Here is a 57,671-nt window from a genome sequence, read left to right as displayed (position 1 = left end):
TTAAGTTAGTGCTTCATACCTCAGGAAATAATCTGAAAACCTAATGGTATTTTATATCATTCTTAGTATATCAGAAAACGGACTGTGCACTTCAGTTTTTATCAGGATAATTTTCTTGTCAACCATCCACTCTTCCCTGCTGTTGCAATTGCATAAGGTGCAATCCAAAACAAGCCGAATGTAAATAATAGGCTATAGCTGTATGCATAAAAAGATTGTAAAGAATCATGGCGCTTTGCATAAAATAGAATCGGGAAAGTGGACAGGATTAAAATACTCACCAATGCTGAACTCAAGAATAACAATGGATGTGTTACAATAAATAGAAGCATAAAAATAAGAAAGGGATAGGTCATCACTATCTTAAGAAATTGACTTATAAAAAGCAATCTGGTTCCAGTTTTAGAGCTATTTCGAAAATTGGTAAATACGTATTTTGCCATTGCAATATTCTCCCTTACGTTGCTTCGTCCCCAACGTATAAACATCTTGTACAACGATTTGTATCGCTCAGGAACGTTAGTATAGGCAACAGCGTTTCGCTGGAATAGTACATGCTTACCTTGTTTTAAGATCATGTTAGTCATGGCGCGATCTTCTCCAATATCCGAAGCTTTACCCATAAAAGTTTGATTTATCCATTCTGGCAAGCATTTTAATACTGCATCTCTTCTGTAAGCAGCAAGAGCCCCAGGGGTGCATAAAACTGATTTGAATGTGCTTTCTGCCGAGCGTACAAATTCGAAACTCAACACAAAACTAACATCGAGCATTTTAGGAATTAGCGCTTTTTGATTATTCAAAACTCTAATATTTCCAGCAACGGCTCCACAATTCTCATCTTTAGCAAATGGGCTTACTAAATTTCTTAAGGTTTCTTCTGTTACAATAGAATCACTGTCTACGGTAATAAAAACATCGCCATTACCTTGATTGAAACCACGATATAGCGCGTGACGTTTGCCCATATTTTTGGGTTGTTGGCTAATAAGAACTCTATCACCTAATTCTTCTTTTGCTTTTTGCATCCAATACCAGGTATCATCCTGACTACCATCGTCGATTGATAATAGTTGAAGTTTTTCTTCTGGGAAATTGCTTTCAGCTAGACTTTTTAAGGTAGCATAAACTTGCTTTCCTTCGTTATAGGCAGGAACAATTACAGTACAGCTTGGTAATTCTTCGTCTGTAACCGATTTTATTGATCTGTATGAAAAATAACGGTAAAGTAGTATACTAAAGAAACCGGCTTTGAAAATCAGCAATCCGAGCGCTATCATGGTAAATACATTACCCAATACTGACTCTTTTCTTTCTAAATGAAATAATTCAAAATCACTTTGAAAATGAGCTATAAGATAAACTCCCAATAACAACAATAGAATTGTGCCGGTGATAACTAACATTCCAAGTCGCTTAGGATTGGTCTGTCCAGCTGTATTGATGTTTTTATATAAGTTAAATAGGTATTGATCAGTTCTCAGTTTAGATGATAACTTCTCGATTTGAAGATATGATTTCATGCGTACACTTAATGCTTTAGAATTGATATGCTGTTGGTTATACGCTGGTTATTTTTGTTTGGATTTTTTCACCGGTTAATTTTAACATAGCATTATAATCGATAACGTTTTAGTACTAGGTAATGCTTCTCTCTATGGAGTTTTTTGAAAATTTCTAAATAAAAAAAGGTCACCTATAACAAGATGACCTTTTAGAATTATTATTAGATCTAGCTAATTAAACATCAGCAGATTTTACAGTTTGAATAATTCTTCCCGCAATTTTATATGGGTCACCATTAGAAGCTGGACGACGATCTTCTAGCCATCCTTTCCATCCTTTTTCTACAGTGATAATAGGAATACGGATAGAAGCTCCACGATCAGAAATACCATAGCTAAAGTCACGTATTGAAGCTGTTTCGTGTAATCCTGTTAAACGTTGATCGTTAAACTCACCATACACAGCAATATGCTCTGCAGTAACTGGTCTGAATGCTTCACAAATTTTCTCATAAACTTCTTGAGATCCACATGTTCTTAAAGTAGTGTTAGAGAAGTTAGCATGCATACCAGAGCCATTCCAATCACCTTTTACAGGTTTTGGGTGATATTCAATATAGTATCCATATGATTCCGTTAAGCGGTCTAATAAATAGCGAGCGATCCAAATTTCGTCACCTGCCTTTTTAGCACCTTTTGAAAATAATTGGAATTCCCACTGTCCAGCGGCAACTTCTTGGTTAATCCCTTCAAAATTTAATCCTGCAGCAATACAAAGATCAGCATGTTCTTCAACAAATTCACGACCCCATGTGTTTTTTCCACCTACAGAACAATAATACATTCCCTGTGGGCCAGGATATCCACCAATTGGGAAACCTAGAGGTAGTTGTGTATTTACATCCATAATAAAGTATTCCTGCTCGAAACCGAACCAGAAGTCATTATCATCATCATCAATAGTTGCTCTTGAGTTTGATTCGTGCGGAGTACCATCAGCATTTAAAACCTCAGTCATTACTAAATAACCATCCTTTCTTACAGGATCAGGATAAATTGCAACTGGTTTCAATAAACAGTCAGAAGATCCGCCCTCTGCTTGCTGGGTAGAACTTCCATCAAAAGACCATACTGGACAGTCTTCAAGTTTACCACTAAAATCGTCTTCAACTTTTGTTTTACTTCGAAGATTAGCTGTTGGTTTATAACCATCAAGCCAGATGTACTCTAATTTAGATTTACTCATAATAGGTGATTCTTTTTTTGAACTAACAAAATTTCGTTGCAAATATATATTTTTTTAATAAGGACCTTTAAAATTTAAGGGGTAAAATATTGAAATGTAATATATATTTATCAACACCCTAAAAAAGTAGGGGGTTCAAATATCAAAAATTGATAATTAGCAATATATTTGCTTAAAATTAAGGATATGTCAACTTTAAGATTTGATGCACTGAAGAAAACAATGGAACGCACCCCTATTACCATTGTTGATAACGAGAAACGATCGGCACTTTTTGGGGTCAATGTTTTTAATGAACAAGCAATGCGCCAATATCTTACTGGTGATGCTTTTACAAGCGTTCAGGATGCAATAGTTAATGGGGCCAAAATCAAAAGAGGAGTGGCAGATCAGATTGCTGCTGCTATGAAAGACTGGGCTATGTCGAAAGGTGTAACGCACTATACACATTGGTTTCAACCTTTAACAGGAGCTACAGCGGAAAAGCATGATGCCTTCTTCGAATTATTAAATTCAAATCAGGGGATTGAACGATTTGACGGTGGGCAGCTAGTACAGCAAGAACCTGACGCATCTAGTTTTCCGCATGGAGGAATAAGAAATACTTTTGAGGCAAGAGGATATACCGCTTGGGATCCTTCGTCTCCTTCATTTATATATGGCACTACTTTATGTATACCAACAGTTTTTGTATCCTATACTGGAGAGGCATTAGATTATAAAACTCCACTTTTAAGGGCTTTAAATGCGGTAGATGAGGCAGCTTCAGATGTCGCCAAGTATTTTGATAAAAATGTTCGCAAGGTCAATGCATCTTTAGGATGGGAGCAAGAATATTTTTTAGTGGATGAGGCGTTGGTCGCTGCAAGACCAGATTTAATGATGACTGGAAGAACATTGCTAGGTCATACATCTGCAAAAGGACAACAGTTAGACGACCATTATTTTGGAAGCATCCCGACGAGAGCTTTAGAATTTATGCGCGATCTCGAAAAAGAATGCATGCTGCTGGGTATTCCGGTTAAAACAAGACATAATGAAGTGGCACCAAATCAATTTGAGTTAGCACCTATATATGAAGAAGCTAATTTAGCAGTCGACCATAATTCATTGGTGATGGATTTAATGGGAAAGGTAGCTCAGCGCCATCATTTCAAAGTGCTACTTCATGAAAAACCTTTTAAAGGGGTAAATGGTTCCGGTAAACACAACAATTGGTCCTTAACTACGGATACGGGGGTCAATTTATTAAGCCCCGGTAAAACTCCTATGAGTAACTTACAGTTTCTTACCTTTTTTGTGAATACGATTAAGGCGATTCAAGAATATGAAGAGTTGATGCGATCAGGAATAGCATCTGCCAGTAATGATCATCGCCTTGGGGCCAATGAAGCACCCCCGGCAATCATGTCCGTTTTTATAGGCGCTCAGTTATCAAAGGTATTAAAGGAGTTAGAAGGAGTGACAGCTGGAAAATTATCTCCAGAAGAAAAAACGGATTTAAAGCTGAACGTTGTTGGGAAAATTCCAGAAATTTTATTGGATAACACCGATAGAAACCGAACGTCTCCTTTTGCCTTTACAGGAAATAAATTTGAGTTTAGAGCAGTAGGATCTAAGTCAAATTGTGCCAAACCCATGATTATTTTAAACACCATTGTGGCTAAGCAATTAAAAGATTTTAAAGTAGAGGTTGACAAGCTCGTTGATAAGAAAAGCTTGAAAAAAGATGAAGCGATTTTCAATGTCTTAAGGGAATATATTAAAGGTTCAAAACGCATTTTGTTTGATGGTAATGGTTATGACGAAGTCTGGGAAAAGGAAGCCAAAAAACGAAAGCTAAGTAATAATAAAACTACCCCCGAAGCGCTTAAAATTCAATTAGATAAATCGACCATCGATGTATTTGAAAAAATGCAGGTAATGAACAAGGTTGAACTAGAAGCGCGTTATGAGATTGAAGTAGAGGAGTACTCAAAGCGTATTCAGATCGAAGGCAGGGTTTTAGGTGATGTCGCTAGAAATCACATCATTCCAACCGCGATTAAATATCAAAACTTATTGATAGACAATGTAAAAGGATTAAAGGATATTTATGGTACTTCGTTTAAAAAAATGGCATCAGAACAAATGGAATTGATCGAGCAAATATCCACACATATTGAAAAGATCAATGCTAGCGTAACCCAGATGACTGAGGAAAGAAAAAAAGCCAATGCTTTAGACGATGCAACTAAAAAGGCTGATTCATATTGTAATTCAGTAAAACCTTTCTTTGAAGAGATTCGATATCATTGCGATAAGTTGGAGCTACTAGTTGACGATGAGTTATGGCCTTTGGCAAAGTATCGAGAATTGTTGTTTACCCGATAATTGAAATTCCAATATTTGAAATTCCAAATTCCAACGCTTATCATTCTGATTTTATGATTTGGAATTTGTGATTTGGAATTTGTAAAATGTATTTTTGCCATCATGAGTTCAGAAGTTTCCAAACGCTATTCAGGTAGAGGTGTTTCAGCCTCTAAAGAAGATGTTCATAATGCGATAAAAAATATCGACAAAGGGCTTTTTCCAAAGGCATTTTGCAAAATAGTTCCAGATTATCTTACGAATGATGATGATTATTGCCTAGTGATGCATGCAGATGGTGCAGGTACAAAGTCATCTTTAGCCTATATGTATTGGAAAGAAACTGGTGATATTTCTGTATGGAAGGGCATTGCTCAAGATGCACTTATCATGAATATTGATGATCTATTGTGTGTTGGAGCGACAGACAATATTATGTTGTCATCTACCATTGGGCGAAACAAGAATCTTATTCCTGGTGAAGTGATTTCCGCAATTATTAATGGAACTGAAGAATTGATTGGGGAACTAAAAAGCTTCGGAGTTACAATTTATTCTACTGGTGGAGAAACAGCCGATGTTGGCGATCTTGTTCGAACAATTATTGTCGATAGTACTGTAACTGCTAGAGTAAAACGATCTAATGTTATAGACAATGCCAATATTAGGGCAGGGGATGTTATTGTTGGACTTTCTTCCTATGGGCAAGCATCCTATGAAAAGGAATATAATGGGGGTATGGGTAGTAATGGTCTTACCTCTGCACGACACGATGTATTTGGTAAGTATTTAGCCGAAAAATTCCCAGAAAGTTATGACCATGCTGTTCCTTCGGAACTTGTTTACTCGGGGAATACGAAACTTCAAGATGCCGTAGAAGATTCACCCATAGACGCAGGGAAATTGGTCTTATCTCCAACCCGTACTTACGCACCAATTATCAAAGAAATACTTTCAAAATATAAAGCAGATACACTGCACGGAATGGTGCACTGCAGCGGTGGTGCGCAAACCAAAATATTACATTTTGTTGATGATCTTCATATTATTAAGGATAATATGTTTGATGTTCCACCCTTATTTAAGTTGATACAAAAACAGTCAGGAACTGATTGGAAAGAAATGTATCAGGTATTTAATATGGGACATCGCATGGAATTGTATGTAGATCCAGCGATTGCTGACGATCTAATCTCAATTACTAAGTCTTATAATGTCGATGCACAAATTGTTGGTCGAGTAGTTGAGTCTAATACCAAGAAACTAACAATAAAGAGCCAATTAGGGGAATTTGTTTACTAGTTATGCAATGTCCAGTTGGGAGGAGTAGAGACCATCCTAGTCGTCCCCATCTTTTTTATCATTCACTAATAATTCCATTAGGTAAATATCCGTAATCCTCAAGATCGGTTAGTTGATTAATCTTTTTGGTACTTCCATTTTTTAGTAAATAAAGATCATCAGTGACGTCAATTACAGATTCATAATGATGATCAGTTAAAATAATAGCCTTTGAATGTTTCTGTTCGTTAATTATCTCCTTCATCTGTTCAACATATAACGGAGCAATATGCATAAAAGGCTCGTCTAATAAAACAATTGGTCTATTAGAGAGTAATGCCAGGTAAATTTCAACCACTTGAAGTTCGCCGCCAGATAATTTGGAGGGATAGGAATTTCTATATTTTTCAAATTGAGGGAATTTTTCAATAAAAGTATTCCAATCTAACTTCAGAAATCGAAAAACCTTCTTCAATTTCATAAAACTGGGAATGGATTGTTTTTGTGAACATAAATACACCAATCTAGAGGTGTACAGCTTTCTAAGGATAGGTTTTTTATCTATTCGAATCAGCTTGTATTTAGGAGCGATACTTCCAAAAATAATATGAAGTAAGCTGCTTTTGCCTGATCCGTTATGACCTAATAAACCAGTTACTTTTCCAATTTCGGCTTTTAGATAAACACCTTTCAATATATTTTTGTCGCTATAATTAAGCTCAATATTATCAACTTCTAATATCATAAAAAGGCTGTCTTTAGTTGAATTACTAAAATGCTTAAGAGGATATCTAAACCAATAAAAAATAAGAATAATGCACGTTTAGAAATTCCCATATTGTGATAAAAATGAAGGACATTGTTTCGTTTTGAGCTAGCATAACCCCATAATACAAGTATTGAGCAAAGTATTTTGGTTGCCGTAAAAGCAACATTATCACCAGTTAAAAAAAGTAGTAGCAATGAAATAAGCCCAGTTGGAATAAGAAATTGCCTATAAAAATGGAAAATTGCGGTTAGTTGCATTCTCGAAAATTAGAATAAGAATATGAGTGAACAAAAAGATTAACACTGCATTAGGGAAACACTCAAAAAATAATCAAAAAGTGTACCTTTACGCTCCTACAATTGGTAATGATTTATGCTAGAGAAACTACAGATAGTAAAACAGCGATTTGATGAGGTGAGTGATTTAATCATTCAACCTGATATTATTTCTAATCAAAAAAAATACGTTCAACTAAACAAGGAGTATAAGGACTTAAAAGCATTAGTTGATAAACGAGAGATTTATATAGAGCTTACTAATAATATTGAAGAAGCTGAAGAGATTATTGCTGATGGAAGTGATACAGAAATGGTCGAAATGGCCAAAATGCAGTTAGACGAAGCCAAAAGCGAGCTACCTAAGCTTGAGGATGAGATTAAGTTTATGCTTATCCCAAAAGATCCTGAAGATGGTAAGAATGTAGTTGTTGAGGTTCGAGCGGGAACAGGAGGCGATGAGGCTAGTATTTTCGCCGGAGATCTTCACCGAATGTATACTAAATATTGTGAAGGTAAGGGCTGGAAAGTGAGCGTTATTGATTTTAGTGAAGGTACTGCCGGAGGTTTTAAAGAAATTCAATTTGAAGTAACTGGAGAGGAAGTATACGGAACTTTAAAGTTTGAAGCAGGCGTGCATCGCGTGCAACGTGTACCGCAAACGGAAACACAAGGTCGTGTGCATACAAGTGCTGCAACTGTTATGGTGCTTCCAGAGGCTGAAGAGTTTGATGTACAAATAGATCCTAAAGATGTGCGGATCGATTATTTTTGTTCTTCTGGGCCCGGTGGGCAATCGGTTAACACAACCTATTCTGCGGTTAGACTAACCCACGTTCCTACGGGATTGGTAGCCCAGTGTCAGGATCAAAAATCACAACATAAAAACAAGGAAAAAGCCTTTAAAGTACTGCGTTCTCGTTTATACGATCTAGAACTTGCCAAAAAACAGGAAGAGGACGCTGCTAAACGAAGCAGTCAGGTAAGTAGTGGAGACCGCTCCGCTAAAATTAGAACCTATAATTACCCACAAGGCCGGGTTACCGATCATAGAATTAATCTTACACTGTATGATTTGCAAAATATAATCAATGGTGATATTCAGCGAATTATTGATGAATTGCAATTGGTACAGAATACAGAAAAGCTAAAAGAGGCTGGTGAGGTGATTTAAAACTAAGATATAAACTATTTAAAAAGAGTCGATTAGCTTCTGTTAATCGACTCTTTTTGTATTTTGTGTTTAAATAAAAATAATTGGCCAATATTGACGTTGTGCCAGCAGTGTTTAAACCAATAGAGTAAAACAATAAATTCAACCACAAACCATGAAAAAGCTATTTTTCATTAGTGTCCTAAGTCTTTTTTCGGCTAGCATTTTTTCACAATCCTATATCGGATTTCTATCAGACAATTATAAAGGTGTCCACGGTGTTGTAGTAAATCCAGCTACAATTGTAGATACCCCATATAAGGCTGATATCAACCTAGCTTCCTTAAGCGGCTTGGGGGATAATGATTATTATGGTGTTTCCTTTTCTGATCTTCTCAAAAGCGATTTCGATTTTGAGCGCGATGCGATAGCTTCTCCTTCAGATGCCAATAGCTATATTATTACCGCTGATGTTTTAGGACCTTCATTTATGTTCAATATAAAACCAAAACATTCAGTTGCGGTTTTTACAAGAGCGCGCCTGTTCGCAAATGTTAATGATATTAATGGTGAGTTATTCGAAACAGTGACTAACGATTTTGACTCCGATCAGGATTTTGTTGTAAACGCAAATAACTTTTTTGGAACCACACACGGTTGGGGTGAAGTAGGAGTTTCGTATGCAACCGTACTTATGGATAAAGGAAATCACTTCTTAACTGGTGGAGTTTCTTTTAAGTATTTACAAGGTCTTGGTAATGCATATGCTGAGGGTGATGTTAACTTGAATTATGATGCCGATGGAACAGCACCTAATATTGCATCCTACGATTCTAGTGGTGCTTTTACCTACGGTCGTAGCAGTAATCTAGCAGGTGATCTTGAAAATATTGAATTGGTAGATGGTGCTAATGGCTTTGGAGCAGATGTTGGTTTCTCCTATGAATATAGACCAGATGGCACAGGAGATACACATGGGGATCCTACAAGATATAAATTAAAAGTAGGTTTATCAGTAACTGATATTGGTTCATTAAGCTATAAAAACAGTACTCAAGCGTTGTATAATCTTAATGCTGTTAATATTAGTGAAGCAGATTTCGATAGTGTGAGTTTTGAAGATGCAATTCGAAATGTATATACCTTTCAAGAAGCCGACGAGGATTTGGACCCACGCTTACCAACAGCTGCTCATTTATTTGTTGATTATAAAATTGTTCCAAAAATATATATTAATGCGAATGTTGATTATTCCTTGGTAAAATCAGCTACGAGAAATAGTAGTAGCGTTGTGACTAATGCATTTATTACCCCCCGATATGAGAGCAAATGGTTTAGTTTTTATATGCCTGTGGGATATAAAGAGTATAGCGGGTTTTCATGGGGAAGCGGCTTTCGTTTTGGACCGTTGTTTGTAGGTTCTGGATCTATTTTATCGAATGTTATTAATGATGAATCTCAAGGTGTTGATGTATATGCAGGACTTAAAGTACCATTGTATCGAGGTAAACCGAGAGATAAAGATGGAGATGGCATTGTGGATAAAGAAGATGCCTGCCCTGAAACTCCAGGGCCAATTGAAAATGGAGGTTGCCCCTGGCCAGATCGCGATGAAGATGGTGTTTATGACAAAGATGATAAATGTCCCGATGAACCAGGTAGAAAAGACAATGAAGGCTGTCCTATTTTAGATAAGGATGGTGATGGTGTCAATGACGATGTAGACATTTGCCCAGATGTTGCTGGTGATCCTGAAAATAATGGCTGTCCTTGGCCAGATACTGATGGTGATGGTGTTTATGATAATGATGATGATTGCCCTAATACCGCTGGTACTGTCGCTGGAAAAGGATGTCCCGAAGTAACTGAAGAAGTTGTAGAACAGCTAAATGAATATGGTAAAACTATTCTCTTTGATCCAGATAAATCATCTTTTAAAAATGAATCGTTCACTGTTTTACAAGAAATGACTGCTGTGATGAAACAATATCCAAGTGCAAGATTTAGATTAGAAGGACATACAGATAGCAGAGGAGAAGAGGCCATGAATCAACGACTTTCAGAACTTCGTGTGAATGCAGTACGTGATTATTTAATAAAAAATGGTATTGATGCTTCTCGTCTAGAAGCAGTAGGATTAGGAGAGAAATTTCCTGTTGCTACCAATATGTATATGGCGGGACGAAAACAAAACCGACGTGTCGAGATTAAATTGATTAATTAAACCAAAACGAATACGTATTTTTGAAGCCCAGGCATAATGTCTGGGCTTTTTGTTTTAAATAAAAGAATATGACCACCCAAGAACTTGTTGATCAAATAGAAAAAAAGAAATCGTTTTTATGTGTAGGTTTGGATGTCGATCTTGAAAAGATCCCAGCTCATTTATTAGAAGCCGAAGATCCAATTTTTGAGTTCAATAAGGCCATTATAGATGCAACCCATGACCTTGCGGTCGCTTACAAACCAAATATCGCTTTCTTCGAGACCTATGGTGTAAAAGGGTGGGAATCACTCAAGAAAACAATTGATTACCTAAACGATAATTACCCTGATATTTTTACAATAGCCGATGCTAAGAGAGGCGATATTGGAAATACTGCAACTCGCTATGCAAAAGCATTTTTTGAAGACCTAGCGTTCGATTCAATCACTGTAGCGCCCTATATGGGTAGCGATTCTGTTGAACCTTTTTTAGAATTTGAAGATAAGCATGCTATACTATTGGCATTGACTTCTAACAAGGGAGCATTCGATTTTCAAACCAATGAAATCGATGGAGAGGCCTTGTATAAAAAGGTACTTAAAACATCTTCTACTTATCAAAATAATGATCGATTAATGTATGTGGTTGGTGCTACTAAAGCTGAATATTTTACCGAGATAAGAAAGATCATCCCAGAAAGTTTTTTATTAGTTCCAGGTGTAGGGGCGCAAGGAGGGGACTTACATGCAGTTTGTAAAAATGGAATGAATGACCAAGTCGGATTACTCATTAACTCTTCGCGCGGTATTATTTACGCAGGAAATGGAACCGATTTTGCTTCGAAGGCTCGAGAAAAGGCGCTGGCACTTCAACAAGATATGCAGGTGATTTTAGAAGCTCGCTAAGATGACTATTGTAGACCAACTTGAACGCAGTATTAAACTTTCTTCTACTCCAAAACGTATTGTTTCGTTAGTTCCTAGTCAGACAGAATTGATTTGGGATTTAGGCCTAAAGAAAGAGCTAGTAGGTATTACCAAATTTTGTGTTCATCCAGTTTCACTACGAAAAGAAAAAGCTGTTGTTGGCGGGACAAAACAAGTTCATTTTGATAAAATAAAGGCTTTAAGACCAGATATCATTCTTTGTAATAAAGAGGAGAATGACAGATTTATGGTCAAAGAGCTAGAGAAGATTGCTCCTGTTCATGTATCAGATGTTCAAAATTTAGATGATACAATGAATCTAATTCAACAGTATGGAGAAATTTTTGACACAGTCGAAAATGCAAGTTCACTTTTAGAGAATATATCTGATGCCGTTAGAAGATTAAAAGATCAAATAAGAACAAGGCCAGTAAAAAAGGTGGCTTATTTTATTTGGAAAGATCCTTGGATGCTTGCAGGTAAGACCACATTTATTAATCATTTGTTATCGATCAATAAATTTGAAAATGTCGCTACTGAAGATCGTTATCCTGAAGTAGTTTTAAATGAATTTTTGAGGACAGCTAAACCAGAATTAATTCTCTTGTCTTCAGAACCCTTTCCATTTTCAAAAAAACATATTAGGGAACTATCTGAAAAAACAGATATACCTGTAGAACTGGTAGATGGGGAGTATTTCTCTTGGTATGGCTCGAGATTGTTGAAAGCTTTTGATTACTTTGAAAACCTTAGATACTAAAGGTCGCCGATTCGTATTTCTTTAAAGACCTTAGTATTTTATTTGCCTCGTGTGCAAAGAAATCACTTAATCCAGCATCAGTTTGTTCCATGCTGTATGACTTCTCCCAAAATAATTGATATTTGCGCTTTAACTCAGCCAATGGCCAACCCAAGTCGCTGGCTACTTTTGTAGCTCCCACCCTGCATAATTGTGACTTTTTCATTGATTGAAGTTTTAAATCAATATATGTACGTCAAAAAGCAGGCCAATAGTTGTAGTAAATACGTTAAATAATTGTAAATAATGTAGTTAATTACCTTTTGAGACTAAAATGACCTTTTAGTACATCATTGTCAGTAGTAATAGCTTGATACCAATAATCTGAGGAAGGAAGTGGTTTTCCTAAAAAGAAACCATCCCAGCCCACTGAAGTCGGAGATATTTCCTTTAATAGTCTACCAAATCTGTCATAAATGCGAATTACTCTAATAGGAATATCTCCAGTATCTGGAAGTATATATTGCCAAGTATCATTAAATCCATCTCCATTCGGTGTAAAAAACTTTGGAAAAACATTAGGCAGTTCTAGGCGAATACTTCTATCAACTATACCACAACCTCCTTTATCTCTAACATAAACAGTTATAAGTCCTGCAGTTACCCCTGAGAAAGCATTAGAATCCTGATAAGGACCATCTATATTGTCCAAAGAAAATTCATAGTCACCAGTTCCCGATATTTGAATTGTAAGATCGAATAAACCTTGTTCTAAGACAGTTTCAATATTGGTAATATTAGCAGGTTCTGAACCGAATGTAGCAGTAAAGCTATTTGATCGTATACACTCCGTAGTGGTGCCATTAGAAGGAACATCGACAACATTATAAGCTTCATAGCGGTAGTTTCCTTCTTCGGTTAGTTCTATTGTGTTTTCTTCTGAGAGTAGTGTTTCTCTTCCAATGTTATCTATGCTAAACCACCTAAAGCCGTCAGCCACATCATTTGTCGTTATTGTTGTCGTATTGCCGTTACAAATTCCTATTGCATCAAAAGGCTCAATTTCAGGTCTAAAATCAATTAATTCATTCGTGACAGGATCAAAAAATGGTCCACATCCGAGTATGGTAGAAAATGACTGTTGCTGGCACCCTATTGCATCGCCTGCATCATTGAAAGGTATGATAGTGATATAAAAAGTTCGATTAGGCTCAAAATCGATTACCAACGTTTGATTGGCAGTAAATACTCCCTCATCTAAGATGTCATTATCAAAGGGAGAACTTCCTATTGAAACGCGATAACCAGTAGCATCTGCTATATCCTCCCATTGTATGAGTGGTGTAAGGGGAACATCAGTTTCTCCATTGGCAGGACTAATAAGGGCAGCGCAGGTAGGAGGTGTTGCCAATATACTGGTCGTAAATGATTCAGATTGACAATTAATAGCACTTCCTATGGCGTTATAGGGTGTAATACGAACGAATATCTCCGTGTTATTTGGGAAATCTACTGGAGGATTATATGATAATACATTACCTACATCGATATTATTGGCTATGTTACCAGTACCAGGAATTGTCTCAAGCGTAAGAAAGTATCCTGTTGCTCCAAGAACATAATTCCAGGAAACATTGGTAGCTATATTAATTCCCATTGCCCCATTTGGAGGGCTACTTAAAGTTGCACATTCTGGAACATTTGTTACTGCTTCTGTGGTAAAGGAATAAGTAGCGCAAACAATTTGGGGTCTATTTAAAAAGAACAGGCTAATTGTGGCATATACCTGAGTGTTTTGAGGTAGACCTAGTTGCGGACTAAACATAGTTTGGCTTCCAGTAGGTTGTCTGTCAACAATATCGGTTCCGCCAGGAGTTGTGCCTAATGAGATAATGTAACCCGTTACACCAACTTCCTGGGTCCAACTAATGGTGGCGTCGATTGGAACATTGGTCGCACCATTTGAAGGAAAAATAGGTGTAGGACAGTCTTGGGCCGAAAGAAAAACAGCCGAGCAAAAGAATAGAATAAAAGGAATGTACTTTTTTAGCCCAAGTTTCATACTTGCGAACAAGATAATAGTTTTCCGTTCACTGTGTACAGTAGAGACTCAGTTTTAACTTGTTTTTTACTTTCTATTCCGCTTTTAGGTGATGCATTTTTGCGAGAAGCTTATTCGCCTCATATTCAAAAAAGTCACTTAGGCCTGCATCTGTCTGTCGAAAATTATAAGCCTTTTCTATCATTTCTTGATAGCGTTTTTCAATAGAAATTCGATTTAGTTTACGTCGGATTTTGGTGGCAACACGTTTCATAATTTTAGCTGGTTAGTAGAACTTAAATATAGTTAATTAATTGATAATTAACACTTTATTTTGTTGTTAATTTTTTTGTTAGAATAAGTTTTACTGTTCTAAACTTCTCAATTAACAACCTGTAAATTGAAGCAGTTGGTAATGACTTTTATTGTAACTACCTTTGACCATTAAAATAATTGCTTGTTAAATTATACGATATACGAAAACCCTCAATCGACTGATTGGGTTACTTTTGTTCATGGAGCAGGAGGGAGCAGTACCATTTGGTATAAGCAATTAAGGGCTTTTAAGGCACATTATAATATCTTATTACTTGACCTAAGGGGGCACGGAAATTCGAAAGCAGCGCTAAAAGATGCTTTTGATAAACGTTACACTTTTCAATCTATAGCTGATGATATTTTAGAAGTTATTGACCACCTAAAGATTAAAAATTCTCATTTTATTGGCATCTCTCTAGGTACTATCATTATTCGTCAACTTGCTGAGGTACATCCACATCGTGTAAAGAGCATGATTATGGGTGGAGCGATTATGAAGCTCAATATACGTTCGCAGATTTTAATGCGGGTAGGTATTGTATTTAAGTCATTGATTCCTTATTTATGGTTGTACAAGTTTTTTGCTTTTATAATCATGCCGAACAAGAATCACAAAGAATCGCGCTCGCTTTTTATACGTGAGGCTAAAAAATTATACCAAAAAGAGTTTATTCGTTGGTTTAAGTTGACAGCAGAAATCAATCCTCTACTTCGGTTCTTTAGGCAGGTTGAATTAAAAATCCCTACTTACTATGTAATGGGAGAGGAAGACTATATGTTTTTACCATCGGTTAGAAAGGTAGTTGATGCACATGCGTTTTCGTCTTTATGCGTTGTCCCGAACTGTGGACATGTTGTTAATGTCGAGCAGCCTGATTTTTTCAATAAGGAGACGATTAAATTCTTATCAGGAGTTTAATTTTTTTGCGTCACCTCTATCACACATTTTGAGTATTCCCTTTAATCTTAGTTATAAGCTAAAAACAGAAGGTTGATGAATTTTCATGTTCTTTTTTAAAATGAATAACGGGTGCTATTCAATAAAAAGAGGCGCCATTTACATTGTAAATGACACCTCACCTTAAAAACTAAATAACCAAAATTAGTTTTCCTTTATTGGATTGTTATGATTGCGTAATCAAACCAAACCCAATTTAATTTTGATCTCCAGGTCCGATATTAGGATTTGCATCAATTTCTGCTTGTGGAATTTTGAAAATCCAATCATCATTAATTGATGGTCTATCTTGTTGATAAGCTTCTTGGTAAAGTACTGCTGATGCACCTGAACCTCCGTCGGCAGCATGATCAATGCCTTCATCCCAACGAATTTTATCAGTATAGCCAAATCCTTCTCCCCATAACTCTAAACGTCTTTGAAACTTGATGTGCTCCATTAACAATTCTTGCGTGTTAAATACGGATGAATCGTAAGCACTATCCCGTTCAGAACCTAGCGGATCGAGAGCTGCTTGTGCGCCAGCGATATCACCCATCATGGCTTTAGCTTCCGCTTCAATTAAATACATCTCTGATGAACGCATATAGATCACATCATCAGGATCAATAGAACCCGGATTTGCATTCTTCATCTTGAAGTGCATGTATGGGTGTAAGTTAAACCTTGTAGTAATACCGTATACAGCATTTAACGAATCTACAGCAGCATCGAAAACAGCTTCATCTGTGAAGTTAGGATCGTTACCAAAACCTCCTTGTCCATTCGCTGCTGAGGTATTGGTGTTTGGTGCACCTATTATGAAGACATCTTTTCTGTAATCAGTATCCGGAATTGCATCAACCAATCTTCTATCCGCAATCTTAGGATTATTTCTAATTTGACTTCCGTTGAATGTGTTACTCATTAAATAAAAGTAAGAACGGAAGAAAGTGGTTTCGGCAGCGATGACGTTGCTACCCCAAATAACTTCGGGAAGTTCATTGGTATTGAATCCAGATTTCCAATCGGCCTCATTCATTATCGGATAATCTTGACGCGCTCGTATGGCAGCATCAGCTGCAGTTTGCCAATCACCTTTAGACAATGCCATTCTCGCCATAAGCCCATATGCTACATCGATATTTAGTTGCGATTTGGCAGCTGCGCCACCTCCTGGTCTAGAGGTTGCGTTTTCAAAAGCGGCTATTGCTGCATTAAGATCAGCTTCAATTTGATCATAAATCTGTTGCACTGTTGACCTTGGCTCACTTGTAAAAGGAGCTTCTGAAGAAAATAATATTGGTACACCAGGATCTGATGCCGGGTTACCAATTAGGTAACCTCTTCCGTAATGTTGTACCAATGAAAGATATGCATAAGCTCTATACGTATGGGCTTGTCCAAGTATTTCATTTAATTTCTCCGATTGTGTTAAAGTACCATCATTAACTCTATTAATTAGTAGATTGGCTCCCGCAATAATATTATAACGGTGGTACCATAAAATTCTATTCGTTAATGATGTAGGCAGGGTGTGTGAATTCCACTGCATCTCATCTCGCCATCCTAAGTTGTTGGCATTGGCTGAATGTATTAGTTCACCACTTAAATTATCCCCTAGTGGCACCCAATAATGGTTGCCTGCTCTTGCTGTATTTCCGCCTGGGAAAATCGTTTGAGATTGAGAATACAAGCCTCTGTGTAAACCATTTAAAACCAGCTGCATATTCTCTTCGTTTGCCAAAGCGTCAGAAGCAGAAATAGCATCTGTGGGTGTTGTTTCCAAGAAATCTTCTTCACATGATGTTATTGCAATCCCTAGGACTACGAACAACATAAGTTTTATATTTTTTATCATAATATTTTTTCCTTTGCTATTTTACTAAAATCCTATATTTAAACCCATTGAAATAATTCTTGACGGATTAAAAGTGTCACCTTCAGGTGTCCCCGCTAAATTAAATTGAGGATTAGCACCTGTTCTTTTACTTTTTAGATATAAGTTTTCACCTGATATTGAAAGTCTTAAGTTATCTAGGCCAAGTTGTTCGGCAATTCCCTTGTCAAAATTATAACCTAGATTCACGTTTCTAAGCGTCCAAAATGAGGCGTCTGTCAAAAATCTTTCAGAAGCTTGTCTTACTAAGTTGGGATTTCCGGCTTCTAAACGAGGGACATTGGTAATATCTCCAGGCTGTCTCCACGCATTTAGAATATCTGGGTGTAATGACTGTCCGAAAGTTCCAGCATGCATGATTTCTGCATACCCAAAATCTAAGAATTTACCACCAATACCATAGTTAACAAGAATATCTAAAGTGAATCCTTTATAACTAAGACCTGTGGCAACTGATCCTAAAAGATCAGGAATAGAACTATCCCCTGTATAAGCACGCTCGGTAGCTTGCCAATCGTTAGTGGTAGCAATTTCGCCATTAGCGTCCAATACTGGAACGCTTTCGCCATCTTCATTTAATTCATATTGCAAGAATAGCTGGTCGCCATTAGCTGGATCTACCCCAGCAGTTCTAAGGAGAAAGAAATCAAATCGCGAACGACCTTCTGCCCAACGTTGTTGGTTGAAAATAAAAGGATCTGGCAAGCTTGTAATTTCATTCTTAAATGTAGAAGCTTGTAAGGTTACATTCCAATTGAAATCATCTCGACGAATAAGATTTGCTGTTAATGCTACTTCCCATCCAGAATTGAACATGTCTCCTACATTTGTTGGAACTTCATTTAAACCATTGCTAGGTGCGATAGGTAAATTATAAAGCAGGTCAGAAGAATTTCTTTTGTAATACTCAACTGATCCTTCTAAGAAATTATCGAACAAAGCAAATTCTAGTGCTACATCAAAATTCTCAATGGTTTCCCATTGTAAGGTGGAATTACCGATGTCAGTAAATATAATTGCGGGACTTGCTGCATTAGAAGTAATAGAAAATCTAGCTTGCGAAAGGAAGAAATCATTTAAATTATCATTTCCTACCTCACCCCAAGAGGATCTAAGTTTTAAAGAATTAATAAAGTCGGCACTTTCCATAAACTTCTCCTGATCAATTCTCCATGAACCACCGACTGAATAAAACGTACCCCATCTTGTATCACGGTTGAAAACTGATGAACCATCTCTTCTAACAGATGCACTTAAATAATACTTGCTGTCAAAATTATAGTTGGTTCTTAAGAAATACCCTTCGATGGCCTTTCTTAAGGATGATCCGCCAAGGCTTACAATGTTCGAGAAATTATCAAATTCAAAGATACCATTTGCAGCTTGCACCGTCGCTAGCCCATTATTACTAGAAAATTGCCAATTAAAACTTTCATGACCAGCTGTAAAGTCTAGATTATGATTGCCGAAACTTTTATTGTACGTCAAAATTTGATTGAAGTTTTCTATCTGTCTTCTAAACCTAACCTCTCCATATCTACCATCAGGTTGGGCATCGCCAATAATTGCATTTTCATACTGCTTTTGTATACGCTCGTTAATGTCTCTACCGTAATTTAATCGAAGTCTAAGTCCGTCTAGAAGTTTCACATCGCCAAAGAACCTGAATCCGTAGGTGTTATCTCTATTTCGCTCATCGTTTAAAAATAACTCCTGCAATGCATGTCTACCCTGGTTAACTGGTCTTGAACCAATATTGAACTCAGAAAAACCTTCACCATTATCAAAAACAAGATTTCCAAAAACATCTCGAACAAGATTTCCTTGAAGATCATTGACATAAACAGGATAGATAGGACCTATATTTTTAGAAAACCTAAAAGGGTTTACAATACTTCCTGCTCCTGCGGAACTAGGCGCTGTAGTTTCTGTTATAGTAACATTAGCACTACCACCAATTGTAACATTGTCATTTACATCAAATTCTGCATTGAGCCTTGTTGTTAAACGGTCGAACCCCGAAGTAACTATAAAACTTTCCTCGTCTAGGTATGAGGCTGAGAAGAATACCTTGTGATTTTCTCCACCACCAGCAACATTCACATTATAGTTTTGTCTCACGCCAGTTCGTTCGAATACATTATACCAGTCTAAGCTTTGGTAGATTACCTGAGCATTGGGATTTAGCCGACCATCTGTACCAACAATTTGATCATTAGGTACATTAAATGGATTATATCCTAAACTATTGTAAATGTTGGCTGAGGCGAAAGCAGGATCACCTGCACCAGCGCTAGAATTTTTTAAGGCTTCCCACATTACCTCGTAATATTCACCTGGGCTCACTTCATCATAAAAAGGTATTCCGGTTGATACCAAGCCATATTGCATAGATGCATTAACCCGGATGTCTCCTTTAGTACCACTCTTTGTTGTAATGATTACTACCCCGTTCGCAGCTCTCGATCCATATAAAGATGTAGAGGCAGCGTCTTTAAGGATAGTAAACGATTCAATGTCCTCTTGGTTAATAGTATTTAAGGCACCTTCATATTGAATACCGTCAACAATAAATAATGGATCTGTACTCCCGTTAAGTGTTCCTACCCCGCGTATTACAATACCTGGTGATGCACCTGGTCCGGCAGGAGATGTAAACTGAACTCCAGTAGCTCTACCTTCAATAGCAGCAATAGGTGATGTAACATTTCTTATTTCTAAATCTTTTGAGCCAATTACACTAGCTGAACCAGTAAAGGCCTCTTTGGTAGTTGTACCGTAAGCAACAACTACGACTTCGTCTAGCTGCTCGGTATCTGTTTCTAAGGTCACGTTAATTTCAGTTCTGCTGCCTACTAAAATTACTTGTGTTTTAAATCCAACATATGAGAATACTAAAGATTCAGTTGGAGAGGCGGAAATTGAATAATTTCCATCAAAATCAGTCTGTGTTCCCCGGGATGTGCCTTGGATCACAATACTTACACCAGGTAATGGAACTCCGTCATCGGAAGTTATCACTTTTCCTGTTACTGTTTGTTGTTGCGCTATTAATGATGATGTACCAAACACCAAAAACACCAACAGTACAAAATAATTTTTCACTTTCATAAAAATTAGAATTTGTTTATAATTATTTGAGTCAGTGCAATTGGAAAAAAGGCAGGCAGTAAGAATGCGATGGCTAATTCGAATAATTACTTCTAAAAAATTTAAACAAGGTTTAGTGGGATTTTCAGATAGTAAATAAATATTCTAAACTGCTCTGCCCTGAAGCAATTGCAGATTAAAGAAAGACTAGACTATGAATTTTTTGGGTAAGACCTGTAATAGTTTACCAATCCCGATAAATAGTTACTTGTGATTTACGCTATAGCGGAACCATTTGTGACTCTAGATATTTTGAAGGAGTGCAAGAGGTCACTTTTTTAAACGACTTATTGAAAGTGACTTTGTTATTAAAGCCGACTTCGTAAGCGATATCAATAATATTTAAGTTGTTGTGAACATTGTTTTTCAACAACTCTATGGCTTCCTGGATTCTAAAATTGTTGATCAATTCAAAGAAGTTCATATTAAAATGTTCGTTGATCACCTGAGATGCACTATGTCGATTAGTCCCTAGTTTATGGGCAATCCAATCAAGACAAATATCATTTCTCCTGTAAACTTTTTCATCGTTTAATAAAAACAAAAGTCGTTCTTTAAGTTCTATTGAATAGGATGGTGTAAGCCCCGATTTTTTATACTTAAATAAATTCTTAGGGTCATTTAATTGAATTTTACCGCTAAAAGCGTCCGGCTGTACATAGGCGATATAGACCACATAAAAAATAAGTGTCATCATAATGATCAATTGTATATGACCAATAGGTGCAAAGCTTATAATTTTGGTTAAAGCACCAGCATACACTACATAGGAAACGACATAAAAACTAAATATAAAAATGATGTTTCGTTGCCAAACAAGAACGTTTTTAGGAGTTTCAGGATTTTCCTTTTTCTCTTTTAGATATACTTTCAATGTGAAGTATCCGTAGGTAGCAAGAGAAACGATTTTTGCCGTTATGATAGTGTATGCTCCTGGTAATAAAAATGCATCACCAGCGAATAAGACATTAAATTTTTCAATTCCACTCATGGCATAGTATGGCATGATATAGCTAAGTAAAATAAAGGATGGTACTAAATGCAGTAAATCAATCCATTTAAACTTATATCTAAAACTAGTTCTTTTAACATAGAAATAAATTAATGGTCCGTATAGAAACGAAAGTGTCGTTGAAATAAATAAGGTATGCGGAAGAGTATATTGAAGTTGACTTAAATGTATATTGATGTGCAATAGAAAAATGGAATGAAAAATAACAAACAAACTTATTAGCAATACACTAATTGGATCCGTTTTCTTTTTAAAATGAATGAAAATACCAGCAAAAATGCCCAGTATACCAACAAAAAAATAGATCAAATTCCAGAAGTCTATTTTCGGAGTGTACTTTTCCTTGAAGCTAATGTAGCTAGCTGATGTTTTAATTGAATCGAAAAGATGATCGTTAATAATAGATAAATCTGTTGTTGCCTTTACGTACAACTTTGTGTATTCTACTGCTCTTTCTGCTTCTCCTTGCTTTGCATAATCTAAGGCTTTCTTTTTTTGAAGCGCAACAGACTGTTCGCTACGATCGGGTACCTTAATACCTTTTAGCGGCGAAACTGATGCATTACATATGCATAAACAACATAGATATAGCGTGGTGAATGCTATTTTTTGGTTGATGAACATTAGGATCGAATTAGCCTGCTTAGTGATTTGATTTCCTAAAGCTTCATTAAATTACGATTTTTTTTGCGAGTCACCTTACTATAAGTAAACACCGATAAAAGTTTACCCCTTTTTTATGATAGTTTTAAGATTAGCAATCAATAAACCTAAAAATGAATGTTTTAATATTGAGGATTAAGCAAATTTTATGAAGAAAATTGTACTATTTCTATCACTAACTGTATCTATTTTATCATCGGGTATAATTACTGGTCAAGCCAAAACACCTTGTAATTGCTGTACCGAAAATCATTCAGCTTTTGATTTCTGGTTAGGTAAATGGCAAGTAACGAATGCTGATGGAAGTGAAGCTGGAGTAAATACTATTTCAAAAATTCAGGATAATTGTATTCTTCGTGAAGAGTGGACAAGTGCGACTGCTGGTTATACAGGTACGAGCTATAATTATTATGATGCTAACACCAAGAAATGGAATCAATTATGGTTAGACAATCAGGGTGGAGTTCTAAAACTAGTGGGTAATTATGCCAATAATAAAATGATTCTAGAATCGGAAGAACAAAAAAATAAAGAGGGAAAACTGGTCAAGAATCGAATCACTTGGACAAAGAAAAACGATGGAACCGTTTTACAGCTTTGGGAGGTAATTCATAATGATAAAGTACTTTCTACTTTATTCAAAGGAACATATACACCAATTAATGAATAGTATATTAGTATTCATTTCTAATTGCTTTTAACAACTCGTATATTTTATTTTTTATTGAGGAAGATGGTTGTTGATAGTGATTGTTCATAAAACTAAAAATGAGCACTTTTCCTGATTTTGTTTTTAAATATCCACTTAGATTATAGGTATTACCAAATGAACCCGATTTGGCAATAATAAACGGATCTCCTTCAGCTTGACCGTATGTTTTTAAAGTACCATTAATTCCAGCCTTAGGGAACAAAGCAAAAAGGCGATTGCGATCTACTACATTATACAACTCATTTAATACATTTACTAACTGGTCGGGACTCATTAGGTTGTATCTAGATAAACCCGATCCGTCAACCCAACGAGGGACTTTGCCGAACAGCTGAGAATGAGTTTCGAGTATATGTTTTCTGGCTTTACCGCTATTTAGGCTATCTGTTAGTGCATCAGAAGAAAGTAGTAAGAGTTGTTCTGCAATAAAATTGTCACTTTCGATCATCATTCTAGCGAGCAGGCTATCTGTTTTCACAGTAAATAACTTTCGATATATTCCTGTTTTAATAGAATCTTGTAGTATAATTTCTTTTTCAATTGCATTGGAAAGTAATCTGCTAGTTAGACTATCACTAGTAATAAATGGGATCTGTAATGTATCTTGAGTTGGTTTTACAAAACTGAAACTGTTTTTAAGTCTTTCTCGTTTAAATCTTGTTTTTTCAAAACTAATAGCATCTTTAAAACTTTTAGGAGCAATTTTTAGACTATCATTTTCATTATGAATACTCAATACATTGCCATAGATAGGTAAAGCGCTTTTTTCCGGAGAAAAATAAGTGTCAAAATCTTCCCATGCCCAACCTGGTCCGTAAGGCTGATCATCATAATGCCCGGTTTGCAAAACAATGGGCATACTCACATTTTTAAGAAAGTGAATAACGGTACTGTCTTTAAAATAGGGATGTAATAAGCTAGGGTCTCCTGTTCCTTTTATGTATAAGGTGTCATTTTGCTTTAAATACTTTAGTCCGACAACAGAATCATTCAAAGTTTTTAATGCGCTAAGCAGTGTGACAATTTTTGCGTTAGAAGCAGGTATAAAATACTTGTTCGCATGTATTCCCTTTATTGTTTTCTTAGTCTGAGGGTCGAAAAGTTTAAACCCTGTAAATTGATTTTTATAAAAAGGCTGTGAGAAGAATTTTTCTATTTGCCGAGGCTTAGCAATACGATTGGTAGATGCGCATGAATTGAATAAAAGAAATACACTTAAAGCAATCCAAAATAAACGATTCATATACCAATCTAATTTGAGATGAAGTTAAACAAAAATGAAAAAACTTGAACGGGTGGGCTGCAATTAGACGGGATGTCTGGGTGAGAAAATCATAATTTTTCTTAAATCTAGAGTATATAAAGTAAGGTATTACTCAATTTACGGGACAAAAAAATAAAACACATAACTAGTTATTTGGTTTTGAGTAGTTTATCCGTTTTAATGAATATTTAAACAAGTTTAACAGCTATCTGTTTAATAAAAATACCGAATTATCGTTATCTTTATAGAAGACCAAATCAATAAAAATTAAACTAAAATTATGGCGAGAGCAATGTTTGAGTACTCTAAAAATGTACTGCAACGTGTAAGTTTTGATATTACTTTATTTGCACGCGAATTGAAAAAAGCTATGAAACGATTGTTGCCTCATGAAGTAGATGAACTAAAAATTTGGGTTCGGCAACTGGTGCTAATACAACCAGAATTAGAACCTTGTTTAGTCTACTTAAAAAATTAATATTAACCAGTCCACTTTTATAAGTGGACTTTTTTTTTGACATTATTTGTTTGCTATAGGGCTTATAATTTCTACATTCTGAAAGGCAATAGCTCCTTTGATAACTCCAGAAATTGTTTGTTGTAAGGCTTCTATAATTTGCATTTTAAGCTCCGATTTATGGAAGATCAAACTGATTTCTCGTGCTGGTTTGGGGTCTTCAAATTCGCGAAGGTATTTTTCTTCGGCATTTTTGAGGTCGAGTGTATGTAAATAGGGTAGAAGCGTCATGCCTAGGCCCTCGTTAGCTAATTTGATTAAGGTTTCAAAACTCCCGCTCTCTAACTGAAAACTATTTCGCTCTGCTGGGTTGGCTACACGACACAAATTAATAACACTATTTTTAAAACAATGACCGTCATCTAACAATAACATATCATCAATATCGATATCTTCAATGGTGAGCGATTTGTTATTGAATAATTTATCATTTTCGTTGATATATCCCACAAAAGGTTCATAGTATAGGACTCTTTTTTTAATAAGCTCATTCTCTAATGGAGTGGCTGCAATAGCGGCATCTAAATGGCCATCGACTAATTTTTCAATGATTGTTTCCGTCGTTAACTCTTCTATTTTAAGGTTAACCTTCGTATATTTTTTAATGAAATTATTTAAAAACATTGGTAGTAGAGTAGGCGTTACCGTTGGGATAATCCCCAATTTAAACTCACCACCAATAAATCCTTTTTGTTGGTCTACTATATCCTGAATTCTATCTGCCTCATTAACAATATTTCTTGCTTGGTTGACAATTTTAAGCCCGATATCGGTTAGTTGGATGGGCTTTTTGCTGCGGTCGAAAATCAAGATGTCCAACTCATCTTCTAGCTTTTGAATTTGCATACTTAATGTAGGCTGTGTTACAAAAGATTTTTCGGCAGCTTTAGTGAAGTTTTGGTGCTCAGCTACCGCCAGCACATATTTAAGTTGCGTGATAGTCATTCAATAGATTTTATTGATGTAAAGTTAATTAATTATAGCTTCTAACACTAGCTTTTTAACTTTTTGAAAATGCTTTGGAAGTAGTTTTATCCTAAGCTATACTTTTACTACCGACCTAGCAAAGATTAGGCGTAAAGTCGTCATTGAGCATTTTTTTTGCCCATTCTTTGGCCTCATCCAAGTCGTTGAAAATTTCAAATGCTTTATCGTAAAAGAGTTTTTCTACCTGAGCGCTGCTGTACATTTTAGATTTTTCGTCCACAACGGCATAACCTAATAAAGTCTCAATCTTGGAAATCTCTTTATAAATGATAGGATCGATTGCATAGGAGTGTACGCGATGAGAGATATAGACAAAAGGTTTATCACCGTAGTATTCCGCAATTAGCCTTTTAAAAATTGCTTCGTCACCTGGTTTTACTGTAGCACCTTCTTTAATGTTTACTATTGAATACGATTTGTAAACTTGTATGCTACAAATATCAATTTCGATAAGAGTAGGTTCAAAATCACTTAATGTTGGATATTTAGAATTAGACTTGATGCTTCTTGTGTAATCAGACGCCCAGGCTACCGCCTGTTGAAGTTCCTTAAATTGCTTGAACTCCTTGTCATAAAACCGGGACTCAATACTAATTTGATTCTGTGCATTAGGACTTTTAGATACTACAGCAAACCCAACCAAGTTATTGATTTTGGATACTGCTTTATAAATTAAAGGATCTACCGCATAATTATTAATACGATTTGCTATGTATACGAATGGTTTATTTTTAAAGTATGTGTCTGCGATATCTTGTAAAATAGGAACAAGTTCATTTTGCACAGTGCTGTCTTCATCCATAACCACAATAATATGGTCGTTGAAGATGCTGACTTGGCCGAAGTCGAACTCCAAAAATTCGCTTTTACTCATTTTTGATTGTTGCTAGTAGTATTTTAAAGATACAAAAAAACTTCATCCATTGTTAAAAGGATGAAGTTTTACAAGGTTGTCTAAAATTTATTTACGATTCTGCTGATTTCTCAGCCTTCTTTATTTTTATTGTCAATTCTTCACTGTCTTTATCAAGTTCCATGTGAATCTGATCACCTTCAGCAATTTTAGAGGTGATAATCTCCTCAGCTAACGCATCTTCTATATATTTTTGAATTGCACGCTTAAGAGGTCTAGCACCGTATTGCTTGTCAAACCCTTTTTCGGCTATGTAATCCTTAGCCTCTTTACTTAGACTCAGGTTGTAGCCAATATCTTGAATGCGTTTAAACAGTTTTTCTAATTCAATATCAATGATCAAGTGGATATCTTCGCGCTCTAGGGCATTGAAGACTACAACATCATCAATTCTATTTAAAAACTCAGGTGCGAATGCTTTTTTAAGCGCATTTTCAATAATTGCCTTTGCATTTGTATCTGCTTGTTGTTTTCTAGCAGAAGTACCAAAACCAACACCCTGTCCGAAGTCTTTTAATTTTCTGGCACCTATATTAGATGTCATGATAATAATCGTATTTCTAAAATCGATCTTTCGACCTAGACTATCCGTCAAATATCCATCATCTAATACTTGCAACATCATATTGAATACGTCAGGATGAGCTTTTTCAATTTCATCTAAAAGCACTACTGAATATGGCTTTCTACGAACCTTTTCGGTCAACTGTCCACCTTCTTCATAACCAACATATCCTGGAGGTGCACCGACAAGGCGAGAGATGGAAAATTTTTCCATATATTCACTCATATCAATACGTATTAAAGACTCTTCACTATCGAAAAGTTCTTTAGCTAGTACCTTTGCAAGTTGGGTTTTTCCAACACCAGTTTGGCCTAGGAAAATAAATGAACCAATAGGTTTGTTAGGATCTTTCAATCCTGCTCGGTTACGCTGAATAGCTTTTACAACTTTCGCAACAGCATCATCTTGACCTATTACCTTGCCTTTTATAAGTTGAGGCAATTCAGCCAACTTATTACTTTCCGTCTGTGCAATTCTATTTACTGGAACTCCAGTCATCATCGACACCACATCAGCTACATTATCTTCAGTAACTAATTCGCGATGTAGTTTTGATTCTTCCTCCCATTTTTCTTGCGCTACTGCTAAATCTTTTTCGATACGCTTTTCATCATCACGTAGCTTGGCGGCCTCTTCATATTTCTGTTTTTTAACTACAGAATTCTTATTCTCACGAACTTCTTCTAGGCGTTTTTCTAAATCTAGAATCTGCTTGGGTACATCAATATTGGTAATATGTACGCGAGATCCAGCTTCGTCTAAGGCATCAATAGCCTTGTCTGGTAGAAAACGATCGGTCATATAACGATTTGTCAACTTCACACATGCCTCAATAGCAGCATCGGTATATTCTACGTTATGGTGTTCTTGATATTTTTCTTTTATATTATTTAGAATTTCAACCGTTTCCTCAACAGTAGTAGGCTCGACCATTACTTTTTGAAAACGACGTTCTAATGCACCATCTTTTTCGATATACTGTCTATATTCATCTAAAGTTGTAGCACCAATACATTGAATTTCTCCTCGGGCAAGTGCCGGTTTAAACATATTTGAAGCATCTAGACTTCCTGTTGCTCCTCCTGCACCAACAATCGTATGTATTTCATCAATAAATAAGATGATATCATCATTTTTTTCGAGCTCGTTCATCACGGCTTTCATCCGTTCCTCAAACTGACCTCGATATTTCGTTCCTGCCACTAAACTGGCAAGATCAAGTGTCACAACACGCTTGTTGTATAGAATTCTTGATACCTTTTTTTGAATAATACGTAATGCTAATCCTTCAGCGATTGCAGATTTACCGACACCTGGTTCACCTATCAATAACGGATTATTCTTTTTACGACGGCTCAGAATTTGAGATACACGTTGAATTTCTTTTTCACGCCCGACAACAGGATCGAGTTTACCTTCTTCAGCAAAGGAAGTTAAATCTCGCCCAAAATTATCCAATACTGGAGTCTTTGATTTTTTGTTCGTTTTACCTCCAGGACTATTAAAAGGGTTGTCCTTTGATTCTTCAGACGAACCTTCTTCAGAGAAGGATTCAGCCTTCGGTATATCTATATAGTCATCGTCACTAGTGATCATAAGTTTAAATTGTTCTTTAACCCCATCATAATCTACTTTTAGTTTATTCAAGAGTTTGGTGGTTGGGTCGTTTTCATTGCGCAAAATGCAAAGAAGTAAATGCGCAGTATTAATAGACGTACTTTGAAACAACTTGGCCTCTAAAAAGGTAGTTTTTAAAGCACGTTCTGCTTGTCGTGTTAAATGCAGGTTTTTTTTGTCATTGCCAACAGTCACATTCGGGTTCGCAGGACTCAAAATTTCTACTTTACGTCGCAGGTGATTTAAATCAATATCTAAGGCATTTAAAATATTAATAGCTTTACCACTACCATCGCGTAATAAACCTAACATTAAATGCTCTGTTCCTATAAAATCGTGGCCTAACCGCAGGGCTTCTTCCTTACTATAAGCAATTACATCTTTTACTCTCGGTGAAAAATTATCATCCATAAGATCCTCCTCCTTGTTCTTTAAAAATACAAAATATAAAGTCGTATAGTCAAAAACCATACCCTTCTTAGGTTAGGTCAAGTAAATAGACAAAAAATACCTTTAAAATCAAAACATTTAACACCCTTCTTATAAACTTTAATTGCCTTAATTTTTGTTAATAAGTCGTTGTAAATTTTAGGTTACGATTCTTTTAGGTAAGCAGTCTAAATACGTATATTGCCCTTATTGTATATACTATAAATTTTAAAAATTTGAGTGCATGGCTGAAGGAGAAAAGTTAATTCCTATCAACATAGAAGATGAGATGAAATCGGCCTACATCGACTACTCGATGTCGGTTATAGTATCACGTGCCCTACCAGATGTTCGTGATGGTTTAAAACCTGTTCACAGAAGGGTTTTGTTTGGAATGTACGAGCTTGGTGTGCGTGCTAATAGTGCTTATAAAAAATCGGCAAGAATTGTTGGTGAGGTATTAGGTAAATATCACCCACACGGCGATACTTCTGTTTATGATACCATGGTGCGTATGGCACAGGAATGGAGTTTACGTTATATGCTCGTTGATGGGCAAGGAAACTTCGGATCTGTCGATGGCGATAGCCCTGCTGCAATGCGATATACTGAAGCACGAATGCGGAAGATATCAGAAGACATGTTGGCAGATATTGACAAAGAGACAGTCGACCATGCTCTAAACTTTGATGATACCTTAAAAGAACCTACTGTTTTACCAACCCGTATTCCTGGATTATTAGTAAACGGTGCTTCAGGTATTGCTGTTGGTATGGCGACAAATATGCCTCCACACAATCTTTCAGAGGTTGTAGATGGTACTATCGCTTATATTGAAAATAACGATATTGAGATTGACGAATTAATCGAACATATTAAAGCACCCGATTTTCCAACTGGTGGGATTATTTATGGTTATGATGGCGTTCGTGAAGCTCTTAAAACAGGCCGAGGTCGCGTTGTAATGAGAGCAAAAGCTTCTTTTGAAGAGATTAAAGGGCGAGAGCATATCATTGTTGACGAAATACCATATCAGGTAAATAAGGCGGACATGATCAAGAAAACTGCCGACTTGATTAATGATAAAAAGATTGATGGAATTTCTTCCATCCGCGATGAGTCTGATCGTAATGGGATGCGCATCGTTTATACACTGAAAAGAGATGCAATACCCAACATTGTATTAAATACATTATATAAGTATACAGCGCTTCAATCATCATTTAGCGTAAATAATATCGCCTTAGTAAATGGGCGCCCAGAAATGCTGAATGTAAAAGACATGATTCACCATTTCGTGGAGCATAGACATGAGGTTGTAACTAGAAGAACTAAATACGAACTGCGAAAAGCTGAGGAGCGTGCTCATATAGTTGAAGGTTTAATTATTGCTTCTGATAATATTGACGAGGTAATTAGATTAATTCGTGCATCGGCAAATGCAGATGAAGCACGTGCAGCATTAATAAAAGCGTTTGAGCTAAGCGAAATTCAGGCTAAGGCAATTGTAGAAATGCGATTGAGACAGCTTACAGGTCTTGAACAAGATAAACTTCGTGCGGAGTATGATGATTTGATGAAAACCATCGAAGACTTAAAAGATATTCTTGCAAGAAAAGAGCGTAGAATGGAGATCATCAAAGATGAATTACTTGTTGTAAAAGATAAGTATGGTGATGAGCGTCGTTCACGAATAGAATATGCTGGTGGTGATTTGAGTATCGAAGATATGATTCCAGATGAAAAAGTAGTAATTACTATTTCGCATGCTGGTTATATCAAACGCACCTCGTTAACTGAATATAAAAAGCAAAATAGAGGAGGAGTTGGTCAAAAAGCATCAACTACTAGGAATGAGGATTTCTTGGAACATTTATTTGTTGGTACCAATCATCAATATATGTTATTCTTCACTCAAAAAGGGAAATGCTTCTGGATGCGTGTTTATGAAATTCCTGAAGGAAGCAGAACATCAAAAGGTCGCGCGATTCAGAATCTGATTAACATTGAGCAAGATGACAAGGTGAAAGCATTCATCTGTACTCAGGATCTAAAAGATGAGGAATACATCAACAATCACTATGTAATAATGGCGACCAAGAAAGGTCAGGTTAAGAAAACTTCATTAGAGCAATACTCTAGACCTAGATCAAACGGTATTAACGCTATTACTATTAAAGATGGTGATGAGTTACTAGAAGCTAAATTAACAACAGGTGAAAGTCAGGTAATGCTAGCTCTTAAATCTGGTAAGGCAATTCGTTTTGAAGAAGCTAAAACCAGACCGATGGGTAGGGGTGCCGCTGGTGTGCGTGGTATAACCTTAGCTTCTGATAAGGACGAGGTTATCGGTATGATTGCTGTTGATGATATGGAGAGCAATATTCTTGTTGTATCCGAAAATGGTTATGGAAAACGTTCGAGTTTAGAGGATTATCGCATAACTAACAGAGGTGGAAAAGGAGTAAAAACCATTTCAGTTACCGAAAAAACTGGTAACTTAGTCGCCATTAAAAATGTAACTGATTCTGATGATCTTATGATTATCAACAGATCAGGTATAGCAATACGTTTGGCTATTGAAAGCTTAAGAGTTATGGGACGTGCAACGCAAGGGGTACGACTTATTAATCTTAAAGGTAATGATACCATTGCCGCAGTAGCAAAAGTAATGCATGACGAAGACGATGTAGAAGAAACTGAACTAGATGAAAATAGCGAAGCGGATACTACATCAAACGAGGGTCAAAATGAAGATGGCACAACTCTTGATAATGACACTGACGAACAACAACAATAAGTAAGAATTAAATTATTTTAAAATGAAAAAAACGTTTTTAGTAGCTGCGGCCGTGTTAGTCGGATCTGTAGCCTTAGCACAAAAAAACGAAGTTAAAGCTGCTGAAAAAGCGCTTAAAGCTAGCAAGCTTGATGAGGCAACAACAGCAATTGATGCTGCATATGGTTTAATAGGTAGTGCGGATGCCAAGACGAAGGCGAAATTATATTTTTTGAAAGGAAAAATATATCAGCAAAAAGCGAAAGCTTCTAAAGATGATGCTGCGTATGAAACAGCAGTAAAGTCTTTTCAAGAATTGATCGCTTTTGAAAAAGAGACTGGTAAGTCAAAATACTCTTCGGAAGCTGGGCCAATGCTTACCAATATTAGTGCAGATTTAGTGAATGCCGCAGTGGCAGCAAATGGAGCCAAGAAATTTGACGATGCAGCTAAAAAGCTATACATGGCTTATCAGTTAGATAATACACAACAAGATTATCTTTATTTCGCTGCAAATAGCGCAGTGAATGGTAAAGATTATGATTCTGCATTAAAGTATTATTTAGAATTAAAAGAACTTGGTTACACAGGTGTTACTACCAAGTACTTTGCTACTGAGGTTGCCAGTGGAAATGAGCAGGAATTGGATGAGACTACTTGGAAGTTCTACAAGAAATCAAAAGATTATAAAGATTTTAGAACTGCTAAAAGTGATTCTAGACTTCCAGAGATCGTAAAAAATATCGCATTAATTTATTCTGATCAAGGAAATATAGACAAGGCGATCGAAGCTGTAAAAGAAGCGCGCGCTGCAAATCCTGATGATATGGATTTATTGTTAACTGAAGCTAACTTTTATATTAAGGTAGATAAAAAGGACAAGTTTAAAGAGTTAATGGAAGAAGCTATCCAGAAAGACCCTAACAACCCTGTTCTTTACTTTAATCTTGGAGTTATTACTGCTGATCAAGGTGATACAGCAAAAGCGAAAGAACTGTATGAAAAAACAGTTGAGTTAGATCCTGACTATTCGGCTGCTTACTTAAATTTAGCTGCCTTGCTATTAGGTGGAGAAGGTAAGATTGTTGACGAAATGAATAGTCTTGGAACTTCTAGAGCAGACAATGCTAAATACGAAAATTTGCGTAAGCAACGTGAAGGTCTTTATCGTGATGCAGTTCCTTACTTAGAGAAGGTATTGGAATTAAAGCCAAAGGATATTGATGCTACAAAAACACTAATGAACATTTATGGTACATTAGACAACATCGAGAAATTCCGTGAAATGAAAGCGAAATTAGCAACATTAGAAGGAGGCGAATAATTTCGGATTATCGCGATAAAATAAAAAAAATCCGGATGTTAAAGCATCCGGATTTTTTTGTGCTCATAATTAAATTATATTTTTTACAATAATTACGACCTTAAATGATCTTCTTAATAACACGCAATTTATGCGAGTGTTTTTTCGAATCTAAATTGAAAATTCCCGTATGATCAATTCTGTCAATACGAACCTTACCATGGGCATGAATAATATAATTATCCTTCATAATAATGCCAACATGTGTGATTACACCTTCTTCGTTATCAAAAAATGCTAGATCTCCCGGCTCACTTTCCTCTATAAAACTTAAAGCTTCGCCTTGTGTTGCCTGTTGTGAAGCATCTCGAAGTAACTCATAGCCATTTAGCTTGTAAACCATCTGTGTAAAACCACTACAATCAATACCAAAAGGAGTTTTTCCACCCCACAAATATGGAGTGTTTAAATATAGAAACGCCGTTTTTATAAGAGCTTCTTTTTCGTTTTTACCGGAGATACTATTCCCTTCAAATTCGTGGTCGAAGGTGTCGTGATTACTAATACAACTTCCTAAGGGAATTGGCAATAACTGCTTATTGTGGTCTGATACAAAATCGATAAGGTCTGATGATAATTCTTGCTGGTCAGCTACTAATTTGTTGTACTGGTCTTCTTCAATCTCAACATACTGCTTGTTATCAATCCAGCCTTCATATTTATCAAAAGCAAGTCGAATACGACTCCACTTTTTTCGCTGCTCCAAAACCTTAAATAATTCACCATACAGCACTTGCGAAACCTGCTCGCTAGCATCACGAGGTTCCGATCGTAAAGGGACAACACCAAGATTACAAATACCGTATTGCATAAAGGATACGCTCTTAATTAGCGTTCAATAACAATTGCCGATGCACCACCACCACCATTACAGATGGCTGCAGCACCAAGTTTGGCATCATTTTGTTTTAATACATTAATTAAGGTGATTAATATTCGAACGCCAGAACAGCCAAGTGGATGTCCTAAAGAAACAGCACCACCGTTGACGTTTACATTTTCATCTGTTAGTCCTAATAACTTCATATTGGCTAAACCTACCACGGAAAAAGCCTCGTTGAACTCGAAATAGTCGACATCATCAATACTAACATTGGCTTTTGACAATGCTTTTGGTAAGGCTTTTGCTGGCGCTGTGGTAAACCATTTTGGCTCCTGAGCAGCATCAGCATAACTTTTAATTGTTGCAAGCGGAGTTAAACCAAGCTCTTTCGCTTTGTCTTCACTCATTAGTACTACTGCACCAGCACCATCATTAATAGTCGATGCATTTGCAGCCGTTACCGTTCCATCTTTAGAAAATGCTGGACGCAAAGCAGGAATTTTATCCATTTTCACATTAGTATATTCTTCATCTCTATTGACAATTTTTGGCTCACCTCTTCGCTGAGGTACTTCTACGGGAACTACTTCATCATCAAACTTTCCGGCGTCCCAAGCAGCTGCCGATCTGGTGTAAGACTGAATTGCATATGCATCCTGATCTTCTCTACTAAAATCGTGCTCTGCAGCACAAAGATCTCCACAAACTCCCATTGCATTTTGATCATAGGCATCTACCAACCCATCTTTCTGCATTCCATCGATCATTGTTATCGGACCAAACTTATTACCAACACGCGAATGAATGTAATGTGGAATCAAACTCATATTTTCCATACCACCAGCTACAACAATCTCAGCATCACCCAATGCAATTGCCTGTGCACCTTGCATCACCGCTTTCATACCCGAAGCACATACTTTATTAATCGCTGTACACGGAACTGTATCAGGAATACCAGCATAAATTGCCGCTTGTTTTGCAGGAGCCTGTCCTGTTCCCGCTTGAACCACATTTCCCATTAAAACCTCGTCAACTTTTGTTGGGTCTAGATTAATACGCGATAAAGCAGCTTTAATTGCAGTAGCACCTAGCTTTGGTGCTGGTATAGTAGATAGGCTTCCAAGAAAGCTCCCGATAGGAGTTCTTACAGCGCTAACAATAACAACTTTCTTACTCATGATGTGTGTGTTTAAGTGCTGCGAATTTAAGTAAAAAAGGTAAGATTTTGACAAGCCTCATTGAATAGAATACACATGTAACCCGCATTATTTTTACTATTTTTGGAAGTAAGCGAATTAGGAACAACCAAATCGCCAATACAAATAGAAATACAGCCCAAGACAAAGCTTCGTTTCGTACAGTTGAATAGGATATATGAATAAATTTAGCGGTAGGATTTATCAAAATCAATCATTGATCTATAAGATCTTTTTATATGTATTGACCACAGTACTTATCGTTTATTTTTTCCCGAAGGGTGGTAAGTTTAAATATGAGTTCCAAAAAGGAAAACCTTGGCAGTATGAAAACCTTTATGCCGAGTATGATTTCGCTATCCAGAAAACCGAGGCCGAAATTGAGATAGATCAAGAGCGAATTAAACAGAATATCACACCCTACTATCGCTTTGATGGTGAAGTAGTAAATCAGGTGAGTAAAAAGCTCGACGACAGCTATCGCTCCGTACTGATAGATTCTATTATTGATGGAGTCCCCCGAATTGAAGTCAAACGATTTGCCGATAATATGCTAAAGGGTTTTTATCAGATAGGGATTATTAGTAATGATGAAACTCAAGAAAAGAAAACCGGTTACCTGGTAAAAAATGGAAATCAGCTAGAAGAAATCACTATCGACAAACTGATTAAAATAAGCCAACTCCGACAGAGAGTTCGTGACAAAACAAAAGGAACCCGATATAGAAATCTGTCAGACAAAGTCTATAATCTTCTTTTTGAAGTAGTCAAACCGAACGTTTTATTTGATAAAGAACGTACTGATCTTGTTACTGAAAATGCGCTAAAAAACATTTCATATACCAAGGGAAATGTAGAAAAAGGCATTCGTATCATATCAAAAGGAGAAGTTGTAGAAGGGCAAACCTTCCGAATTTTAGATTCTTTGAAAAGCGAGTACGAATCGCAGGTCTGGAGCGAATCTAATTATTACTGGATTGTTGTTGGTTACACTCTGCTCGTTGCATTAGCATTATTAATGCTGTTTCTATTCCTTAAAAAATATCGATTTGATATTTATGAAGATAACACCAAGGTTACCTTCCTATTTTTTAATATGATCTTGATGGTGTTACTAACCACCTTCGTGGTGAAAGTAAAAGCCGACTATGTATATATTGTGCCACTTTGTATTTTGCCAATTACGATTAAAGCGTTTTTCGATGCACGTTTAGGATTATTTACCCACGTAATTACCGTTTTAATTCTTGGTTTTATTGTACCGGATAGTTTCGAGTATTTGTTTTTACAAATCATCGCGGGTATTGTAACAATTTTGACAGTAAGCGAGCTGTCGCGCCGTGCAAACCTATTTATATCACTTGGGCAAATTGTGTTTGTGTATGCACTGGCCTATTTTGCATTTGTAATTATTCAAGAAGGAACAATAACAGCACTTAATTGGACCAACATTGGATTTTTTGCTTTGAATGGACTGCTATGTTTCTTAGTACTGTTCTTAATCCTTATTTATGAAAAGGCATTCGGACTCGTTTCAGACGTATCATTATTGGAATTATCAGATACCAATTCTAAACTATTAAAGGAATTGGCTAATGTGGCGCCTGGAACATTTCATCATTCGTTACAGGTCGCCAATTTAGCCGAGGCTGCGGCGAATGAAATTGGAGCCAATGCCATGTTGGTTAGGGTAGGAGCACTCTATCATGATATTGGGAAGATGCATGACCCAGTTTATTTTTCAGAGAATCAAGCCACATCTATCAATCCGCATGATGAGTTAGCACCGGATGAAAGTGCTCGTATTATTTTTGATCATGTTTTAGAGGGAATTAAAATTGCAAAAAAGAACAACTTACCTGACCGTATTATTGATTTTATACGAACGCATCACGGTACACTTCCCGTTTATTATTTCTTTATGAAACAACAGGAGATCAATCCTGAAACCAATATAGACGATTTCCGTTATCCCGGCCCGATGCCATTTTCTAGAGAGACTGCAATCCTAATGATGTCGGATTCTGTGGAAGCCGCTTCTAAAAGTTTAAAAGAGCCAACAGCTTCTAAGATCGACAATTTTGTTGAGCGTATTATTGATAAGCAAATGGAAGAAGGACAATTTCTAAATGCCGATATTACCTTTAAAGAAATTCAAATTATTAAAAAAGTATTAAAGCGTAAACTGAATAATATCTATCATTTACGGGTTGAGTATCCGGAGTAAGTTGAATTGATAAAATCTGATAGCGAATAATTGTTATGGATATTGCAAGTAGGTAATAATTTAAAATCTTAGCTCTTAGATAAGCACTACCGTTATTTTCATTTCGCTTCAATTATCTGTTAATAAATACCTGGAGAACAGAATCGAAATCTACATTGAAGAAGATGAAAATATTATTGAATAATTAGGTATTAAATAGCGAAAGCACAATAAATATAAGAATGAATGTTGATATTAAATACATTAAGGAAAATTTTATCGAATCAAATGAATTATGTCGAGTTTCGAGAATTTCGAAACAAGAATTAGAGGAATTGATTGCAAATGAATTACTTCCCAATAGTTCTTATGAAATTAACATAATATATAAAATTAGTTCTCCACTAGGTGATGAAAAGGTAATTTCTGAAACTGAAAAATATTTTCCTAAGACTGTTATAGGCTTAATTCAAAAGAATAGTAACCTAGATAATTCTTTAGAGTTCAAGCAAGTATTGAAAACGGAGTTTATAAATGCTTTTGTTGATAGTGACAACAATCACTTCGCTTATGATAATATAATAGATGAAGATGGAAATGTGAATATGGAGAAATTGAATTTAGCATTTGAACAAGAATGGCAATACTATCTCCAAGGAATTTATGGTATTTGCACGTTAAATGCAACGGGAGCGGAAATAGCAAAAAAGGAAATAGCAGTTAAAAGATTGATTGAGTTTAATAAGAAACACGGTGAGAATAAATTGTCGGATAATGATAAAGAGACATTGCGTGTCTTGAATAATGAATTTAATGAAGTTTCAAATTTATTCGCGCCTTATCAACGGGCCACTAGTAGCAGAGGAAAATATTTGGATAAAATATTAAGATTAAATTCTTTGAATGAATGGATAAAAAATTGAGTTACCCTAGGTGAACTGATTTTAAACCTCTTCGGTACAACTTTTGATACTACTCATACAAACTATCTAATTAAACGTTATGGAAAAGAAAGTGTACTTGATTACAGTGATAATGCTGTCGACCCTACAAACAGCATGGTCACAAAAAGACTATTTTCCTGGATATATTGTATTGAATAATCGCGATACTTTATATGGCGAAATACAAGACAGAAATATCAATAAAGTACGCTTATATGAGAAGATCAGGTTTCGTTCTGCAAGTGGCAAACGGATGAAACTTAGCGCTTCGGACTTGATTAGTTATTCAGTTAATAACAAAATATTCGAATCGAAATGGTTTGATGAACATGCCAATATATTCAGATTTTATTATACGCACAAAATTGGAACTGGTGAAAAGACCTTTTTGCGACTTGATACAAAGGGTAAAGTATCGGTTTATACAAAAGAGTTTACTGATGGGGATTGTAGTACTATTGATGAGTTTCCACTGTTTCTAAAGGAAGGAGATAAGTACTTTCAACGGGCTACCCAGGGTGTTTTCGGGTTAAAAAAGAAGAAGTTGGCAAGCTATTTTCAGGACTGCCCTAAATTGGTTTCTGAAATAAATCAACGAAGTTTGAAATATGCATTTGAGGTCGCCGACTATTACAACAACAAATGTGAATAGATTATATTAGAGGTAAAATATAATCAACCTCTATGAACCAAAAAAAGGCTCCGTGGCAGTTTCTTTTGCTGCTTATTCTTGCGGGCGAATCGGTGTTTATACTTCCATTTGTACTTGCTAGAGTTTTTAGGCCAACAGTGTTAGAGGCCTTTTCCCTAGACAATATTCAGCTTGGTTATTGTTTTTCAATCTATGGAATTGTAGCAGTGTTCTCCTACTTATTTGGTGGGCCTCTAGCGGATAAATATCCACCCAGGAAATTAATTGCCATTGCATTATGGATGACTGCTCTAGGAGGATTGGTTTATGCTACTTTCCCCAGTTATACAGTACTTAAAGTGCTTTATGGCTATTGGGGGTTTACTACTATTTTCCTGTTTTGGGCTCCGATGATTAAAGCTACCCGAGTATGGGGAGGTAGCAGTTCTCAAGGTAAGGCATTCGGATTTTTAGATGGTGGAAGAGGTCTAGTTGGTGCATTATTTGGCGCAATGGGAGTATTTATTTTTGCCTTATTTGCAACTACGGAGGTCGCCGAAATGACAACTACGCAAAGTCAAGCCGCATTTAGGCAGGTGATTTTAACTTCTACTGCAATAGTTGCATTGGTAGGTTTTTTGGTTTGGTTTTTTATGATGTTAGACGACGATACAGAGAAGGAAATTATTTTAGATAAAATAACCGTTTCTCAAATCAAGGCAGTATTGAAATTACCATCCGTTTGGCTATTAATGATCATCATTTTGTGTGCTTATGTTGGCTATAAACTAACGGATGTATTTTCATTGTACGCAAAAGAGGTGATGAATTATGACCAGGTAGAATCTGCTCAAGTAGGAACATTTTTATTATTCATACGACCGGTTGTCGGGGTATTAATTGGCTTTGTAGCCGATAGAACACAGACTACTTTCTGGTTAATGGTAAGTTTTATCATATCAGTGTTTGGTGCTTTATTATTCGCATTCGGATTTGTTACAGATTCGACTACTTTGCTATTTTTTCTTTCTACATTAATTGTTGCAACTGGTGTTTATGCAGCCCGAGCTTTATATTTCGCCGTCATGGAGCGCGGACAGATTCCTTTAGTGCTTACGGGAACTGCTGTCGGACTTATTTCATTAATAGGTTACACGCCAGATATTTTTGCTGGCCCTGCAATGGGATATTTATTAGAAAATTCTAAAGGCCAAATAGGACATCAGCACGTGTTTTGGATGTTAGCTATATTCTCATTTATTGGGGGACTAGCCGCTTGGTATTATCACAAATTGTATAAAATTATAGGCTCTGAATAATGGATGATTATTTGGAAATATTACAATCAGAATTCCAAAAAAATGCTGATGCCGATACAGCCGCTAAGCAGAAAGCTTATTTGCGAGATCAATTTGAATTTTATGGATTGACCACTACCCAAAGAAGAGAAATTCAAAAACCGTTTTTAATAAAAACTTATTTACCAGAGAAAAGTGAATTAGAACATTTAGTTAAAACCCTTTGGGAAAGACCACAGCGGGAGTATCATTATTTCGCACAAGAATTGACTTTTAAATATGCTAAACGCCTAGATAAACGAGATATCGATCTCATTGAATACATGGTTACCCATAAGTCATGGTGGGATACGGTTGATATGATTGCTACTAAGTTACTAGGACCTTATTTTAAAAAATATCCAGATGAAATAGAACCAAAAGTGAAACAATGGTTAGCGTCTGATAATATTTGGTTGCAACGTTGCGCATTGTTATTTCAACTAAAGTATAAAGACGATCTAGATACCGATTTGCTTAGTCGCGTGATCAATCAGCTTTTGGGTTCAAAAGAGTTCTTTATTAATAAAGCTATTGGTTGGGTTTTACGTGAATACGGCCGCACGAATCCTGATTGGGTAATCAATTTTGTAGAAGCGACGCCAAATCTGCATAATTTGAGTAGGAGAGAGGGGTTGCGATTAATTAAATAATCAATATCAGACTACCTACTGAAGACTTTAGATTTCTTACTGATTATCCTTTCCTAAAACCCATAGATCAATTGCCTTAAAAAACTCTTTCGTATTTGTTTATCTCCTTTATTTTCTAGTTGAATGGCACCACTATCTTCAGGTATGTAGTTGGTTTTAAAAATATAGTCCGAAGTACTTAAACTAATACCATTTTTTTAAGAAAATTTCTTCATTTCGACTAATATGCTATTAACTTTTAATAGAATAAAGTTACTGTATTTATGATTGTTGATAAGTGACCTAAGTTACACTGTAAAACAAAATTACTCAAGCGGCTCGTCTAGGTCTTTTCCTTCTTCTTCACCATCAAAAGATTCCGTTTGCTCCTTGATCTCAGTTTCTAAAAATGATTCATTTTCTTCATCACGATCGGCTACTGAAATCTGATCAATAGTTTCGACCTTACGCGCTTCTCTCTTTTTATTGTCAATTAAGGCATAGGTCATTATTAAACTTGTTCCTATGATAACAAATAGTAGTATTCCAGGTTCAAAATTTTCTATCTTGAGGTTGGCCGGAATTGCATAAAATAATAACACTGTAATTAATCCTCTAGGGGCTATAAACAATTGTGGTCGAATATCTTTACCTATAAAAACCCGCAAAACTACCCACCTTATTAGAAATATAGATGCTAGGACCAAAATACTAATCAATGCAACTTTTAAATTTAATAAGGACGTTACTACTATCGATAATCCGAATACTACAAAGAATAGGGTGCGCACCACAAAAGCTGTTTCTGCGGTAATCATATGTAATTCATGGTACATGTCTTTTACGATTTCGTCTTTCAAAAACTTAGCTAGTTTTCCTTTAAAAAACAGACCGGTATTAGAAAGAATAAGTCCAAAAATCAGGATGATAATGAGTGATGATAAATGTAATTTTTTCCCTAATGCATATAATAAAAGCAATACCGCAATTAAAAGAAAAAGTTTTGCTTGACGCTCAATACGCTGAAATACCAATATGATGATATATGAGATAATAATTGAGAATACCACTGTTACTAGAAAGCTAATTGAGAAGCCCGTTATCGCATCTCCTTCACCGGGATTCATAATTTCAATGAGTAAATAAAACATCATGATGCCTAATATATCAGAAAAGGTACCCTCGTAAATATGAAACTCTCGTTTAGCAGGTTTTAAATTAGCTACACTCGGAATGATAACGGCACTCGATAGTATGGAGAGTGGTGTAGCGTACAGCCAAGCTTGCATCATTGTCATACCATCTATTAATGAAAAGAGGATTAATGCTGCAATATAAGCGGACCCTACAAGGCTAATGAGTGCAATAATCAAGGATTTTACAATGGGTTTTATCTTGCTTTTTTCGAGTTTGAGATCTAATGCAGCCTCTAGAACAATCATAATAAGTCCAACAATTCCCAGAAATTCTAAAATTGGAAAAAAATCAAAAGTTCCAAAATCGAAAATCTTGAGGAGGTATTGAATAATAATACCTAGTGCAATCAACATCAATACCGACGGCACGTTGGTTTTTTTAGAAATTCGATCAAATAAAAATGAGATAATAATAATCACAGAAAGTTCTATGATCAGATTATAAGCTGATAAGATATCCATTGATTAGGGTGTTTTCGATTGGTTAGCTGCAGCAAGGTAGGGCAGTGCAGTAAAGAATCAAAATGTTATTTTTTCATAGGGTCGTTAGATTAGAGTATTTTGCTTTGGGGCATACCACTGTGTTTGTAATTGTTTTTGCATACAAGCATTAAAAAAGTTCACCATAAATTACTACAGTGAACTTTCTGTTAGTGAATACTTAAGCTAAGAAAGATTGCTTGTTAAAACATTAACTAGATGCTTAAGCCATTTCACGTTCTTTTCTATGCTCTGCATATTTTTCAATTAGCTCGGGTGCTTTTTCAATTGCTGCGGCTAATCCGTGGGCCTTGCCAGTTTCAATAAATGAGATATTGTCTTCTCGTGTTACCAAAAACCCCATAGGTTCAATACCCATTCCGGCTCCAGCACCCATACCTTCTTTTTTAGATTTACCAGCTTTAGAGCCAATATCTTCTCCGCCACCAGATCCGAACCCCATACCTACTTTGATAACAGGTACACAAGTGAATTCTCCTAATTGAAATTGATCCCCAACAACAGTTTCAGTTTTCGCTTCTGATTTCATGAAGTCCGTAATCTGTTTCAATGCTTGTTCAAATTGTAAGTCCATAACGTAAATTTTTAAATGTTAATTAATGATTTAACCATGTATATTGGTCTGTTTTTTAATTCTAGAATCAGTTTATTTCTTCCTTCAAAATTGATACGTACACCGCTTCTATAAAAATTAAATAGCGCGAATGCTGGATATAATTTAGCATTCGTGATACTGTCTCCCGTATCTAAATCTAGGCTTAGTTTTGTAACTCTAAAAGAGGTAATCAAGCGTATAACTTTTTTCAAGTTTTTATTCCAACTACTTTTCTTTTTTTGAGCTTTCTTCTTTTTTCGCCCGTTTTTCTTTGTAAGCGGATAGAAATAAAAATGATAAAAAGGCAATTGCACTTTTACAAGTATCAACTCCTTAGAGTCTTCTTGGATACTAGCTTTAGCTAAACCTTGAAGCTTTATATAATACTGGTTAGTATCTGTATTGATATATACTATTACAGGTACTAGTAGCAAGACTATTATCAATAACAGAAGCAGAACTAAAATTATAACCAGCGACATGATTTGATTTTAATACAAATGAAATAGAAATCTCATGCTCCAACAATGATCTGGGTCAATAGTAAGACTTTAAATAGAGCGCAAAAAAAAGCGAGTATATGTTACTATACTCGCTTCTCGCTAAACGACTAATTTATCTAAAAGCTTCTAGGACTTTTAAATAAGAATAATTGCTTAACATAAATAATACCGTCCTAAACCGATACTATTATATTTATGACAAAAAGTTAAAAAGAAGCAGATATTTAGTAATACCTGCTTCTCAGAAAATGCTAAATTCCTTATTACCCTAGTATATTAATTAAGTACCGTCATATCGCTAAAACAATTCAAAATTAAAAAAGGTATCAATGCCTCCACATTTTCTATAACTCTTAGACCGTTGCCGATCTAAAAGCTTTTACCATATTATAAAGAACGCCGTTTAATTATGGTGTAAATATAGTACAGTAAGAGGGGTATCAAAATGACCTAGATCAATTTGCTATTTTTTTATTAGAATTTTCAAGAATACTAATTGCCTGATGATCCGAAACAGATGAGAAATCATCATAAGACTGTCCAACAGCCCTAAAGTTAGATGGTATTTGCAAACATAAAATTTCATGAATGTAATCAGATTCATTCAGTCTATCCATTGCCGATTTTGAAGCAACAGGAATAGCTACTACAATATTGTCTGGCTCGCGCTCCGAAACCAGTTTTACGGTTGCTAGTAAAGTACTGCCAGTAGCTACACCATCATCCACAATTATGACAGTTTTATTTTTTAGCAATTGAGGTTTAAGGTTTTTATAGTATTGATTATGTCTATGTGATAGTGTTTCTCTGATTCGTTTTATCTCTTCAATAATATAGTCCTCAGAAACTCCAATTGTTTGATTTAGAATGTGACCTGTTAGACTTACTGCACCAATGGCATATTCTTTGTTATACGGGTGCCCTATTTTCTTTGTCAGCACTACATCTAACGGTGCTTGCAGTGTTTTGGCTACAACCTTCCCAAGTGGCAAACCACCACGAGGGACTGCCAATACTACAACATCTTCATTTTTATAATGAAGAAGTCTTAAAGCTAACTGCTTTCCAGCATCGGTTCTGTTCTTGTACATTTTTAATCAGTTTTGGTGATAAGCCAGGAGAGCAATAGTTAATTCTCTAGCTTTTGTTAAACACTTGCAGGTTTTTCTATTAAAAAAACCAATAATTATTTCTTGATCAAGGTAGTAGCGAGGTTTTGAAATAGAAATGATTTTAGTCAACAAGCTAATTAACTTTTAAGTATATCATGACCCTAATTGATATTTGTCATTTTTTGAGAGCTAGTGAAATGATACTTTTAACAAACGACCTAAAATAACTAATAATGGAAAATAGATCATTAGACTTTTTATATGTAATCATCATATGTTTCGCGTTGGCTTATGGATTACTTATCCTATTATCAAATTTATTTTTATAAAGCCCATAGGCTTATTTATGTTGATTTGAAACCAGAAAGTGGATATACTGTCGATGTGATAGTATGTCCTTTTTTATTGAAAATGTACCAATAATGAGATCTTACTCCTTAGTTGCTATCATTCTACTATGCCTGGCGATATTAACAGTCGATATTCTTACATTTTATTGGTTGCAGTCTATTACCCAGTTAATAGCCTCCTCGCTATTTATCAAACTTATTAAAGTAGCCTTTTGGGTATTTAGCATAGGACTAATTACCGCTATCTTAGTGTTAAAAATTCGGCTCGATAGTATTTCTACTAGACGTAAGCATCTACTAATATCTTCTTTGTATGGACTTACTGTTTCTTCATTCATCCCAAAAATTATTTTTGTAATTGTTATTACAGTGCTTTATGCAACAAACTATGTTCTTTCTGACAAAGAATCGTTAATAGCAATACCCTTAGTGGGATTGTTTTCCGGCTTTCTTCCTTTTTTTGTTATTATCTATGGTGTTTTTAGATCCTTGTATCGATTTAAAGTTCATCGTGTTCGGCTTGCGTTAAAAGCCCTGCCTAGAAGTTTTGACGGATTGCGCATCGTTCAAATCTCCGATATACATTTAGGGAGTTTCAATTCTAGGTATCACATATTTGATCGTGCCGTGAAATTGATCAATGATTTGAATCCTGATCTGATTTTTTTTACTGGAGATTTGGTAAATAATTATGCATGGGAATTAAAAGGCTGGAAATCGACCTTTGAACAATTAGTTGCTAAACAAGGGAAATATGCAGTTTTGGGCAATCACGACTATGGTGATTATAGTGAATGGAAATCAGACGAAGATAGGCTTGACAATTTTAATGCGATCAAAATTTTCATCAATGAAATTGGTTTTAAACTATTGTTAAATGAAGCAGAAATCGTCAATAACAATAACGAGCAAATTGCTATTGTTGGCGTTGAAAATTGGGGAAGCCCTCCTTTTAAACAATATGGCAATTTAGGTCTTGCGATGATTGGAGTAACGCAAATTCCTTTCAAGATATTACTATCTCATGATCCCACTCATTGGAAAGAAGAAGTTGCCAAAGCTACTAACATAGACTTGACACTTTCTGGACATACCCATGGAATGCAAGCCGGAATTAACTTGAAAACCAAAAAATGGAGTCCTATTAAATATAAATATGAGCACTGGGCTGGGTTGTATGATTCAGGAGATCAATATTTATATGTTAATCGAGGCTTAGGCTGGTTAGGATTTCCTGGGAGACTGGGTATGCGACCAGAGATTACATTTATAGAACTTAAGACAGCATAGTGCCATACAGTTCATTTTTTTAGAGCAACTATGCTTTGCTACTGATTTTAATCATTTAATAGATAGCCCGCCTTTTATACCTTGTTTAGTATTAAATGTTGGACATGAATGATAATAACAGTTTCATACCGCTGGATGTATCTAATTCTATTTGGGAGCATTTTTTTACGGTAGCTCCATTAGTAGTTGTAGGGACCAAAGAAGGCGATGGATATGATATGGCGCCTAAACATATGGCCATGCCAATCGGTTTTGAAAACTACTTTGGATTTGTTTGTACACCTGACCATAGCACATACACTAACATAAAATTACATAAAGAGTTTTCGGTTAGTTTTCCATTTCCCGATCAATTAGTATTGACTTCTTTGAGTGCATTACCAAGAGTAAAGGGAATTTCAAAATTCGATCAAATTATTAGCACTTTACCGTCGAAAAAAGCTAATACTATAGATACACTGCTAGTTGCAGAAGCATATTTGCATTTAGAATGCAAACTGTATAAGATTATTGATGGTTTCGGAAGCAATAGTATCATTACTGGCAGCATTATAGCAGCGAATGTGCATACTGATTATTTAAAAATTTCTGAAAAAGAGGAACAAGAACAACTTAAGAGTAATCCGCTTTTGGCATACATAGCTAATGGGCGTTATGCGGTGATCTCTGAAACTTTCAATTTCCCATTTCCTAAGGGGTTTAATCGATGAAAAATGAGGTAGACATAGTAAGAGAAATTCAGCAATATTTGGAAGAGCATCATGATGAGATGATTGCTTTTTTGACTAAGCTAGTTCGGTTAGAATCACCATCTGGTGAGATCACTTTGCAACATGAGATATTAAATGTTCTTAAAGAAGAATTGAATGAGTTAGATTTTTATACACTGCATATTCTAGGTAAAGAAACAGGAGGGTACTTATACGCACGACCAATAAAAAGGGAAAAGAGAATACCAATACAACTTATTATTGGTCACTGCGATACTGTTTGGCCCATTGATACAATTGTTGAGATGCCAATAGAAGATAAAGCACAAAAACTGAAGGGACCAGGTATTTACGATATGAAGGTTGGTATTACTCAAATGATTTTTGCCTTAAAAGCAATAAAGGACCTATCGTATCCTACCAAAGTATTACCTGTTCTTCTTATTAATTCTGATGAAGAAATTGGAAGTAAGGAATCAACAATAGCAATTAAAAGGCTTGCAAAAATTGCAAATAGAGCATTCGTATTAGAGCCACCATTAGGGCTTGATGGAAAGCTAAAAACGGCAAGAAAAGGAATTGGTCGTTTCATAATAAAGGTAAAGGGTAAAGCATCTCATGCAGGATTAGACCCAAAAAAAGGAATAAGTGCAATAGTGGAGATGTCCCATCAGATACAAAAGCTTTATGCAATGAACGATTTTGAAAAAGGAATTACTGTAAATGTAGGCATGATCGAAGGAGGGATTTCCCCTAATGTCATAGCACCAGAAAGCAGGGCCGTAGTAGATGTTCGAGTATTAAATGAAGTAGATGGAGATCTTATTTCCAGTAAGATAAAGCAATTAAGACCTCACCTTGCTAACGTAACACTTGAGATTGAAGGCGGTATTGGTAGGCCACCGATGGAAAAAAATAGCCGTAATACTGATTTGTGGAATATTGCTAAACAAAAGGGGGCATTGCTTGGTATTAGCCTTGAGCAAGCAACTGCAGGCGGGGGTTCTGATGCAAATACTACAAGTCAATTGACAGCGACCTTAGACGGGCTAGGAACCCCTGGAGATGGAGCACATGCAAGTCATGAATATATTTTGAAGAATAAGATGGTAGAGCGAACTGCATTATTGACCCTACTACTTTTAGAAGAACCACTAATTAATTAGATCATGAATCATCGCTATATTTTTACTTCATTAACTCGAATTTCTGACTTAGCTGAAAAAGGATTCACTGTAAAGAAGCTGAAGAAAAATCAATGGTCAACAGGAGATTATGTTATTTGTGAAATAATAGATGCTGGCAGTAATACGTTAAGTTTAGAGCTGCCAAATGGCAGAATGCGCGGGGTAATAGGGGGAGAACATCTTATAGGAGCTTTGGGAGAACGATACGCCACCCTTGAAGCAACTGGAACTTGGAAGAAAGTAGAAGAGGATTTAACAATGACTGTACTTACTGGAGCTGGCTTGCTCGGTAAACTTACTTCTAAGTCGGTTTTCATACCTAATATGATGCAGGTAGTCTATAAAGGGCATGCTTTTAGAAATGGTGAAAAACTAACAATGGATCACTTTGTTGCTAATGTAAAAGAAGTAAAATTTAATACACCCCTAGTTCTTTTTGTTGGTACTTCGATGTCTGCGGGTAAAACTACTTCAGCTAGAATCGTTACTAACCTTTTTAAGTTAGCAGGATTAAAAGTAGTGGGTGCAAAATTAACAGGTGCAGGTCGACTTAAAGATATATTGGCAATAAAAGACGTAGGAGCAGATACAGTATTGGATTTTGTTGATGTTGGTCTGCCTTCAACAATTTGTTCAAAGGAAAAATATAGAACCAAGTTGAAACAATTGTTAAGTAGAATTGAACAGCAAAAAGCAGATATAGCTGTTGTCGAAATCGGTGCATCGCCTTTAGAACCGTATAATGGCAACATTGCTATTAATGCGATTCGAGAACAGACTAAATGTATCATTCTAAGTGCTTCAGATCCTTATGCGGTTTACGGACTTATGAAAGCATTTAATATTGTACCCGATATCGTTTCGGGTATATCAACAAATACCTTGGCCGGAAGGAATATGGTCGAAGCAATGTGCAATGTGAAAGCACTTAATTTAATAGACCCTTGCACAACCGAAGCATTGAAAAAGGTCTTATCTAATAAAACAGGTTTTTCATTCTCTCTGGACAAAAATACCCAAAACTGACACTTTAAAATGCTGAAGCCTAGTTATCTTAATCGTTGTTTGTTTTGAATTGAAGGTTCTATAATCAACTAAATTTCTACAAAATCGGATATCCCCTTTTAAATAACAAAGTAGTATTAACCAATATTCAAACTTGGTATTGCCGTTTTACTTGTGGCAATAATGCAATAAAAAATATACTTAGTGCCAAAAACACATAAAAGGTATGTAGAAAGTGAACGCCATTAATAAGAAGCATTTGGATCTGTATCCATATTATTAGAACAATGGCCTGATAAATAACAAAAGACCAGGACCAGTGCATATCCTTAAATGCATTAAATCGCTCTGCTATTTTTGAGTTCGGTTTTTTTAAAAGAGCAATAATCACTAGAAAAGGGGCTATGCCTATGAAAGTAAATAGTAACATACCCGGAAATAGGAAATTACTAAATGGTGATGTTTCCAGTATCCATTGCGGTATGCCAAGAAGCTGACCTGAGGGAGATAACATAAGTAAGGCCCCACTTACAGCTGCGCCTAAACCTAAAAATACTAGTAGCGATATTAAAAGAGTCGTCCAGTTACTTTTCATTTCACACTAGTTCAGAATTTTTTAATTACACTACCACTAAGTACGATGTGGTTTAATTTAATTTCAGAATTCAAATTTTCAATTATTAGATCTCTTGAAAGTGATCGAAAGCCCATTTGAGGTCTTAGATACCATGTGCTGCTCCCAAGGGCAATTTCTATTCCTGCGCTAATTTCCCACCCTAATCCATAGTCCGATTCTGAAAGTATATCACTATTCGTATCCTCTAATTTTACCTTGTTGTATATGCCACCAAATCGAGCAAAATAAGAAAGGTTAGTTTTGTTAATTAGGTGTGAATAATCTAGGCCAAATGTAAAACTAGATATATCAAGATCGTTTCTATTTCTATCTATTTCAGTTGCTCTAAAGGTATTCCAACTCCAGCCTGTATAAAGCCCGAAATGCTCTTCAAATTTGTAAGACCAGCTAATTTCGAACCCAAACCCTACTTGAGAATCTAAGATATCTAAATCCTCAGTTGCAAAATTCATACCTGGTCTAAACTGTAATCCCCATTTTTCTTGCGCATCAATTGTTTGATATAGTAGCAAGACAAAAACAGAGATGATTATTCTTTTTATTGTATTCATAGTAGTACTTTTTGCACTTTTGATAGCTTATCTATAAGCTCTTTACAACCTCCTTCATTTAGATATTCAGTATGGTCCTCAACTGATTTAAATTTTCTACCACATATTTCACTACATAACATTATGTTACCAGTAGTTTCTTTGAATCTTTTCAGGATTTTTTTTGCTGTAGGATTGTTAAAAAAAGGAGGTTTTTTTTCGGGATTAGCTTTGCACCAATCAAGCATTTTCATCCAAATAGCTGCGCTTAATGCTCCACAGGCATTTCCTGTTAACCCTAATCCTCCAGCAAAGCCTGCGACGGTAGTACATTGTTCATCATTTCCTCCCATTTTTCTAACAACCTGTGATGCGCAACTATTAACTGGGCTAATGGTATTGTCATTTCCTTGTGATAATGCATTTTCAGCTACTTCTATCGCTTTGGGCGCCCACTCCTCAGCTAGGTTAAAACAGTAGGTGTTTTTCATTCCTTTAAGAGTAGTTTTAATCATGAACTTTGCCATACCTAAAACACTAGTAAGATCATATCCAATAAGATCTTTACAGTTAGTAGCGCCAGATGTTTCTACAAATGATTGAATTATATTTTGGGTAGCTTTTATAGCAACATACATGGCTTTTTCAGAATCTTCAAATTTGCGGAATGCTGCTGCCCCAATTGCCAAACTGCTACCCCATAGCATACCACACTGATGTCCTTGATTCATAATACCACCAGCTAGCGGGTTTAAGGCTATTTCTTCATTGATTTGTACCTCGTCAAATTCTCGGTTTAATATATGCGCAAATGTTCTTGAACAAGTGCCGCATTTTTTAAAAATTTCCTTAGCGTCATTATGTGTTCTTATTGTGTTATTCATAACTATAAGGTTGAAAAGCTTAGCTTCTACTGGAAATAAAGGATGAAAGAACTAAACCGACTCCAACCCCAATAATTATTGAAGCGGCCATTAATATGGGGGCTGTTTTTACAAAAATTAATCCAACGCCGACCCCGATCATTGTGGCCCCACCTATTGCCCAAGTACCTTTTTCATTTTCCCAGGGGCTTTTATCATTTTTTTCAGTTTTCATGTGATTGTGTTTATGCAGTAGTAAGGTAGTTTAAGAAGGAAAGAAACTAAATGACGAATGTCATCCTGGAGAAAAACGGATTCGGGCTATCTCGGTTAATCTGGTTTAATAAGGACGTATAATATTTAAGCGATCATTTCAGTACTTGTATAACCTAGAGAAATGTTTCTTATCAATGCCTTCAAGACTTTCTCGTTGAATTATGATAAAGCGATCATTTTGTAGTGCTTTTATATAAGAGGCAGCTTGAAACTCAGATGCGCCTAAGCCTCGTAATACGCCATAAATACCATTGGATAGTTCTGCTATTGCTTTTCCGTTTACTTTGTTTGCCAATATTTTGGAAATAGGACCAACAGAAAATAAAATTCCCACTTCTGCTGTGTTGTGATAGTTAAAGTTTGGCTGCGATTTTAAAATACGCTTCCAAGTTTGTTTTTGTTTGTCTATAATAGCTTCAAGCTGATGTTTTTTCGTTTCGGATATATTCAGCTTTCCTAAAATTGAGGTATGAAGCGATTTGGTTTTGTGCTTAATATTATCTTCAAGCAGAGCAACAACTTCTGGCATACTATCAACTATTTGAATATGTATGCTCTTCTCTTCGCTATGTAATGAAACCGTATTCATGATGCCTGATACTAGGATGATTTACACCATTTGTAAAGCACAAAATTAGTATTGAATCCAGTTTTTTTAATTGATATTCATCAACTGGCATCATTTTCAATCAATGAACCAAATTATAGTCAGCGATATGTTGTAATTTTTCTTTATTAAGTATTATTATTTTTCGAAGTGATCCCATTTTTATAAGCCCTTCACTTCTAAACTGCGATAAGGCTCTTACCGCTGTTTCAGTAGCGGTACCTATGAGTCCGGCAAAATCATCACGAGGTATTCCTGCTCCGTGATCATCTTCATATTTCAGGATTCCCTTATCAGCTAGTTCTAGCAAAGCTCTAGCAGCTCGCTGTCGCACTGGAGTAAAGGCCATGTTTATTAAATGATCTTGAATTTCAACTAAATCATTCGAAATGATATTTATAAACTTTTGTGAAACAATGTGATCCTGACCAATAAGTTTAAGGAAGTCTGATTTCGGAATTTTAAATACCTCTAATGCTTCTAAAGCTGTTGCAGTTTCTATGTAAGATTCTTTTTTGCTTAATATTGATAATTGTCCAACGAATTTGCCAGGGCCATACATTCCCGTAACAAATTCTTTACCCGTTTCTGTGGTTTTATAGGTCTTAAGACTCCCACTTTTGATATAAAACAAATTGTTTGCGGGATGTCCTTCTAAATAAACATCCTCACTACGTTCATAATTGGCAATGTCATATTTTGTTGAAATTATCGTGTCACCAAGCAAGTCAGAGGCTTCTTTGATAAATGCATGAATGCCATCAAGGTTTTTCTCAAATTCTTTCTTTAAAAATGTGTTTTTATCCAATCGGCAATTAATCGCATCTAATAACTCGCTTGCTTCAAAAGGTTTTGTAAGATAGTCGTCTGCACCTAGGTTCATACCTTTTCGCATATCGCTTTTTTCTGATTTAGCAGATAAAAAAATAAAAGGAATTCCGCCACTTTGAGGGCGATTACTAAGATATTCTAGCACTTCATATCCATCCATTTTGGGCATCATTATGTCGCAAATAATAAGGTCTGGACGTTGCTGCATGGCTTTTTGTATACCTTCTTTGCCATTAGTTGCGGTTATGGCTTCGAACCCTTCCAGTTTTAAAATATCCGCTGTGTTCTCGCGGACATCGATGTTATCTTCAATTATCAGTATTTTTTTCATGGTGTTTTTGGTTTATGGGTAATTCAACAATAAAGGAGGAGCCAACATTTAATTTGCTGCTAAAACTGATTTTTCCCTCAAGAATAGTAACGTAGTTTTTTACCAGGAAAAGCCCTAAACCCGTGCCCTGTGTATTGCCTGCATTTCCCGCCCTGAAGAAACGTTTAAATAGATTGAGTTGTTCTTTTTCTGGGATGCCTATACCTTGATCTGTGACTTTTAATAATAGATTTGAGCCTTCGTGCGATATGCCAATTTGTATTTCAGTACCAGTAGAAGAGTATTTAATGGCATTTGATAGCAAGTTAATGAAGATGTTGCGTAAAAGCTTTTTATCAATTACAACATCAAGTTGGTCGACTTCTTTATCAATTTTTATGGTTTGACCTTCCTTCTTCATTGTAGCGATCTCGCCTGTCAACTCAGTTATAAATGAAACGATTTCAATTTTTTCTGGTTTTACAATGATTTTCCCCTCTTCTAGTTTACTTAGCGATAGAAAATCATTCAGAATACTCATTAAGGTTTTTACATTCGATTTTATACGTTTCAAATATTTTACCCGACCTTCATCAAGTCCTAGTTCTCTTAATTTCTCTAATAAGTCAGCCGAAGATAAAATAGCACTAAGCGGAGTTCTAAATTCATGAGATGCCATTGAAATGAATCGAGATTTTAACTCGCTTAATTCCTGTTCTTTTTTCAAAGCCTCAATAATCTCTAATTCAACCTCTTTTTGAGATGAAATGTCAGTATAAACAAACAGTGCCGCAATTATGATATCCTCATTAAAAAGCGGTGTTGAGTTAACGGAGTATGTTTTGTGCTTATAATTAGTTTGGAAGGATAAATGCTGGCCTTTAAGTGTATTCTCGACGTTCTCTTGAATTTTTAACAGTTGTGATTGACTAAACACTTGCAGATCATCAATTTTTAATCCTAATAATTCATTTTTTTTAAATCCTATTGTTTCTAAATCTTCACCCTCTGCAAATACTATAGTATGATTCGTGTTAACAACCACCATTATTCCTTTTGGGAAATTGCTTCCTATCGCATTTAATAAGGCTTGATGTGCAATAGCTTCGTTCCTAGCGATTTTGGCCAAAGCCATTTGGTCCTCTAACTTTAAGTTCGATTCTACTAATTTCTGTACAGTGCCCGCAACTTCTTGAGTGCGGTCCTTTACTTTTGCTTCTAATTGAGAGGAATAGTTTTGAAGCTTTTCTCTATTAGCTTTTAGTTCATTATTTGTATTAAACTGTTCAATCGCGATACTGATAAGTCTAATTAGATCGTTTATTAGTGCTTTTTCCTTGATACTTGGTTTTCTTTCATTTGTGCAATAAGTTGCAAAAACACCAAGTAAATCATTGGTGGTCGCTAGAATAGGATAAGACCAAGTGGCGAGTATATTGTCATCGAACCTTGGTTTTTCGAATGCTTTACAAGAGTAATCTTCTTTTAAATTGGTGAGTATAGTTTCTTTTTTTGATAGAGCGGTTCTTGAGCAAGCACAAGTGCAGCCATTTTTATCTCTTATTGTTATTCCATCGATTGTTTTGTTAACCTCGCTGGGGAGTTTCGATCCCGAAAGATTGTATAATAAGTTTTGTTTAGGGTCGAGTATTAATATTGCAGATTTACAATCGGATACATTACTATCAAAAATCGAACATATTTGATCGCAAATGCTCTTTAATGGTTTGTGAAGTGTAATCATTTCTAAACTAAGCTGAATAGAATTTTTCAGCAGTTCCTTTTTTTTCAGTTCAGAAGTATCAATTGTAAATGCTATTGCTGTAGGCTTGTTGTTCCATCTCATTGGACTAAGACTGACATCAATTGGAAAAAGACCACCATTTTTTTTAACTCCGTGTAGATCGAGCCCTATGCCCATGGAGCGAGTCTTTGGATTAGCAATGTATGACTTCCTAAGATCCTTATGTTTTACTCTTAGTTTCTGTGGTATAAGTTGTTCTATTGTTAACCCCTCAAGTTCATTTTTATCATACCCAAACATTTTTTCAGATGCAGGATTTGCTTTTAAGATAATGCCGAATTCATCTACTACCAATATTCCCTGGGTGACAGTTTGGAAAATAGTTTTATATACATCACTATTTAACGCGATATCATTCATCATTTTTATAGTAATAACATGCCATTTAAAATCGGCCTAAATGTATTTTAAACAGTATAGTATTACTATGATTTTGGTCATACTTCTATTACGTCTAAACTGAATTTTATGTTAGATAATAGAATTGAGGAAATGAACTTTTCAGCATAAAAAAGGGGAGTCTATGTCAGTCATAGACTCCCCTAAAAAACTCCAAAACTATTGTATCTCAATCACCTTATGTTGGGGTTTTAAGGCACCTTCTTTTTTTGCCAAGTCAAAATGTAGAATACCATTTTTATATGTTGCAGTAACTTTTTCCTGTTTCACGCTTTCAGGAAGCATAAGAGATCTTTCGAAGCTATCGTAGCTAAACTCTTTTCGAGTGTATCCATCTTTTTTATCCTCCTTCTTACTTGATTTTTTTGCAGAAATATTCAGGTTTTGATCATCAATAGTTACCTCAAAATCCTTTTTGGAAAAGCCTGGAGCGGCTAATTCTATTTCAAAATGATCATCGGCTTCCTTAATGTTTAGAGCAGGAGTGTCCTTTTTTTGCAACCAAAAGTTGTCCTCAAAAAAGTCATCCATATCAATGAATTGTGAATTCATTAAACTTCTCCATGGTCGTCGTCTTCTCGTTTTTAGTAGTGTCATATCGTTCAATTTTAATTAGTAATGCATTTCAAATAATAAAATTAGAGCGCAAACGGCATACTGAAAATGATCTGTGTCAATAGTGCCCTTGTTGAAGTAATTATGAGTTGATAAGGGTCATTTAATAAGCAGTCTGCGCATTCTAACTTCGAACTGATTTTTTAAGGTAGAATTCATAATAACTAAAAACTTAGATCATGAAAAGAATTATAATAACAGTACTGGCATTTGTATTTGTGGGAAACGCCTATAGTCAGATTGTCAAAGAAGAAAAATTGGCTGAAGTTGTTGTTACAGCTGTTAACTATAAGTATGTAAATCAAGTTGGAACCAAAGATGCTGCTTTACCGGTAAAAATGTTGGAGCGAAAAGTGGCTAATTTCGATTTAAAAAACTCGGATATTTATAATGATGAGTATGATTATTATACAGTGTCTTTTTACATACCTGATGGTAAGATTGTAGCGGCTTATGATAAGGATGGTAAAATTATCAGGACTATTGAACGATTTAAAGATATTAACTTACCGCAAGAGGTTCGAAAAGCATTAGTTAAACGCTTTCCGGGATGGGAGGTTGAAAAAGATGTTTACAAAGTCACTTATGGAGAAAAGAAGGGCGCAAAAAAAACATATAAGATTAAACTTAAAAATGGAGATAAAAAACTTAGAGTAAAAAGTGATGCCGAGGGAAACTTCTTGTAGTGCAATATTTCTTCTATAAAGAAATAAACCACGCTTAATTAGCGTGGTTTATTGATTATTGTGATCGAGACAGGATTAAATATCCAAAAGCGTTCCGCTTTGAAAATAAAAACCTCACAAAATAAAAAAGCAAGCTTTATTATTTCGCTTGCTTTTCATTTATTCGTGATCGCGACAGGATTCGAACCTGTGACCGTCTGCTTAGAAGGCAGATGCTCTATCCAGCTGAGCTACGCGACCGGACCGAACGCTTGTAAAAGACCCTGTGGGTCT

General features: G+C 35.8%; 49 protein-coding genes and 1 tRNA gene. 21 read left to right on the top strand and 29 right to left on the bottom strand.

What is annotated here, in order from left to right; genetic code table 11:
- Nucleotides 1–101: 101 nt before the first annotated feature.
- Together GWK10_RS01045 and GWK10_RS01040 are read right to left on the bottom strand one after the other, a co-directional pair.
- A complete protein-coding gene (locus GWK10_RS01045; RefSeq protein WP_164029044.1) occupies nucleotides 102–1,523 on the bottom strand; it encodes a glycosyltransferase in 1,422 nt (473 codons plus the stop codon).
- 217 nt (nucleotides 1,524–1,740) lie between these two features.
- Complete coding sequence (locus GWK10_RS01040; RefSeq protein ID WP_164029043.1) at nucleotides 1,741–2,751, bottom strand: glutamine synthetase beta-grasp domain-containing protein; 1,011 nt, start codon at nucleotides 2,749–2,751, stop codon at nucleotides 1,741–1,743.
- 186 nt (nucleotides 2,752–2,937) lie between these two features.
- Between GWK10_RS01040 and GWK10_RS01035 the strand changes: the two genes are divergently transcribed.
- Nucleotides 2,938–5,124 carry a glutamine synthetase III family protein gene (locus GWK10_RS01035; RefSeq protein ID WP_164029042.1) on the top strand — a complete coding sequence of 729 codons (2,187 nt, stop codon included), beginning with the start codon at nucleotides 2,938–2,940 and terminating at the stop codon, nucleotides 5,122–5,124.
- 102 nt (nucleotides 5,125–5,226) lie between these two features.
- A complete protein-coding gene (locus GWK10_RS01030) occupies nucleotides 5,227–6,405 on the top strand; it encodes an AIR synthase related protein (protein WP_164029041.1) in 1,179 nt (392 codons plus the stop codon).
- A gap of 58 nt (nucleotides 6,406–6,463) precedes the next feature.
- On the opposite strand, the gene GWK10_RS01025 is transcribed toward GWK10_RS01030, so the two are convergent.
- Entirely contained in the window at nucleotides 6,464–7,129 is a 666-nt protein-coding gene (locus tag GWK10_RS01025; protein WP_164029040.1) for an ATP-binding cassette domain-containing protein, read from the bottom strand.
- Nucleotides 7,126–7,410, bottom strand: a complete 285-nt coding sequence (locus GWK10_RS01020; RefSeq protein ID WP_164029039.1) for a hypothetical protein — start codon at nucleotides 7,408–7,410, stop codon at nucleotides 7,126–7,128. The genes GWK10_RS01025 and GWK10_RS01020 overlap by 4 nt, the downstream gene beginning before the upstream one ends.
- Before the next feature lie 115 nt (nucleotides 7,411–7,525).
- Between GWK10_RS01020 and prfA the strand changes: the two genes are divergently transcribed.
- The 4 genes from prfA to GWK10_RS01000 all read left to right on the top strand — a co-directional run bounded on the left by prfA (nucleotide 7,526) and on the right by GWK10_RS01000 (nucleotide 12,473).
- Nucleotides 7,526–8,602 (top strand): peptide chain release factor 1, encoded by a 1,077-nt coding sequence (gene prfA / locus GWK10_RS01015; RefSeq protein WP_164029038.1) that lies wholly within the window; start codon nucleotides 7,526–7,528, stop codon nucleotides 8,600–8,602.
- A gap of 154 nt (nucleotides 8,603–8,756) precedes the next feature.
- Complete coding sequence (locus GWK10_RS01010) at nucleotides 8,757–10,805, top strand: DUF5723 family protein (protein WP_164029037.1); 2,049 nt, start codon at nucleotides 8,757–8,759, stop codon at nucleotides 10,803–10,805.
- A 68-nt stretch (nucleotides 10,806–10,873) separates the two neighbouring features.
- Nucleotides 10,874–11,692: an orotidine-5'-phosphate decarboxylase gene (gene pyrF / locus GWK10_RS01005; protein ID WP_164029036.1), complete on the top strand. Its 819-nt coding sequence runs from the start codon at nucleotides 10,874–10,876 to the stop codon at nucleotides 11,690–11,692.
- A gap of 1 nt (nucleotide 11,693) precedes the next feature.
- Nucleotides 11,694–12,473: an ABC transporter substrate-binding protein gene (locus GWK10_RS01000; RefSeq protein WP_164029035.1), complete on the top strand. Its 780-nt coding sequence runs from the start codon at nucleotides 11,694–11,696 to the stop codon at nucleotides 12,471–12,473.
- Here GWK10_RS01000 and GWK10_RS00995 read toward each other — a convergent pair.
- The 3 genes from GWK10_RS00995 to GWK10_RS00985 all read right to left on the bottom strand — a co-directional run bounded on the left by GWK10_RS00995 (nucleotide 12,463) and on the right by GWK10_RS00985 (nucleotide 14,767).
- Nucleotides 12,463–12,678 (bottom strand): hypothetical protein, encoded by a 216-nt coding sequence (locus GWK10_RS00995; RefSeq protein WP_164029034.1) that lies wholly within the window; start codon nucleotides 12,676–12,678, stop codon nucleotides 12,463–12,465. The two genes, GWK10_RS01000 and GWK10_RS00995, sit on opposite strands and share 11 nt — an antisense overlap.
- 90 nt (nucleotides 12,679–12,768) lie before the next feature.
- Nucleotides 12,769–14,514, bottom strand: coding sequence for a T9SS type B sorting domain-containing protein (locus GWK10_RS00990; RefSeq protein WP_164029033.1), 1,746 nt, complete (start codon nucleotides 14,512–14,514; stop codon nucleotides 12,769–12,771).
- A gap of 73 nt (nucleotides 14,515–14,587) precedes the next feature.
- A complete protein-coding gene (locus tag GWK10_RS00985; protein ID WP_164029032.1) occupies nucleotides 14,588–14,767 on the bottom strand; it encodes a Lacal_2735 family protein in 180 nt (59 codons plus the stop codon).
- A gap of 183 nt (nucleotides 14,768–14,950) precedes the next feature.
- Between GWK10_RS00985 and GWK10_RS00980 the strand changes: the two genes are divergently transcribed.
- Nucleotides 14,951–15,730 carry an alpha/beta fold hydrolase gene (locus GWK10_RS00980; protein ID WP_164029031.1) on the top strand — a complete coding sequence of 260 codons (780 nt, stop codon included), beginning with the start codon at nucleotides 14,951–14,953 and terminating at the stop codon, nucleotides 15,728–15,730.
- Nucleotides 15,731–15,965: 235 nt separating this feature from the next.
- Here the strand turns inward: GWK10_RS00980 and GWK10_RS00975 are convergent, their stop codons facing one another.
- The 3 genes from GWK10_RS00975 to GWK10_RS00965 form a co-directional block, all read right to left on the bottom strand.
- Nucleotides 15,966–17,609 carry a RagB/SusD family nutrient uptake outer membrane protein gene (locus GWK10_RS00975; protein ID WP_164029030.1) on the bottom strand — a complete coding sequence of 548 codons (1,644 nt, stop codon included), beginning with the start codon at nucleotides 17,607–17,609 and terminating at the stop codon, nucleotides 15,966–15,968.
- Nucleotides 17,610–17,633: 24 nt separating this feature from the next.
- The gene (locus tag GWK10_RS00970) at nucleotides 17,634–20,759 is read right to left on the bottom strand and encodes a SusC/RagA family TonB-linked outer membrane protein (RefSeq protein WP_164029029.1); all 3,126 of its coding nucleotides are present in this window, start codon (nucleotides 20,757–20,759) and stop codon (nucleotides 17,634–17,636) included.
- 259 nt (nucleotides 20,760–21,018) lie between these two features.
- Complete coding sequence (locus GWK10_RS00965; RefSeq protein ID WP_164029028.1) at nucleotides 21,019–22,434, bottom strand: helix-turn-helix domain-containing protein; 1,416 nt, start codon at nucleotides 22,432–22,434, stop codon at nucleotides 21,019–21,021.
- A 187-nt stretch (nucleotides 22,435–22,621) separates the two neighbouring features.
- Between GWK10_RS00965 and GWK10_RS00960 the strand changes: the two genes are divergently transcribed.
- Nucleotides 22,622–23,143 carry a hypothetical protein gene (locus GWK10_RS00960; RefSeq protein WP_164029027.1) on the top strand — a complete coding sequence of 174 codons (522 nt, stop codon included), beginning with the start codon at nucleotides 22,622–22,624 and terminating at the stop codon, nucleotides 23,141–23,143.
- 4 nt (nucleotides 23,144–23,147) lie between these two features.
- Here GWK10_RS00960 and GWK10_RS00955 read toward each other — a convergent pair whose 3' ends face one another.
- Nucleotides 23,148–24,428 (bottom strand): D-alanyl-D-alanine carboxypeptidase/D-alanyl-D-alanine-endopeptidase, encoded by a 1,281-nt coding sequence (locus GWK10_RS00955; RefSeq protein WP_164029026.1) that lies wholly within the window; start codon nucleotides 24,426–24,428, stop codon nucleotides 23,148–23,150.
- A gap of 301 nt (nucleotides 24,429–24,729) precedes the next feature.
- Here GWK10_RS00955 and GWK10_RS00950 point away from each other — a divergent pair, with 301 nt between their 5' ends.
- Nucleotides 24,730–24,927, top strand: a complete 198-nt coding sequence (locus GWK10_RS00950; protein WP_164029025.1) for a hypothetical protein — start codon at nucleotides 24,730–24,732, stop codon at nucleotides 24,925–24,927.
- A 42-nt stretch (nucleotides 24,928–24,969) separates the two neighbouring features.
- Here the strand turns inward: GWK10_RS00950 and GWK10_RS00945 are convergent, their stop codons facing one another.
- The 3 genes from GWK10_RS00945 to GWK10_RS00935 all read right to left on the bottom strand — a co-directional run bounded on the left by GWK10_RS00945 (nucleotide 24,970) and on the right by GWK10_RS00935 (nucleotide 29,459).
- Entirely contained in the window at nucleotides 24,970–25,911 is a 942-nt protein-coding gene (locus GWK10_RS00945) for a LysR family transcriptional regulator (RefSeq protein WP_164029024.1), read from the bottom strand.
- A 115-nt stretch (nucleotides 25,912–26,026) separates the two neighbouring features.
- Complete coding sequence (locus GWK10_RS00940; protein ID WP_164029023.1) at nucleotides 26,027–26,827, bottom strand: hypothetical protein; 801 nt, start codon at nucleotides 26,825–26,827, stop codon at nucleotides 26,027–26,029.
- A gap of 91 nt (nucleotides 26,828–26,918) precedes the next feature.
- Nucleotides 26,919–29,459, bottom strand: coding sequence for an ATP-dependent Clp protease ATP-binding subunit (locus GWK10_RS00935; RefSeq protein WP_164029538.1), 2,541 nt, complete (start codon nucleotides 29,457–29,459; stop codon nucleotides 26,919–26,921).
- A gap of 262 nt (nucleotides 29,460–29,721) precedes the next feature.
- On the opposite strand from GWK10_RS00935, the gene gyrA reads away from it, so the two are divergent.
- Together gyrA and GWK10_RS00925 are read left to right on the top strand one after the other, a co-directional pair.
- Nucleotides 29,722–32,277: a DNA gyrase subunit A gene (gyrA, locus tag GWK10_RS00930; RefSeq protein ID WP_164029022.1), complete on the top strand. Its 2,556-nt coding sequence runs from the start codon at nucleotides 29,722–29,724 to the stop codon at nucleotides 32,275–32,277.
- 22 nt (nucleotides 32,278–32,299) lie between these two features.
- A complete protein-coding gene (locus tag GWK10_RS00925; protein ID WP_164029021.1) occupies nucleotides 32,300–33,580 on the top strand; it encodes a tetratricopeptide repeat protein in 1,281 nt (426 codons plus the stop codon).
- Nucleotides 33,581–33,680: 100 nt separating this feature from the next.
- On the opposite strand, the gene GWK10_RS00920 is transcribed toward GWK10_RS00925, so the two are convergent.
- Entirely contained in the window at nucleotides 33,681–34,430 is a 750-nt protein-coding gene (locus GWK10_RS00920; protein ID WP_164029020.1) for a C40 family peptidase, read from the bottom strand.
- A 17-nt stretch (nucleotides 34,431–34,447) separates the two neighbouring features.
- Nucleotides 34,448–35,623 carry an acetyl-CoA C-acyltransferase gene (locus GWK10_RS00915; protein ID WP_164029019.1) on the bottom strand — a complete coding sequence of 392 codons (1,176 nt, stop codon included), beginning with the start codon at nucleotides 35,621–35,623 and terminating at the stop codon, nucleotides 34,448–34,450.
- Nucleotides 35,624–35,819: 196 nt separating this feature from the next.
- Here GWK10_RS00915 and GWK10_RS00910 point away from each other — a divergent pair, with 196 nt between their 5' ends.
- The 5 genes from GWK10_RS00910 to GWK10_RS00890 all read left to right on the top strand — a co-directional run bounded on the left by GWK10_RS00910 (nucleotide 35,820) and on the right by GWK10_RS00890 (nucleotide 41,412).
- Nucleotides 35,820–37,868: an HD family phosphohydrolase gene (locus GWK10_RS00910; RefSeq protein WP_164029018.1), complete on the top strand. Its 2,049-nt coding sequence runs from the start codon at nucleotides 35,820–35,822 to the stop codon at nucleotides 37,866–37,868.
- A gap of 221 nt (nucleotides 37,869–38,089) precedes the next feature.
- A complete protein-coding gene (locus GWK10_RS00905) occupies nucleotides 38,090–38,770 on the top strand; it encodes a DUF6058 family natural product biosynthesis protein (protein ID WP_164029017.1) in 681 nt (226 codons plus the stop codon).
- Between the two features lie 79 nt (nucleotides 38,771–38,849).
- Complete coding sequence (locus GWK10_RS00900; RefSeq protein ID WP_164029016.1) at nucleotides 38,850–39,443, top strand: hypothetical protein; 594 nt, start codon at nucleotides 38,850–38,852, stop codon at nucleotides 39,441–39,443.
- 32 nt (nucleotides 39,444–39,475) lie between these two features.
- Complete coding sequence (locus tag GWK10_RS00895) at nucleotides 39,476–40,741, top strand: MFS transporter (RefSeq protein WP_164029015.1); 1,266 nt, start codon at nucleotides 39,476–39,478, stop codon at nucleotides 40,739–40,741.
- Nucleotides 40,741–41,412, top strand: a complete 672-nt coding sequence (locus GWK10_RS00890; RefSeq protein ID WP_164029014.1) for a DNA alkylation repair protein — start codon at nucleotides 40,741–40,743, stop codon at nucleotides 41,410–41,412. Before GWK10_RS00895 ends, GWK10_RS00890 begins: the two co-directional genes overlap by 1 nt.
- Before the next feature lie 305 nt (nucleotides 41,413–41,717).
- Here GWK10_RS00890 and GWK10_RS00885 read toward each other — a convergent pair whose 3' ends face one another.
- The 4 genes from GWK10_RS00885 to GWK10_RS00870 all read right to left on the bottom strand — a co-directional run bounded on the left by GWK10_RS00885 (nucleotide 41,718) and on the right by GWK10_RS00870 (nucleotide 45,277).
- Nucleotides 41,718–43,049, bottom strand: coding sequence for a cation:proton antiporter domain-containing protein (locus GWK10_RS00885; protein WP_164029013.1), 1,332 nt, complete (start codon nucleotides 43,047–43,049; stop codon nucleotides 41,718–41,720).
- 241 nt (nucleotides 43,050–43,290) lie between these two features.
- Entirely contained in the window at nucleotides 43,291–43,662 is a 372-nt protein-coding gene (locus GWK10_RS00880) for a GerW family sporulation protein (protein WP_164029012.1), read from the bottom strand.
- A gap of 11 nt (nucleotides 43,663–43,673) precedes the next feature.
- The gene (locus GWK10_RS00875) at nucleotides 43,674–44,165 is read right to left on the bottom strand and encodes a hypothetical protein (RefSeq protein WP_164029011.1); all 492 of its coding nucleotides are present in this window, start codon (nucleotides 44,163–44,165) and stop codon (nucleotides 43,674–43,676) included.
- A 476-nt stretch (nucleotides 44,166–44,641) separates the two neighbouring features.
- Complete coding sequence (locus GWK10_RS00870) at nucleotides 44,642–45,277, bottom strand: phosphoribosyltransferase (protein ID WP_164029010.1); 636 nt, start codon at nucleotides 45,275–45,277, stop codon at nucleotides 44,642–44,644.
- Between the two features lie 443 nt (nucleotides 45,278–45,720).
- Here GWK10_RS00870 and GWK10_RS00865 point away from each other — a divergent pair, with 443 nt between their 5' ends.
- The 4 genes from GWK10_RS00865 (at nucleotide 45,721) to GWK10_RS00850 (ending at nucleotide 49,861) form a co-directional block, all read left to right on the top strand.
- Complete coding sequence (locus tag GWK10_RS00865) at nucleotides 45,721–46,938, top strand: metallophosphoesterase (protein WP_164029009.1); 1,218 nt, start codon at nucleotides 45,721–45,723, stop codon at nucleotides 46,936–46,938.
- Between the two features lie 104 nt (nucleotides 46,939–47,042).
- Nucleotides 47,043–47,648, top strand: a complete 606-nt coding sequence (locus GWK10_RS00860) for a flavin reductase family protein (protein ID WP_239540655.1) — start codon at nucleotides 47,043–47,045, stop codon at nucleotides 47,646–47,648.
- Nucleotides 47,645–48,814 (top strand): M20 family metallopeptidase, encoded by a 1,170-nt coding sequence (locus GWK10_RS00855; RefSeq protein WP_164029008.1) that lies wholly within the window; start codon nucleotides 47,645–47,647, stop codon nucleotides 48,812–48,814. The genes GWK10_RS00860 and GWK10_RS00855 overlap by 4 nt, the downstream gene beginning before the upstream one ends.
- 3 nt (nucleotides 48,815–48,817) lie before the next feature.
- Nucleotides 48,818–49,861, top strand: a complete 1,044-nt coding sequence (locus GWK10_RS00850; RefSeq protein WP_164029007.1) for a hypothetical protein — start codon at nucleotides 48,818–48,820, stop codon at nucleotides 49,859–49,861.
- A 127-nt stretch (nucleotides 49,862–49,988) separates the two neighbouring features.
- On the opposite strand, the gene GWK10_RS00845 is transcribed toward GWK10_RS00850, so the two are convergent.
- From GWK10_RS00845 to GWK10_RS00810, 8 genes are all read right to left on the bottom strand, one after another.
- Nucleotides 49,989–50,435 (bottom strand): hypothetical protein, encoded by a 447-nt coding sequence (locus tag GWK10_RS00845; protein WP_164029006.1) that lies wholly within the window; start codon nucleotides 50,433–50,435, stop codon nucleotides 49,989–49,991.
- 11 nt (nucleotides 50,436–50,446) lie between these two features.
- Entirely contained in the window at nucleotides 50,447–51,028 is a 582-nt protein-coding gene (locus GWK10_RS00840; protein ID WP_164029005.1) for an outer membrane beta-barrel protein, read from the bottom strand.
- Nucleotides 51,025–51,891: a C-GCAxxG-C-C family protein gene (locus tag GWK10_RS00835; RefSeq protein ID WP_164029004.1), complete on the bottom strand. Its 867-nt coding sequence runs from the start codon at nucleotides 51,889–51,891 to the stop codon at nucleotides 51,025–51,027. Before GWK10_RS00835 ends, GWK10_RS00840 begins: the two co-directional genes overlap by 4 nt.
- Nucleotides 51,892–51,910: 19 nt before the next feature.
- Complete coding sequence (locus GWK10_RS00830) at nucleotides 51,911–52,105, bottom strand: hypothetical protein (RefSeq protein ID WP_164029003.1); 195 nt, start codon at nucleotides 52,103–52,105, stop codon at nucleotides 51,911–51,913.
- A 138-nt stretch (nucleotides 52,106–52,243) separates the two neighbouring features.
- Nucleotides 52,244–52,735: a hypothetical protein gene (locus GWK10_RS00825; RefSeq protein ID WP_164029002.1), complete on the bottom strand. Its 492-nt coding sequence runs from the start codon at nucleotides 52,733–52,735 to the stop codon at nucleotides 52,244–52,246.
- Nucleotides 52,736–52,835: 100 nt separating this feature from the next.
- Nucleotides 52,836–53,915: a response regulator gene (locus GWK10_RS00820; RefSeq protein WP_164029001.1), complete on the bottom strand. Its 1,080-nt coding sequence runs from the start codon at nucleotides 53,913–53,915 to the stop codon at nucleotides 52,836–52,838.
- A complete protein-coding gene (locus tag GWK10_RS00815; protein WP_164029000.1) occupies nucleotides 53,893–56,061 on the bottom strand; it encodes a PAS domain S-box protein in 2,169 nt (722 codons plus the stop codon). Before GWK10_RS00815 ends, GWK10_RS00820 begins: the two co-directional genes overlap by 23 nt.
- 195 nt (nucleotides 56,062–56,256) lie before the next feature.
- Nucleotides 56,257–56,694, bottom strand: a complete 438-nt coding sequence (locus GWK10_RS00810; RefSeq protein ID WP_164028999.1) for an Hsp20/alpha crystallin family protein — start codon at nucleotides 56,692–56,694, stop codon at nucleotides 56,257–56,259.
- Between the two features lie 197 nt (nucleotides 56,695–56,891).
- Here GWK10_RS00810 and GWK10_RS00805 point away from each other — a divergent pair, with 197 nt between their 5' ends.
- Nucleotides 56,892–57,398, top strand: coding sequence for a nicotinate-nucleotide adenylyltransferase (locus tag GWK10_RS00805; protein ID WP_164028998.1), 507 nt, complete (start codon nucleotides 56,892–56,894; stop codon nucleotides 57,396–57,398).
- 166 nt (nucleotides 57,399–57,564) lie between these two features.
- Here the strand turns inward: GWK10_RS00805 and GWK10_RS00800 are convergent.
- Nucleotides 57,565–57,638 (bottom strand) — tRNA-Arg (locus GWK10_RS00800).
- Nucleotides 57,639–57,671 lie beyond the last annotated feature (33 nt).

Source organism: Spongiivirga citrea (assembly GCF_010671565.1).
Lineage (GTDB): Bacteria > Bacteroidota > Bacteroidia > Flavobacteriales > Flavobacteriaceae > Spongiivirga > Spongiivirga citrea.
The sequence above is the reverse complement of the archived record's forward strand: the minus strand, read 5'-3'. Positions and strand labels throughout refer to the sequence as shown.

Excerpts from the sequence above, each read along its gene's own strand:
- GWK10_RS01045 (WP_164029044.1), bottom strand. The coding sequence starts at position 1,523 with ATGAAATCATATCTTCAAATCGAGAAGTTATCATCTAAACTGAGAACT.
- GWK10_RS01040 (WP_164029043.1), bottom strand. The coding sequence starts at position 2,751 with ATGAGTAAATCTAAATTAGAGTACATCTGGCTTGATGGTTATAAACCA.
- GWK10_RS01035 (WP_164029042.1), top strand. The coding sequence starts at position 2,938 with ATGTCAACTTTAAGATTTGATGCACTGAAGAAAACAATGGAACGCACC.
- GWK10_RS01030 (WP_164029041.1), top strand. The coding sequence starts at position 5,227 with ATGAGTTCAGAAGTTTCCAAACGCTATTCAGGTAGAGGTGTTTCAGCC.
- GWK10_RS01025 (WP_164029040.1), bottom strand. The coding sequence starts at position 7,129 with ATGATATTAGAAGTTGATAATATTGAGCTTAATTATAGCGACAAAAAT.
- GWK10_RS01020 (WP_164029039.1), bottom strand. The coding sequence starts at position 7,410 with ATGCAACTAACCGCAATTTTCCATTTTTATAGGCAATTTCTTATTCCA.
- prfA (WP_164029038.1), top strand. The coding sequence starts at position 7,526 with ATGCTAGAGAAACTACAGATAGTAAAACAGCGATTTGATGAGGTGAGT.
- GWK10_RS01010 (WP_164029037.1), top strand. The coding sequence starts at position 8,757 with ATGAAAAAGCTATTTTTCATTAGTGTCCTAAGTCTTTTTTCGGCTAGC.
- pyrF (WP_164029036.1), top strand. The coding sequence starts at position 10,874 with ATGACCACCCAAGAACTTGTTGATCAAATAGAAAAAAAGAAATCGTTT.
- GWK10_RS01000 (WP_164029035.1), top strand. The coding sequence starts at position 11,694 with ATGACTATTGTAGACCAACTTGAACGCAGTATTAAACTTTCTTCTACT.
- GWK10_RS00995 (WP_164029034.1), bottom strand. The coding sequence starts at position 12,678 with ATGAAAAAGTCACAATTATGCAGGGTGGGAGCTACAAAAGTAGCCAGC.
- GWK10_RS00990 (WP_164029033.1), bottom strand. The coding sequence starts at position 14,514 with ATGAAACTTGGGCTAAAAAAGTACATTCCTTTTATTCTATTCTTTTGC.
- GWK10_RS00985 (WP_164029032.1), bottom strand. The coding sequence starts at position 14,767 with ATGAAACGTGTTGCCACCAAAATCCGACGTAAACTAAATCGAATTTCT.
- GWK10_RS00975 (WP_164029030.1), bottom strand. The coding sequence starts at position 17,609 with ATGATAAAAAATATAAAACTTATGTTGTTCGTAGTCCTAGGGATTGCA.
- GWK10_RS00970 (WP_164029029.1), bottom strand. The coding sequence starts at position 20,759 with ATGAAAGTGAAAAATTATTTTGTACTGTTGGTGTTTTTGGTGTTTGGT.
- GWK10_RS00965 (WP_164029028.1), bottom strand. The coding sequence starts at position 22,434 with ATGTTCATCAACCAAAAAATAGCATTCACCACGCTATATCTATGTTGT.
- GWK10_RS00960 (WP_164029027.1), top strand. The coding sequence starts at position 22,622 with ATGAAGAAAATTGTACTATTTCTATCACTAACTGTATCTATTTTATCA.
- GWK10_RS00955 (WP_164029026.1), bottom strand. The coding sequence starts at position 24,428 with ATGAATCGTTTATTTTGGATTGCTTTAAGTGTATTTCTTTTATTCAAT.
- GWK10_RS00950 (WP_164029025.1), top strand. The coding sequence starts at position 24,730 with ATGGCGAGAGCAATGTTTGAGTACTCTAAAAATGTACTGCAACGTGTA.
- GWK10_RS00945 (WP_164029024.1), bottom strand. The coding sequence starts at position 25,911 with ATGACTATCACGCAACTTAAATATGTGCTGGCGGTAGCTGAGCACCAA.
- GWK10_RS00940 (WP_164029023.1), bottom strand. The coding sequence starts at position 26,827 with ATGAGTAAAAGCGAATTTTTGGAGTTCGACTTCGGCCAAGTCAGCATC.
- GWK10_RS00935 (WP_164029538.1), bottom strand. The coding sequence starts at position 29,459 with ATGGATGATAATTTTTCACCGAGAGTAAAAGATGTAATTGCTTATAGT.
- gyrA (WP_164029022.1), top strand. The coding sequence starts at position 29,722 with ATGGCTGAAGGAGAAAAGTTAATTCCTATCAACATAGAAGATGAGATG.
- GWK10_RS00925 (WP_164029021.1), top strand. The coding sequence starts at position 32,300 with ATGAAAAAAACGTTTTTAGTAGCTGCGGCCGTGTTAGTCGGATCTGTA.
- GWK10_RS00920 (WP_164029020.1), bottom strand. The coding sequence starts at position 34,430 with ATGCAATACGGTATTTGTAATCTTGGTGTTGTCCCTTTACGATCGGAA.
- GWK10_RS00915 (WP_164029019.1), bottom strand. The coding sequence starts at position 35,623 with ATGAGTAAGAAAGTTGTTATTGTTAGCGCTGTAAGAACTCCTATCGGG.
- GWK10_RS00910 (WP_164029018.1), top strand. The coding sequence starts at position 35,820 with ATGAATAAATTTAGCGGTAGGATTTATCAAAATCAATCATTGATCTAT.
- GWK10_RS00905 (WP_164029017.1), top strand. The coding sequence starts at position 38,090 with ATGAATGTTGATATTAAATACATTAAGGAAAATTTTATCGAATCAAAT.
- GWK10_RS00900 (WP_164029016.1), top strand. The coding sequence starts at position 38,850 with ATGGAAAAGAAAGTGTACTTGATTACAGTGATAATGCTGTCGACCCTA.
- GWK10_RS00895 (WP_164029015.1), top strand. The coding sequence starts at position 39,476 with ATGAACCAAAAAAAGGCTCCGTGGCAGTTTCTTTTGCTGCTTATTCTT.
- GWK10_RS00890 (WP_164029014.1), top strand. The coding sequence starts at position 40,741 with ATGGATGATTATTTGGAAATATTACAATCAGAATTCCAAAAAAATGCT.
- GWK10_RS00885 (WP_164029013.1), bottom strand. The coding sequence starts at position 43,049 with ATGGATATCTTATCAGCTTATAATCTGATCATAGAACTTTCTGTGATT.
- GWK10_RS00880 (WP_164029012.1), bottom strand. The coding sequence starts at position 43,662 with ATGGACTTACAATTTGAACAAGCATTGAAACAGATTACGGACTTCATG.
- GWK10_RS00875 (WP_164029011.1), bottom strand. The coding sequence starts at position 44,165 with ATGTCGCTGGTTATAATTTTAGTTCTGCTTCTGTTATTGATAATAGTC.
- GWK10_RS00870 (WP_164029010.1), bottom strand. The coding sequence starts at position 45,277 with ATGTACAAGAACAGAACCGATGCTGGAAAGCAGTTAGCTTTAAGACTT.
- GWK10_RS00865 (WP_164029009.1), top strand. The coding sequence starts at position 45,721 with ATGAGATCTTACTCCTTAGTTGCTATCATTCTACTATGCCTGGCGATA.
- GWK10_RS00860 (WP_239540655.1), top strand. The coding sequence starts at position 47,043 with ATGAATGATAATAACAGTTTCATACCGCTGGATGTATCTAATTCTATT.
- GWK10_RS00855 (WP_164029008.1), top strand. The coding sequence starts at position 47,645 with ATGAAAAATGAGGTAGACATAGTAAGAGAAATTCAGCAATATTTGGAA.
- GWK10_RS00850 (WP_164029007.1), top strand. The coding sequence starts at position 48,818 with ATGAATCATCGCTATATTTTTACTTCATTAACTCGAATTTCTGACTTA.
- GWK10_RS00845 (WP_164029006.1), bottom strand. The coding sequence starts at position 50,435 with ATGAAAAGTAACTGGACGACTCTTTTAATATCGCTACTAGTATTTTTA.
- GWK10_RS00840 (WP_164029005.1), bottom strand. The coding sequence starts at position 51,028 with ATGAATACAATAAAAAGAATAATCATCTCTGTTTTTGTCTTGCTACTA.
- GWK10_RS00835 (WP_164029004.1), bottom strand. The coding sequence starts at position 51,891 with ATGAATAACACAATAAGAACACATAATGACGCTAAGGAAATTTTTAAA.
- GWK10_RS00830 (WP_164029003.1), bottom strand. The coding sequence starts at position 52,105 with ATGAAAACTGAAAAAAATGATAAAAGCCCCTGGGAAAATGAAAAAGGT.
- GWK10_RS00825 (WP_164029002.1), bottom strand. The coding sequence starts at position 52,735 with ATGAATACGGTTTCATTACATAGCGAAGAGAAGAGCATACATATTCAA.
- GWK10_RS00820 (WP_164029001.1), bottom strand. The coding sequence starts at position 53,915 with ATGAAAAAAATACTGATAATTGAAGATAACATCGATGTCCGCGAGAAC.
- GWK10_RS00815 (WP_164029000.1), bottom strand. The coding sequence starts at position 56,061 with ATGATGAATGATATCGCGTTAAATAGTGATGTATATAAAACTATTTTC.
- GWK10_RS00810 (WP_164028999.1), bottom strand. The coding sequence starts at position 56,694 with ATGACACTACTAAAAACGAGAAGACGACGACCATGGAGAAGTTTAATG.
- GWK10_RS00805 (WP_164028998.1), top strand. The coding sequence starts at position 56,892 with ATGAAAAGAATTATAATAACAGTACTGGCATTTGTATTTGTGGGAAAC.